Genomic DNA, 48087 nt, shown 5'->3' on the forward strand with positions numbered 1-48087 from the left:
GCGCGCAGCTACTTCGCTCGCCGGGTGGCCACGCTCCGCCACTTGCTTGACCGCCGCGATCTTGAATTCCTCTGTGTGCCGCTTTCCGCTCATACCTTCTCCTTGTGCCCAACATTATGGCTCAGGAGTGTCTACGATAGTCGTGGCGATTCAGCCGAACGACTGGATGCGGGCGTGCGCGTGGGCGACCAAGTGGCCAAGGACATGATTGCGATGCGCATCAGCCCGGATTTCAACATGACCGTGGTCGGCTCACCGTCCTATTTCGCTGCGCGGGAGGTGCCGGTGGTCCCGCAAGACCTAACGGAACATAGTTGCATCAACTTGCGGCTGCCGACACACGGCGGGCTATATGCATGGGAGTTCGAGAAAGAAGGCCAGGAGCTGAGCGTACGTGTACAAGGCCAGGTCATCCTGAATACCTCGCCGGAAATCGTGACAGCTGCGCTGGAAGGCTATGGTTTGGCCTACATCCCCCAAGACGTAGCCGACCAGCACATCGAAGCCGGCCACTTGGTGCAGGTGCTCGAGGATTGGCGCCCAACCTATCCGGGCTACCACTTGTACTATCCAAGCCGGCGCAATGCGTCGCCGGCGTTTTTGCTTGTACTGGACGCGCTGCGTTTGAAGGCCTAATAAACAGGAATGGCCAACGTCTGCTTTGGGGGCGAAAGCGGACTGCACTCAACGAGTGCGACCAAACTGCAGAGTTCGCTAGTCGGCTTTTGATGGATATGCTCCAGCAACCTCATGCGGTGCAAAGTGCGATGCAGAGCTAACTTCTTGATTCGTAAGAGCCAAAACGGCCTGCAAAGCCGTCTAGACGGATTCGGCTTCCGTCCTCGCCTGCCAGCGCCATGCTGTCGCGCGAGATGGCGGCAATCTCGCTGCGCAGCGGCAGCCGCGTGAACGACGGCGATTCGACCAACGAGCGGCGTGTCGGCAGCTGGCCCGTGCGCGACCACACGCCGCCTTCGTCGTACAGGAACTTGAGGAAGGCCAGCGCCGCATGGCGGCTGCGCGCGTCGGACGTGCCGCCTTTCAGCAGCACCATCACGTGATTGTCGGCCCACATGGCCGTAATACGATTCGCCGCTGGTAAAGGGCTTCACGCTACGCCTGAGCGGGTCGTTCGAGCGCGAGCATGAACCGGGCGCTTCGGGCCTGCCGTATTCTGCCGTGCTCGAGTATGCGCACGGGCCGGTGTCGACCATGGCCGCGTTCGAGCGCAACAGCGCAGGCGACAAGGACACGTTCGTGGCGGCCAAATACACCGTAGGCGCCATCGCGGTGATGGCGGCCTACGACTACAGCCGCACGTTCGACCTCGGCGGACAATCACGCGCTGCCACGCTCGACGCGACATGCCGGGCAGGGCGCGTGACGCTGAAGGCCGGTTACGGCCGCCAGCGCCTGAATGCGGACGTCAACCATTTCACGTCGATCGGCGCGGACTATGTCTTGTCCCGGCGCACCACCTTGTATGCGAGCCTGGGCAACAAGCGTGCCGCGACGACGGATGCGCGTACGTCATTTGGCATGGGGCTGGCGCATGCGTTCTAGCATTCGGAACTGCGCAAAAAAAAGCCCGCTCATGGGCGGGCTGAATCTACTTTCTTGAGGAAAATAGAGGAGACAAGGTCATTATGCTGCGCTGCGTCAGCAAACGCCAATGACGATTACTGATGTCAGTTATTCAAAGGCAACATAATTTACTGGCGGATCAATCGATGTATCTGAGACTGGCAGCCGCCAGCGGTTCGCGCATCCTGTACATGTCCAGGCCCAGCACGCCCGACGCCAGCGTCGCGCGCTTCTCTCCCTCGAGCGATTCGCGTTTCTCGGCGACATCGGCGACGCGCGCGGCATCGAGCGCCGGCACGACGACGACGCCGTCGTCATCGGCCACGATCACGTCGCCAGGATTCACGAGCGCGCCGGCGCAGAGCACCGGGATGTTCACGGAGCCGAGCGTCGCCTTGATCGTGCCCTTGGCGCTGATCGCTTTGCTCCAGACCGGAAAACCCATCTCTTTCAACACGCGCACATCGCGCACGCCGGCGTCGATGATGAGCGCTTTCGCGCCGCGTGCCATGAAGCTCGTGGCAAGCAAGTCGCCGAAATAGCCGTCCGTGCATTCGGCCGTGATGGCCGCGACGACGATGTCGCCCGGCTGGATCTGCTCGGCCGCCACGTGCATCATCCAATTGTCGCCCGGGTGCAGCAGCACTGTCACGGCCGTGCCGGACACCTGCTGGTCGGGGAAGATCGGGCGCATGTACGGTTTCAGCAGGCCCACGCGGCCCATGGCTTCGTGCACGGTCGCACTGCCCAGTTTGCCGAGGCGTTCGGCCGCCGCGCGGTCGGCGCGTTCGATGTTGCGTTTGACGATGCCCAGTTGGTTCATCAATGGCGTGGTCATCTTAAAATCCTTTCAGTGTCAGGGCGGCGTCGAGGCGGGCGAAGACACGGCGGGCGTTGCCTTCGAAAATCTGGAAGCGGTCCTCGCCGGAGAGTGCCGCGGCCTCGATGTAGCGCTTCGTGTCGTCGTAGTAATGGCCTGTTTCCGGATCGATGCCGCGCACGGCGCCGATCATCTCGGAGGCGAACAGTACGTTTTTCGTCGGGATGGCCTTCGTGAGCAGGTCGATGCCCGGCTGGTGGTACACGCAGGTGTCGAAGTAAATGTTATTCAGCAGGTGATCCTGCAGCAGCGGCTTTTTCATTTCCTGCGCCAGGCCGCGGAAGCGGCCCCAGTGGTAAGGCACCGCACCGCCCCCGTGCGGGATCAGGAATTTCAGGGTCGGGAAATCCTTGAACAAATCGCTCGTCAGGCATTGCATGAACGCGGTCGTGTCGGCGTTCAGGTAATGCGAACCCGTCGTGTGGAAGCACGGGTTGCAGCTCGTCGACACGTGGATCATCGCCGGGATGTCGTACTCGATCATCTTTTCGTAGATCGGATACCAGTGGCGGTCGGACAGCGGCGGAGACGTCCAGTGGCCGCCCGACGGGTCAGGGTTCAGGTTGATGCCGACCATGCCGTATTCCTTCACGCAACGCTCCAGCTCGGGGATGCAGGTACGTGGGTCGGCGCCGGGCGACTGCGGCAGCATGGCCGCGCCGATGAAGTGATCCGGGAACAGTTGCGACACGCGCCAGCACAACTCGTTGCAGATCGCGGCCCACGTGGCGCTCGTCTCGAAGTCGCCGATGTGGTGTGCCATGAAGCTGGCGCGCGGCGAAAAGATCGTCAGGTCGGAGCCGCGTTCGCGCATCAGGCGCAGCTGGTTCGTTTCGATCGACTCGCGCAGCTCGTCGTCGCTGATCTTCAGGTCGGAAACGCGTGGGCCCAGTTCGGGCGTGTTCAGGTTGGCGATCTGCGCGTTGCGCCAGTTTTCCAGCGCTTTCGGCGCCGTCGTGTAGTGGCCGTGGCAGTCGATGACCAGGGGCTTGCGCATTTTATTCTCCTCTCCAGATGTCTTGCGATACCAGTACTTCGCCGCGCATGATGGGGCGCGCGGTGCGCAGCAGGGCGGCACGAATCACCTGTTGCGGATTGTCCTTGTCGAGTTCCAGCTCGACGCTGAATTCGCCGGTCGGATGCTCGACCGAGACCGTCTTGACGAGGCCCGCCGGCACGCTGGCGATGCCTGCCGTGACGGAATCTCCCAGCACGCACGCGGTGGCGACGGTGACGGCCGCGAGCACCCCGATCGCCTCGTGGCACACGTGCGGGATAAAACAGCGGGTGGCGATGCTGCCGCCCGCGCGCGGGGCCGCGACGAGGCACATCTTCGGGTAGTTTTTATTCGTCACGTCGCCCAGGCCCATGACCGGGCCGACGGCCAGGCGCAGGGCTTCCAGCTTCGCCTTCAGCATCGTGTTCGCGTTGAGATCGGCCACATCTTCGTAACCGGTCACGCCGAGGTCGGCCGCACGCACGAGCACCATCGGCATGCCGTTGTCGATCAGCGTCGCTTCGATGGCGAACGGTGCGGCGCCGGGCACGTCGATGCGGTCCAGCACGCGTCCGCTGGGCAGCAGCGACGGGCAGACCGATCCGGCCGTGTCGAGGAAATCGATCGTGATCGGCGCCGCCGTTCCCGGCACGCCATCGATGCGCGCTTCTCCCGTGTACTGCAGGCGGCCTCCGGGCGTCTGCACCGTGACGTCGCACTGCATGCCCGTGTTCAGCGTCAGGACACGCGCCGTGGTTGCGCCCTGGCGCACCGGCAGCAGGCCGCGTTCGAGCGCGAAGGGCAGCACGGCAGCGAGCATGTTGCCGCAGTTGGGCGACGTGTCGACGGTGTCCTTGTCCGGTTGCAGTTGGGCGAACAGGAAGTCGAGGTCGACGCCGGGGGTTTCGCTGCGGCGCACGATGCCGACCTTGCTCGTGAGCGGATGCGCACCGCCCAGGCCATCGATCTGGCGCTTGTCGGGCGACCCCATGGCCGCGAGCAGGAAACGGTCGCGCAGGGCCGGATCGGAGGGCAGTTCGGACTCGAGAAAGAAGGGGCCGCGGGATGTCCCGCCGCGCATCAGGATGCAGGGCACGGGCACCAGGTCGGAGTGGTCATGCGTGGTCATGGTGAGGATCGATCTATTCATTGTTATGCCGCCAGTATCTGCGCCGGCCGGGCCGGCATGGTTGCTTTGTGGGGGCGAGTTTGTTCTAATCTGCTTATTGCGAACTCCAGAAAGGGCGGGGCACCATGTCTCTCGTCAGCCTGCGCCATCTCCACGCCTTCAGTGCCGTCGCCGCCGCCGGCGGCATCCGCCGCTCCTCGGAAAGCCTGTTCCGCGCCTCGTCCGCAGTGGCCCGTTCCGTGGCCGCGCTGGAAGCAGGATTGAATGTTCGGTTGTTTGAACGGAAAGGTCGCGGCATGCTGCTCACGAGCGCCGGCGAGACGGTCCGGTTGCGTGCCGACCGCATCGAAGCCGAGCTGCACGAGGTGCGTGAAGACGCGCTGCGCATGAGCGGACGCGGCGGCGAGCGGACGGACGGCAAGGTGGGCGGCAAGGTGGGAAGCATCGAGGCCCTGCTGAACGAGCGCAGGCTGCAGGCGGCGGCCTTGCTGGCCGAGGCGCACTACATGCCTGGCGTTGCGCGCGCGCTGGGGGCGTCGCAGTCCGCCATCAGCCAGGCGATCACCCACCTAGAGGACATGCTCGGCCAGCCGCTGTTCCTGCGCACCGCGCACGGCATGTTGCCGACCGACGCCGGACGGCGCTGGATCGAACGGTTCGAACGGGTGCTGGCCGAACTACGCCATATCCCGGAGGATATCGCGGCGCTGGCCGGCGTCGTGCGCGGCGTCGTCACGATCGGTGCGCTGCCGCTGGCGCGCTCGCAATTCCTGCCGCTCGCGATCGCAGCGGTACAGGCCAAACACCCGCACCTCGTCATCCGTTCGCTCGAAAGTCCTTATGACGAACTGACGGCCGGTTTGTTGAGCGGACGCATCGATTTCATTCTTGGCGCGCTGCGCCCGTCGTCGGGCGTCGCATTCGTCGCGGAAAAACTGTTCGAAGACAAGGTCGCACTGGTGGCGCGCGCGGATCACCCGCTCGCGGGCCAGAAACGGGTCACCGTGCACGACCTCGAGCGCTACCCGTGGGTCCTGTCGCGCGCAGGGACGCCGTTGCGCGAACAGTTTTGTCGCTTCTACGAGGACGCCGGTGTCACGCCGCCGGCGCCCGTGGTGGAGACGGGGGATCTTGCCCTCGTGCGGGGTTTGTTATTGGCGAGCGACATGCTGACGGCGCTCTCCGTGCACCAGCTGTACCACGAAATCCGTACCCGCCAGCTGGTCGAACTGCCTTTCGCGCTGCAGGGCATGGAGCGCGACATCGGCATCACCACGCGGCGCGGGGCGCACCTGTCGCCCGGCGCGCGCGCACTGATCGAGGAATTGCAGAGACTTGGCGCTTCCTGGCGCTGACATGGTCAATAAGCAGATTGCAACGCTGGCGTAGCTGAAAGCAATACATTAAGGCAAGTCAAAACGTACACTGGAAAACTGATGGTGCCGCGATTCTACGGCTGTAGACACGGTCGGCACCGGCAGTCCATAACAGCGTATCTGACCAGGAGACTTAATGAATACGGCACACACCCTCGATGTGCGGACACACATCAATGGCCGCAAGATGTCCGGCTACCAGTGGCTCTTGCTTTTCCTCTGCTTCCTCATCATCACCACGGACGGCATCGACGTCGCCATCATGGGCTTCCTCGCGCCGGCCATCACGAAGGAGTGGGGCATCTCGAAAGCGGCGTTCGGCGTGGTGATGAGTGCCGCGCCCATCGGCCTGGCCATCGGCGCGCTGATGATCGGCCCGCTGTCCGACCGCTACGGCCGCAAGCGCCTGCTGATGGTCGCCGTGGCCTGGTTCGGCCTGTTCAGCGTGCTGGCGTCGCAGGCGAACGACGTCGTGTCGCTGTCCGCGCTGCGCTTCCTGACCGGTCTCGGTCTCGGCGCCGCCATGCCCAACACGACGACCCTGCTGTCGGAATACGTGCCGGAGGCGCGCCGCAGCACGCTGCTCGCCATCATGTTCACGGGCTTTAATCTCGGCTCGGCCCTCGTCGGCTTCGGCGCGGCCGCGCTGCTGCCGCAGTACGGCTGGCGCATGGTGCTGGTCGCCGGCGGCGCGATCCCGCTCGCCTGCCTGCCGTTCTACATCTTCCTCGTGCCGGAATCGGTGCGCTTCCTCGTCGTCAACAAATACCCGGCAGGACGCATCGCGGCGACCCTGAAGCGCGTCGTGGGCGGCGAGGTGCCGGCGGGCGCCGCGTTCACGATCAGCGAACAAAAGGTCGAGGGCAAGGCCAAGGTCGGCGCGCTGCTGGCACCCGCCTTCCGCGGCATCACGCTGTCGCTGTGGGCCACGTATTTCATGGGCCTGCTGGTCATCTACCTGCTGTCCGGCTGGCTGCCAACGCTCATCAAGGAAGCGGGCCTGCCGATCGAGCGCGCCGCCAATATCACGGCGATGTTCCAGCTCGGCGGTACCGTGGGCGCACTGTTCGTCGGCTGGCTGATGGACCGCTGGACGCCGAACAAGGTCATCGCCGCAACCTACGTGGGCGGCGCCGCGTTCATCCTGACCGTCGCGTCGAGCGGCGTCGAATCGGCTTCCTTCGGTATCCTCGTGCTGTTGGCGGGCTTCTGCATGAGCGGCGCCCAGACGGGCCTGAACGCCTTCGCCCCGCAATGCTATCCGACGGCCGTCCGTGCCACGGGCGTCAGCTGGATGCAGGGCATCGGCCGCTTCGGCAGCATCTTCGGTTCGGCCGCCGGCGGCATCCTGCTGTCGCTGGGCTGGGGCTTCTCGGCGGTAATCGCGATCCTCGCCATTCCGGCCACGCTCGCGGCGCTGTCCATCGTCTTCACCCGGTTCGCGGCCCGCGCCGTACCGGCAACCGCATAAGGAAATATCATGGCCAGGATCATCGGCGCAATCGCCTCCTCGCACACCCCGACCATCGGCTTCGCCCTGGACGCCAACAAGCAGAACGACGCCGTCTGGGCACCGATCTTCAAGGCGTACGAGCCGGTGCGCCAGTGGCTCGACGACAAGAAGCCGGACGTGCTGCTGGTGGTGTACAACGACCACGTGACCTCGTTCTTCTTCGATCACTACTCGGCGTTCGCGCTCGGCATCGGCGACGAATGGCGTCCAGCCGACGAGGGCGGCGGGGCGCGCGACCTGCCGGCCGTGGGCGGCCATGCCGCGCTGGCGCGGCACATCGGCCAGTCGCTCGTCGCGGACGAATTCGACATGTCCTTCTTCCAGGGCAAGCCGCTCGATCACGGCTGCTTCTCGCCGCTGTCGATCATGTGGCCGCAGAAGGCGGAGGGCGGCTGGCCCGGCGCGATCGTGCCGCTGCAATGCGGCGTGCTGCAGTTCCCCGTGCCGTCCGCGCGCCGCTGCTTCAAGCTGGGCCAGGCCCTGCGCCGCGCCATCGAGAGCTATCCAGACGACGACCTGAAGGTGGCCATCGTCGCGACCGGCGGCCTGTCGCACCAGGTGCACGGCGAGCGCTGCGGCTTCAACAACACGTCCTGGGACAACGAGTTCCTCGACCTGTTCGAGAAGGATCCCGAGGTCATCCTGAACATGACGCAGGCCGAGCTGGCCAAGCTGGGCGGCTGGGAAGGCGCCGAGATCATCATGTGGATGATCATGCGCGGCGCGATGCCGGCCCGTATCAACTGCCTGCACCGGGAATACTACCTGCCGTCGATGACGGGCATCGCGGTCGCCGTGTACGAAAGCGATGTCGCCGTCGACCCGGCGCGCCAGGCCCGCGCCAACGCGGAGCACCTGGCGCACATCGGCCACCAGACGGCCGGCGCCGGGGAACTCGAGGGTACGTATCCGTTCACGCTGGAACGCAGCGTGGCGCACTACCGCATCAACCGCTACCTGCACCAGTTGATCCAGCCGGACTTCCGTGCGCGCTTCCTGGCCGATCCGGACGCGACCTACGAGGAAGCGGGCCTGACGGCGCAGGAACGCGACCTGATCACGCGGCGCGACTGGCGCGGCATGATCCAGCACGGCGTCATTTTCTTCCTGCTGGAGAAGCTGGGTGCCGTCGTCGGTGTGTCGAACCTGCACATTTATGCCGCCATGCGCGGCGAGTCGCTGGAAGACTTCCAGAAGACCCGCAACACCAAGGCCCTGTATTCGGTCGCCGGCAAGGGCGCCGCCAGTACGGTCGACTGGAACAAGGACGGCGCGAAGTCCTGAGCCACAGGCAGGTCCATTCCCTCTGAACACGAGCAAGGCGGACGCCCCGTGCGTCCCGCCCGGGCGGCGCTCGCCCCTGCGCCGTCACGCACAACATTCATTCACTAAAAACCAAGGAGATTTCATGAAGAAGATGATCGCGATCGCCGCCATCGCGGTGTGCGGTGCCGCCCACGCACAGACCAACGTCACGGTGTACGGCCTGCTGGACACCGCCATCGACTACAACACGAACGCCGACGCGGCGGGCCACAGCCGCACGTGGATGCCGAGCCTGGGCGGCGGCATGTTCCCGTCGCGGATCGGCTTCCGCGGCACGGAAGACCTGGGCGGCGGCCTGAAGGCGATCTTCACGCTGGAGACGGGCATCTACACGGACAGCGGCACGACGGGCCAGGGCAACCGCCTGTTCGGCCGCCAGGCGTGGGTGGGCCTGGCCGGCAACTGGGGCCAGGTCACGCTGGGACGCAACTACAACATGCTGTACAACTCGATGCCGGAAGTGGAGATCATCGGCCCGGCGCAATACGGTCTCGGCTCGCTCGACGCGGGCATCCCGAACGGACGCACCGACAACTCGCTTGCCTATAAAGGTACGTTCGGCGCGGTGACGGTCGGCGCGACGTACAGCCTCGGCCGCGACGTGTCGAACGCCGGCGGTCCGGGCGGCACCAATTGCCCAGGCGAGGCGGCGGCCGATGCACAGGCATGCCGCGAGTGGTCGGCCATGCTGCGCTACGACACCCCGACCTGGGGCATCACGAGCGCCTACGACCGCAAGAACGGCGGCACGGGCGCCGCGGCCGGCCTCACGACAAGCAACCTGAAGGACAGCCGTCTGCACCTGGCCGGCTACACGAAGTTCGACGCCTGGCGCCTGGCAGCGGGCGCCGTCGTGCGCGACAACGAAGGTTCCTCGGCCACGCCGCGCAGCAACCTGTATTACTTCGACGGCGCCTACAAACTGTCGCCGGCCGTGACGGTCGACGGCCTGGCCGGCCGCCTGGATTACAAGAACAGCGGCAACGACAGCACCCTTACCATGCTGCGCGCGATCTACGACCTCTCGAAGCGTACGTCGACCTACGTCGCCATCGGCCATGTGAGCAACAGCGGCACGGCGGCGGTCGCGCTGTCCGCCGGCGGCGCCGTCGGCGCGGGCATGGCGCAGAACGGGATCATCGCGGGTATCAAGCATTCGTTTTGAACTCTCACCGTTAATAACAGCAAGGAGACATCATGCATCGTTTTTCTCTGCCAGGATCGCTGCTCGGTACGGCCGCGCTGCTGGCCGCCTGCCATGGCGGCGGCAACGTCGCGCCGGACGGCACCGCGCCGGTCGCCACGACCGCGACCGCGCTCGCGGTCGTGAAACCGGTGGTCGATTGCACGCAACTGGCTGCGGTCGACGTGACCGATATCGGCGGTGCGGGCAGCAAGATCACCTCGGCCACGGTCGTCACCACGACGCTCAACGGCAGCAGCGTCAGCATGTGCGCCGTGAAGGGCACGCTGGCGCCGGCGAACACGTTCGAGGTCGCGCTGCCGGTCAGCACGTGGACCCAGCGCTTCGCTGAACTGGGCTGCGGTGGTCTCTGCGGCAGTGTCAGCGACCCGACCCAGCAAAGTTCGTTCAGCTTCAGCTACAAATGCCCGTTGGTGCAGCAGGGCGGCTTCGTAACCGCGGCAACCGACATGGGCCACCAGGGCAACGACGCCGGCTGGATCACGGATCCACAGAAGCAGGCCGATTTCGCCTATCGCGGTCAACACATCACGACCCTCGCGGCCAAAAAGCTGATCAAGGCCTATTATGGCCAGGAGCAGAAGTTCTCGTACTTCGTCGGTTGCTCGGACGGCGGCCGCGAAGCGCTGATGGCGGCGCAGCGTTACCCGAACGACTACAACGGCATCATCGCCGGCGCACCCGCCGCCCACTTCCAGGTCCAGAACTCGGTCTTTCACGGCTGGAGCGTGGTGGCCAACAGCACGACCGGTGACAGCACCGGCAATTCGGTCCTCTATCCGGACAAGGTCGCCGTGCTGCACAAGGCCGTGCTGGCCGCCTGCGCCGACACGCCGGACGGCCTGATCTCGGATCCGCGCGCCTGCAACTTCGACCCGGCATCCATCGCTTGCCCCGCCGGTGCGCAGGACACGGGACTATGCCTGACCCAGGCCGAAGTGGTCGCCGCCGGCAGGATCTACGGCGGACCGGTCGACGCGAAGACCGGGATGCCGATGCAGATCGGCCGCCCGCTGCCGGGTTCGGAAGGCAACTGGGTCGGTGTCGAAGTGCCGCGAACGGGCACGTCGAGCGCGCCCGTCCCCGTGAAGTCGGGCGTGTTCAGCTACAACATCGTGACCGGCGCCTACAACCTGATTTTCACGGGCACGCCGGCCATGCCGAACATCGACACGTTTGGCTACACCGACGGCAGCTTCTACAGTACTTACCTGCTAGAGAATCATCCGCTCAACGACGCGACGAACCCGGACCTGTCCGCGTTCAAAAAGGCAGGGGGCAAGCTGATCCTGTGGCATGGCTGGGCCGACCAGCACATCTCGCCGATGTACACGATCCTATACTACGAAGCAATGCAGAACCAGATGGGGCAGACGACGGTCGATGAATTTGCGCGGATGTATCTCGTGCCGGGTGTCGGCCACTGCGGCGGCGGCGAAGGTGACGACAGCATCGACCTGGTTTCCAACATCACCGGCTGGGTGGAGCAGGGCACGGCACCCGGATCGGTCATGACCTACAAGCTCGACAGCTCGGGCAGTCAGACCGCCTCGCGCCCGGTATATCCGTACCCGGCTGTGGCCCGGTACACCGGCAGCGGCGACTGGCACGACGGCGCCAATTACGTGAGCGATGCTGCACGCTACAACGTGCGTACACCGTCCTGGCCGGGCTCGGTCCTCTACGCGCCCTATGCGCCGAAAGTGCAGGGCGTTCCCGCACCGTAAGTAGTGTCGTCTGGAAGCGCTGGTCTTGCCGATGACAGAAGCGAACGAGCGCGCCCAGCAAAAAGAGCAAGCGGACGGTCCGGACGTCAGCGCCGGCTACGGCTGGCACCTGTTCGAGATCGCGACCGCCCTGTATTTCATCCGCGAGGATCCGCATTACGCGGTCGCGCGCGACGCCCAGATCGCGGGCTATCGCGAGTACCGGCCGTTGCCCGACCGGGTAGTCGAGAAGCTGCCGGTGCTCATGACGCCAAGGGACGGGGACAGCGGCTGTTTATTGCCTCATGGGCTGAAACAAGGTCGGCAGGGTGGCGTCTGGATAATACCCGGCAGAAGCGCCCGATGTCGAACCGGAACCGCTCAGCAAGGCAGCCAAGCCCGAGGCGACAAGGCCGGCGATGACAATTCCTTTTAGTATGATCATCTCGGTCTCCGATGTGCATGTTATTGAATTTATTATGCACAATCGCTGGACTTGTCCCGCATGGAATTTGTCAATACGAGGTATCCGTCGAATCGATACCTCGTGCCGGTACCGCGCGCTATTCGCCAATGAATATCACGATCTGTTTCAGGCCAGGCCGGGCACTACGACACCGGCGATTCGCACCCACATCCACGCCAGCGCCAGGACCGTCGCGACAATGGATGTTGCCTGGCGGGTTCGCGCCAGATAGCGCGTCCGCGCGAGCAACACCAGCAGCGGCGCGACCAGCAGCACGAGCAGCGCCTGTACCGCCTCGATACCGAGGTTGAAGGACAGTATCCCTGCCGCGAGCCGTATGCCCTCGAGATGCAGCTCGCGCAGCGCCGCCGCGAACGCGAGGCCGTGCACCAGGCCGAACGCGCCGGCGATCCAGCCTTCGCGGCGCGGGAAGATCGGTCCCCACGCATGGGCGGCCGAAACGAGGATCGACAGCGCGATCGCCACCTCGACCATCTGGGAGGGCAACGCGACGAGGCCGGCAGCACCCAGCGCCAGCGTCAGCGAATGGCCGAGCGTGAAGGCGGTGACGACCGTCAGCAGGCTGCGCACGAGGTGCCGCGTGCCGGCGTAGCCGGTCCAGCGGCCGTTGTCGGCGCGCAGCGCGGCCGGCAGCAACAGCGTGAGCAGGAACAGCAGGTGATCGGCACCCTGCGCGATGTGGCGCATGCCGAGCCGGAACAGGTCGCCGCATCCCGTCCACCACTGCGGTGTGGCGACGCGGACGGCCACCACGTGCTGGCCATAGTGGAGGGCCGCGAGCATGCGCGGGTTGGAGTCCGGCGTGCCGTCGCGCAGCGCGACCAGCGTCGCGTGGTTCGGCACCTGGTGGCTGATGGCGTCGAACGCCAGGTCGAGCGTTCCGGCCGGCGCGCCCGGCGGCGGGCGCAGGACGACGTCCGTCACGATGTCGGCGGGCCGGCGTTCCAGTTCCCAGCGCACGCGGGTGACGGTCAGCGTCCAGGCGCGACCATCCGGCGCGACGGGGCGCAGGTGGGCCGCCACGTAGGCCGCGACCCGGGCGTCGCTCGCCATCGGCCAGCGGCCCGACGTGTCGAGCAGCGGCACGGGAAACGCCAGTTTCAGCTCGTCGACGGGCAGGGTGACTTCGGCCAGGATGCGGTCGGCGCCGACCGTCAGGAACACCTGCGACGATGGCGACGGGTGCGCGCCGGCCTGCGCACCGGCCAGGCACAGTGCGCAGGCCAGCAGGAACGCGGCGAACGGCATGCGCATGCGCTCAGAAACTGCCGCCATAGTCGGCCGTCTTGTCGCGCCAGAGCGAGTGATAGTGGATGTTGGTGCCGTACAGGACGCCCTGCTGCACGACGAACTCGATCCACACGCGCGGACCGTCGATGCGGATGTACGAATGTTGCGTGGCGAGCGGCGTGGCGGCCGTGTTCGGATAGGCCGCGAAGTCGGCCCTGCCGCCCTGGCCGACGCCGTAGGCGACCCAGGTGTCCGTCAGCGCGTCGTCGCTCAGGTAGGCCGCGCGCAGTTCGCTGGCGACATCCGCCGCCTGGTTGTCGACCCACGCCGCGATCGCCGCCCGCACGTAGGCCTGCTGCGCCGCTTTCATCGCGCCGTATTGCAGGCCGCGCCCGCTCGTCGGGTAGGACAGGGTCTTGAAATTGGCGTCCGTGTTGCCGGACGCGCCCATGATGACGTCCGTGAACGTGCCGGACAGCTTCGCCGCAGCGGCGCTGGCGCTGTCCGACTGGATCGCCTCGGCCAGGTCGTACACGGCCTTGCGCTGGGCTTCCATCGGGGCGTGCCGGGTGCCGGGAGACGCCGCCGCCGCCGTCACGGTCACGGCGCCGTTCGCGTCGACCGTCCAGTTGGGCGGTTCGACGCCGAGGAAGTTGGGCGTGGCGCTTGCCTTGCCCGTGTTGTACGTGATGTTGTACGCGAGGTGGTGGCCCGCCAGTTGCAGCATCCACGGCGACGTCTTCGACGGCGTGCCGATGAAGGCGATCGAATACTGGTTGCTGCCGTAGCCGCCCGCCATCCCGCCGGCGCCGCCGGTGGGCGGCGTTCCCATGTCCGCGCCGGTCGGCGGCATCCCGCCTGCAGCCGGATCCGTGCCGGTGGGCGGGGCGCCGGGGCCTGTGCCCGTACCGCTGGCCTGGGCATTCGCGAGCACGTCGTCGGCCGCGCGCAGTTCGTTCATCATCGCGATCCCGGTCGCGCTCAGCGCCTGCGCGACGAGCGCGTTCGCGGCGGCCAGCTGCGCCGCCGACAAGGCCGTGCTGTTCAGGCGCAGCCCGTGGCGGTCGCCGGGCAGGTTGGTCCACTGGATCGCGTTCTCCAGCGCGTAGTTGAACAGGACGGTCGTCGGCGCCGTGGTCGACGTCGCGACGGTCTTCTGGTCGGCCGACAGCGTGGCCAGGAAGGCGTTGGCCGCATTCACGACGGCGGCCGTGTTGGTGCCGGCCGCCAGCACGTTGACGGCGAGCGCCGCGCCGGCGCTGGTGACGCTGCCGGCCGTGTTTTTCACCGTCACGGTATAGGTGCCGGCGTCGTTCGCGCCCGCGACCGGGATCGTGTAGCGCGCGCCGGTCGCGCCCGCGATCGCGGTGCCGTTGCGGTACCACTGGTACGCGACGCTGGTCCCGCTGGCGCCGACGGTGAACGTGGCGCGCGTGCCGAGTTGACGGTCTGCGCGGCGGGCTGTGTGGTGATCGCCGGCGCGGCCAGCGTGGCGCTGACGGCGACGGCCACCGAACTGCTCGCCACGCTGCCGGCGGCGTTCGTCACCACGACGTCGTACGTGCCGGTTTCGGTGGCGTCGTACGTCGCGGACGTGGCGCCCGCGATCGCCGTCCCATCCTTGTGCCACTGGTACGACAACCCGGCACCGGTGGCTTCCACCTCCAGCGTCTGGCTGGTGCCGGCAAGGATCGTGGCCGAGCGCGGTTGCGTGACGATGGCCGGGCCGTCGGTGACGGTCACGGTGGCGTTCGCGCTGCTGATCGTGCCGGCCGGGTCGGTCACGACGACGTAGTAGGTGCCGGCCGCGGTTGCCGTACGTCGACGTCGGCATCGACCATGAACTCGGCCACCGCGTCACGCTGAACCTGCACGCCGGCGATGGCCGCGTCGCCGGCAGCGGCAACGCGGCCTGGAACTGGCGCGACGTGCGGGCGGGGTTCACCGCGCAGCTGGACGACCGGTGGAGCGCCGCCGTCGCCTGGAGCCGCGCGTACGGGGCGACGCCCGCTTACGAGCATTATTCGACCGGTGTGCGGGACAGGAATGGCATGCCCGCGGTAGCGGACGTATCGCGGCGCGCGGTCGTCCTCACCGTGACGCGCACTTTCTGAGCCGGCGCTGGATTACGAGCAGATCTTCCTGCAATCTCGCGCATGGCGGAGATGTATCGTGCCCGGCTCATGAAGACATTCTCGGCCGCCACCTCGTCCGAACGCGTACGCAAACTGGCGTGGGCGCGTCCGGCGAGGTGGCGGGCCGAATTATTGCGCGTCGGCTTGCCGCTCCGGCCGCGCCTCCGCGAACGCCGCCAGTGCCTCGCACCGTTCCGCGATGGCGACAAGCGTGGGGTAGGGCGTCAAATCGCATTCGAAGCGGCGCGCGTTGTACAAGTGCGGCACGAGGCAGCAGTCGGCGATGGTCGGCGAGGCCGGTCGCACGATGGGCGACGTCGTGGACAGCATGCGCCGCGTCACGGCCACGATCGCCGAGATCGCGGCGGCCAGTGCCGAACAGAGCGCGGGCCTCGCCCAGATCAACCAGTCGATCGGGCAGATCGACGGCATCACGCAGCAGAATGCGGCGCTCGTCGAGGAAGCGGCGGCGGCCGCGGACAGCCTGCAACGGCAGGCCGACCGGCTCGTTGCACTTGTGGGACAGTTCCGCTCGGATGGCATTCGTGGCGCACGCACTGCTCTCCAGTTCAGTGCCGGGTCGTAGCACCGCGAATTCGCAGACTTGAACAAGTCAATCATCACGCTGAGCACTTCCGTCCAGTCAACGGTTTCATAATGAATTTCGAATCTGGTTTTCATTGCAACCAACGGAGTCTTCATGTTCAGGTCCCGCATTTTTCGCGCAGCCGTGATCGCTGCCGCCTGTATCGGCGCACACGCATTGGCCGATACGCTTCCGTCCACCTGGGTCGACAAGGATACCGGGCACCGCGTCTGGCGCCTGACCCCGGAGCCGGATTCCGCGTCGCTGTACTTCAACTATACGGCGGTGAGCCCGGACGGCAAGTGGATGGTGTATAACGCGCCGGACGGTATTCACGGCCTCGACCTCGTCACGCGCAAGACGCGGTTGCTGGTGGCTAACCACGGTGACCGGATGGCGACCCGGACGATCGCTGTCGGACGCAAGTCGAACGTCGTGTTTTTTCTCAGCGATGATCCGGGAACCCATGCGACGTCGGTGAATCAGGTCGACTTCGATACGGGCGTCGTGCGCAAGCTCGTCGACGTACCGGCCGGCTACAAGATCGACAGCATCAATGCCGACGACACGCTCGCGGCCGGCACGTATGAGATAAAGAGCGAGGCGACGGCACGCCAGGACGCTCCCGGCGGCCCGCTGAACCAGCCGCGCAACAAGGGCGAGATGATGGAGCGGCGCCTCGCCGCGCGCATTCCGCTCGTCCTGTTCACGATCGACCTGAAGAGTGGCAAGGAAACCCGGTTGTTGCGGTCGACCGACTGGATTAATCACCTGCTGTTTTCGCCTACCGATCCGGGCCTGCTGATGTATTGCCACGAAGGCCCATGGCAAAAGGTGGATCGGATATGGACGATCCGGACGGACGGCTCGGCCAACACGCTCATTCACCGCCGTACGATGGCGATGGAAATCGCCGGGCACGAGTTCTGGGGACAGGACGGCAAGACCGTCTGGTACGACTGGCAGTATCCGAAAGGCGCGGCATTCTACGTGGCGGGCTATAACCTGGAGACGGGCCGGCGGACGGCATACCAGCTCGAGCGCAACGATTGGTCGATCCATTTCAACGTATCGAACGACGGCACCCTGTTCGCAGGCGACGGCGGCGACCCTGGCCAGGTGGCGCATGCGCCCGATGGGGAGTGGATCGTGCTGCTCCGGCCGCAGTCGGTGCTCGGGCCGGGCGCGATCAACCAGAAGGACTTCTGGCAGCCCGGCGTGTTCCGGCCGGAGCGGCTCGTCAACATGGCGCATCACAACTACCACCTCGAGCCAAACATCCGGTTCACACCGGACAAGAAAATGGTGGTGTTCCGCACCAACATGTTCGGCCCGACCTATGTGCTCGGCGTCGAGGTCGACAAGACGGCCGCCGGTGCCGCGGACGTCATGTCGACGCCCGATCTGGCACGCCGCTTCAACCCCGTCGCACCGGTCTCCACCGGGGCCGTCGCGGCGAAATGATGACATGACCGCGCCCGCGCATGCCATGCGCGGCGGTCCATGTCGATCAGGCCGGCGCTTTCGCGCGGCCAGTCCGGTCCGCGACGCATGACCGGTATTCGTATTGAACATATCAGCTAGCGCGATATTGTCATTGTTTGTTTTCTGCCCCATGGACAAAATTGGACCTTACACAGCCAATAATATCCAGAGGAGACATGAAATGCTGACAACTACTGCCGGCGCTGTTATGCCGGTCGCCCGACGCTGGTATCGACAATTGTGGATACAGGTCCTGGTCGCGATGGCGCTCGGCATCCTGCTGGGCCACTTCTTCCCGGGCCTCGGCACGAAGATGCAACCACTGGGCGACGGCTTCATCAAGCTGATCCGCATGCTGATCGCCCCGATCATCTTTTGTACCGTCGTTCTGGGCATCGCGAAAATGGACGACATGTCGCGCGTCGGCCGCGTGGCCTTGAAAGGCCTGCTGTATTTCGAGGTCATGACGACGATCGCACTGGCGGTCGGGCTGATTGTCGTCAACCTGTGGCAGCCGGGCGCGGGCATGAACGTGAACGCGTCCAGTCTCGATACGCACTCGATCCAGAACTACGTGGCGCAAGGCCACGAGGCCGGCATCGTGCCCTTCATCATGAACATCATCCCCTCCACGATGGTGGGCTCGTTGTCCGAAGGTCATATCTTGCAAGTCCTGCTGGTGTCCGTGCTGCTGGGTTGCGCGCTGGTCCGTGCCGGCGAGGTCGGCAAACCCGTCATCGGGCTGCTCGAAGGGCTGTCGAAAGTCTTCTTCGGCATGGTCGGCATCGTCATGTGGGCGGCCCCGCTGGGCGCGTTCGGCGCGATCGCGTTCACGGTGGGGAAATATGGGGCGTCGGCCCTGCTGTCGCTGGGCAACCTGCTCGTCTGCTTCTACGTGACCTGCCTGATCTTCATTTTCGGCATTCTCGCCCCGATCGCCCGCCTGTGCGGCTTCAGCCTGTTCAAGCTGATGCGCTACCTGCGCGAGGAGATTCTCGTCTGCCTCGCGACGACGTCGTCGGAAAGCGTATTGCCGCGCATGCTGACGAAGATGGAGCAGCTCGGCTGCAAGCCCAGCGTCGTGGGACTGATCATTCCGACCGGTTATTCGTTCAACCTGGACGGCACCTGCCTGTACCTGGCGAGCGTCACCGTATTCCTCGCCCAGGCGACGAATACGCCGCTGGACCTGACGCAGCAGATCGTCCTGCTGGGCGTACTGCTGCTGACGTCGAAAGGCGCGGCGGGCGTGGCCGGGGCCGCGTTCGTGGTGCTGGCGGCGACCCTGTCGACGGTCGGGTCGATCCCGGTCGCCAGCGTCGCCCTGATCCTCGGTGTGCACCGCCTGCTGTCCGAAGGCCTGACCCCGACGAACCTCATCGGTAATGCCGTCGCGACGATCGTCATCTCGAAATGGGAAAAGGCGCTCGACGTCGAGACCATGCACCGCGTGCTGAACCGCGAATAAAACAAATCCAGAGGAGACAAACCCATGTGCAGCCCGCACCGCACGGCCGCAGGCCGGCTCGTTGCCGTCTTATTCGCAAGCGCCGGCCTCGCCGGCACCCTCGACGCCCATGCCGCCGACGGCGTCCAGCTGTATGGCCTCATCGGCAGCTACGTCGGCAGCATGAAGCGCAGCGACAACGTCGACCGGGCGACCGTCGTCGGTTCCGGCGGTCTCACCACGTCGTGGTGGGGCGTGCGCGGCAGCGAGGATCTCGGCGACGGCATGAAAGCCGTGTTCCAGCTGGAACAGTTCTTCCAGCCCGACACGGGAGGCGCGGGCCGCAGCGCCGCCGACCCGACGGGCTTCTCGCGCAGCGCCTGGGTCGGCCTGGCGGGGCGCTTCGGCCAGGTCACGCTCGGTCGGCACACGTCGCCGTACTACGTGTCGATGCAGATGGTGAACCCGTTCGGCGCGTCCGTCGTCTTTTCGCCGCTCGTCGTGCAGAGCTACGTGGCGGCGTTCGGGAACACCGTGATCGGCGACACGGTGTGGAACAACGCGATCCAGTACGTCACGCCGGCCGTCGACGGACTCGCTGCCACGCTGATCTACGCGCCTGGCGAGGTCGCGGGAAGGAGCAGCGTGAACAATGCCGGCATCCACGTCCGCTATGTGCGCGACAGGCTCGTCGCGGTCTTCTCGGCGCAGCGCGTGCGCACGGCGGCCGTCGCGCCGTCGACCGAACAGACGGCGTATCTGGCCGGCGTCGCCCACGATGCCGGCTGGGCCAAGCTGTACGCATCGGCGCAGGCGACGGACAACGCCGTCACCAACGTCAGGTCACGCACCTGGCAGCTCGGCACCTCGGTTCCCGTCACGAAAGGCGGATCGATCCTCGCGTCGTGGGCCCGGACGACGGTCGACAATCCCGCGGCGCACGTGGGGACGCACGATACCGGCGCCCTCGGGTACGACCACTACCTGTCGCGCCGCACCGACGTGTACGCGACGTACCTGTACGACCACGTCGCCGGCAGGGTGGAGGGCAACAGCGTCGCCGTCGGCATCCGTCACCTGTTCTGAACGAGGCTGGCGCTACCCGAGGTAGGCGTCGATGTGCTTTTGGCGCGCCTCGTAGAGAGGAATGATCTCGCTTTCCAGCATGGCCACGGCGCGCGTGGCCAGACGCGACAGCGGATGCTGGTTGCTGGTGCCGATGGCCATGCGCCCGAGGATGCCGGGCTCGGCGATGCGCGTGCAGCGGAAGCGCCGCTGGCGCGGATCCGCGAGGATGGCATTCAGCGGCAGTACGGCGTGGCCGTAGCCCTCGTCGATCAGGTCGAGGATCGGCGGAACGGCATCGATCTCGAGTGCGATCTGCAACTGGATGCCGCGTTCGGCGGCGCACATCTCCACGAGGGTGCGGATCGTATGCTGGCGGCCCGGAATGATCAGCGGGTAACGCGGCAGCGCCTTCAACGGGATCGCGGACGGGACGTCGGCGCCGGCCCGGCTGATCAGGAACATCTCTTCCGAAAACAGCGGACGCTTGTCGACCAGGGGCGTCTCGCCCGTGTCGTACAGGATGGCGGCGTCGATCCGTCCCATCGCCAGCCATTCGCCCAGATAGCTCGACAAACCTTCGGACACCGTGATCTTCGCCTGCGGGAACTGGGCGTGGAAACTGCGCACGAGCGACACCGTCGCGAAGCGCGCCACGCTTGGCGCGAGGCCGATCTTGAAATCCCCGTCGAGCGTGCCCTGCAAGTTCTTCAGGGCATGTTGGGCCGCGTCCACCTGGCGCAGGATGCCCTTGCTGTGTTCGAGCAGTACCTTGCCCGCTTCGGTCAGCACGACGCCGCGTCCGTTGCGGCGCAGGAGATTCTGGCGCAAGTCCACTTCGAGCTGGCGCACGAGCCGGCTCAGCGCGGGCTGGGGGCGGTCGAGGATGGCGGCGGCGCGCGTAAAACTGCTCAGTTCGGCGACGTGCACGAAGGCTTCGAGCTGGTCGAGGTTCATGGGTTCGGATATGCAAAAAGTGCATAGAAGCTAGTTAGGTATTGCCATTGTATGGGTATCAAGCGAGCGGCACAATCGACGGACAGACTCAATCACCAGGAATCACCGACATGAAATCTTGCCTGCCTCCCGACCCTCATCCTGTCCAGCCCACCCACCGGCTGCCGCCCGGTGCCTGCGATGCCCATTGCCACGTGTTCGGGCCGGCCGACCGCTTCCCCTACGCGCCGGACCGCACTTACACGCCGCCCGATGCGCCGGTCGAGGCGCTGCGCGCGCTCCATGGCCGCCTCGGGATCTCCCGCGCCGTGATCGTGCACGCAAGCTGCCATGGCACGGACAATGCGGTGACGCTGGATGCGATCCGGTCGAGCAACGGCGCGTACCGCGGCGTGGCCAACGTGCGGGCGGACATCACGGACAATGAACTCGCCGACCTGCACGCGGGCGGCATCCGCGGCATCCGCTTCAATTTCGTCAGGCATCTCGGCGGCGTGCCGGACGTGGCGGTCATCGACACGATGGTGCGCCGGATCGCGCCGCTGGGCTGGCACATCGTGCTGCACTTCGACGCCGAGGACATCCCGCAGCAGCAGGCCATGCTGCGCAAGATCACGGTGCCGTTCGTGATCGACCACATGGGGCGCGTACGCGCGGAGCACGGGCTGGAACAGCGCCCGTTCCAGATGCTGCTGCAACTGATGCGCGAAAACCCGCTGGCCTGGGTCAAGATTTGCGGCGCGGAGCGCGTCTCGGCCGGCAAACGGCCGTTCCACGACGCGATCCCGTTCGCGCGGCAGCTCATCGCGACCGCGCCGGAGCGCCTGCTGTGGGGTACCGACTGGCCGCATCCGAACATCTCGAAGGACATGCCGAACGATGGCGAGCTGGTCGACCTGTTCCACGCGTTCACGGACGACCGGCGCGTCCAGAAGCAGATCCTGGTCGACAACCCCGCGGCGCTGTACGGCTTCGCGCCGCTGTAACCGGACGTCGGGGCGGAGCACAGCGATGCAGGACGACCTGTTGCGCCAGCTGCACGCGTTCGGCGCCGTAGCGGAGAGCGGCGGCATCCGCCCGTCCAGCCTCGTGCTGGCGCGCTCGCCGGCGACGTCCACGCGCGCAGTCGCGCGCATGGAGCGCATCCTCGCCGTGATGCTGTTCGAGCGGACGGTGGGCGGCATGCGGCTGACGCCGGCCGGCGCCGGCGTGCTGGCGCGGGCCCGCAGGATCCGGGACGAACTGGCCGCCGTCCATGCCCAGGCGCTGGATTCGCGTCAGCGGACCGGTCCCGTCGCCGCGCTGTCGGCGCTGTTCAACGAACGGCGCCTGCAACTGGCCGTGGCGCTCGCGCTGCTGGGGCGGATGCCGGACGTGGCGCACCTGGCCGACGTGTCGCAGCCGGCGGTCAGCCAGGCCATTGCGCGGCTCGAGGCCGACCTGGGGCAGCCGGTCTTCGTGCGCGGCGGCCCGCGCATGGAACCGACCGACATCGGGAGCCGCTGGATCATCCATTTCACCCGCGTGCTGCACGAGCTGCAGCAGCTGCGGCAGTGCGCCGGTGCGTACCGCCCGTGACGCCGGCTCAGGCGGCCGCCAGCGCCTTGCCGCCGGCCACGGACATCTGCGCGGGCAGCGCCACGCCATTCTTCACCGCGACCAGCTCCGCGAGGATCGAGATCGCGATCTCGTACGGGGTCTTGCTGCCGATGTACAGGCCGATCGGGCCGTGCAGCTTCGCGACCTGGTCCCCGGTGAGATCGAATGCGCGCAGGCGCTCGCGCCGCCGCGCGTCGTTGGCGCGCGAGCCGATGGCGCCGACGTAGAACGCGTCCGTCCTGAGTGCCTCCATCAGCGCGAGGTCGTCCAGTTTCGGGTCGTGGGTGAGGGCGACCACGGCGCTGCGGCTGTCCAGCTTCATCTCCAGCACGAGGTCGTCCGGCATCGCGTGCACGACCTCCACGCCCGGCAGGCTCCAGCTGGCGCGGTATTCTTCGCGCGGATCGCACACGGTCACTTCGTATTCCAGCCCGACGGCGATCTGCGCCAGGAATTGCGACAGCTGGCCGGCGCCGATGATCAGCATGCGCAGCAACGGTCCATGCACGGTGGCGAGCGCCCGGTCGTCCATGCGCAGCCGGTCGTCCGGGCGGGCCGGGGCCAGCGTGACGCCGCCCGTCGCCAGGTCGAGCGTGCGCCGCGTCAGCACCCGGCGCCGTGCCAGCGCGTGCAGTTCCGCGATGCGGCTGTGCGGTCCCAGCGGCTCCACGACCAGCTGGATCGTGCCGCCGCAGGGCAGGCCGAAGCGGTGCGCCTCGTCCGCCGAGATGCCGTAGGTGACGACTTCCGGGCGCCTGCGGGTGATGCCGTGCGTGCGCACCGCGGCGATCAGGTCGTCCTCGATGCAGCCGCCCGAGACCGAGCCGACGACCATGCCGTCGGTCCGGATCGCCATCGTGGCGCCTTCCGGCCGGGGACTCGAGCCCCAGGTCCGGGCCACGGTCACGTATTCACATGGCTGTCCCGCCGCCAGCCACGCGTCGCAGGCCTTCAGCACTTCCAGGTCGATGTTGTCCATGGGGCGAGTGTAGCGGCGGGACCGGTCGTGCAAACGATGAAATATTTTCATGCCCGCCATGAGGATTCGTCGTTTGCGGGCGCCGCGGTGCGTCATCAATATGTCCAGCATCACCGACATCGATGACGTCATGGAGAACCCACCAATGAGCAATACACACCCTGCGGGCCCCGCCTTTGCCGCTGCGGGCGACGGGACGCGGATCGCGTACCGCCGCTTCGGCCGGCGCGGCAGCCGGCAGCGCATCCTGCTGTTGCATTCCCTCGCGATGGACGGCCTGTTCTGGGAGCCGGTCGCGGATCGGCTGGCCGGCGAGGCCGACATCGTCGCCGTCGACTGCCGGGGCCACGGCCTGTCCGGCAAGCCGGCCGGCCCGTACCACGCCGCGCAATTCGCCGACGACGTCCGCGCCGTCTGTACGGCGATCGGCTTTGGGCCGGCCGTCGTGGCCGGCGCGTCGATGGGCGGCTGCGTGGCGCTGCAGTTCGCCGCCAGCCATCCCGGACCGACATGTGCGCTCGGCCTGTTCGATACCACGGCCTGGTACGGCCCCACCGCGCCGGCCGACTGGAGGCAGCGGGCCGACAAGGCACGCGCCGAAGGCCTGCGCGCGCTGGTCGGCTTCCAGAGCACGCGCTGGTTCAGCGACGCCTTCCGTGAAGCCCATCCGGACGTGCTGACGCGCGCGGTCGACACCTTCCTGCGCAACGATGTCGAGGCATTCGCGTCCACGTGCGGGATGCTCGGCGACTTCGACGGCCGCGCGCTGCTGGCGGACATCGCGGTACCGACAGCCATCCTCGTGGGCGAAGACGACTACGCGACGCCGGTCGCGATGGCGCAGGTCCTGCACGGCGGCATCGCCGGCTCGACGCTGGATGTACTGCCCGGCGCCCGTCACCTGACGCCGCTCGAACATACCGACGCCGTCGCCGACGCGCTGCGCGGCCTGCTGGCCCGCAGCCGGACAACGCAAACACAGGAGTAAGCGATGGCACCCTTCGAACTCGCGCGTCCCGCCACGCTGCAGGACGCGATTGCGCTCCTCGATCCCGAGGACCCGGACATCCGCCCGGTCGGCGGCGGCACGGCGGTGATGCTGATGATGAAGGCGGGCGTGCTGCGTCCGACGCGGCTCGTCAGCCTGGCCGGCATCGAACCGGAACATGCGCGGCTGGGCGTCGGGGCCGACGGCGCGCTGCGCATCGGCGGCCTCGCGCGCCTGTCGGCGCTGGAGCACTCGGTCGCCGTCAGGGAAGGCTGGCCGATGCTGGCGCGTACCCTGCGCACCCTGTCCAACGTGCGTGTGCGCCACGTGGCCACCGTGGGCGGCAACCTGGCTCACGCCGATCCGCACATGGACCTGCCGCCCGTGCTGTCGGCGCTGGGCGCGCGGGTGACGGTCACGGGGCCGGACGGGACGAGAACCCTGCCGGTCGAGGACCTGTCGACCGGCTACTACGAGACGGTCCTCGCGCGCGACGAACTGGTCACCGCCGTCGACGTCCCGGCGCAGGCCGGCCGCGCCGGCGCCTACATGAAGGTCACGACGCGCGCGGCGCACGACTGGCCGGCGCTGGGCGTGGCCGTCGTGCTCGACCTCGACGGCGAACAGGTCCGCGACGCCCGCGTCTTCGTCGGGGCCGCCACGGACCGGCCGACCCGCCTCGCGGGCGCCGAAGCGCTGCTGCGCGGCGCGGCGGCGCGCGACGACGCGGTGCTGAAGCGGGCCGGCGAAGCGGCGGCCGCGGAACTCGACATCGTCGGCGATCCGCACGGCTCCGCCAGCTACAAGAAACACCTGCTATCGGTCTACCTGGGACGCGCCGTCAGGTGCGCGCTCGCGGGCGGGGCCGGAAAGGAACACGCATGAATCGTAACGATACCGCCGCGGCGACGGCCCCGGACCGCCAGATCGGGCGCCACCTCGACCGCCTCGAATCGCGCGCCAAGGTGACCGGCCGCGCCGAATACATCCACAACCTGGTCTTGCCGGGGATGCTGCACGCGAAGATCTTCCGCAGCACGGTCGCGCACGGGCGCATCGTGGGCATCGACGTCGAGGCCGCGCGCGCCCTCGCGGGCGTGCATGCCGTCTATACGGCCGAGGACATCCTGCGCGTGATCCCGGTGCCATACTACGGCCCGGCGTTCCACGACCAGCCCATCCTCGCGATCGGCAAGGTGCACTACGTCGGCGAACCGGTCGCCGTGGTCCTCGCCAGCGACCCGCACGTGGCCGAGGAGGCGACCCACCTGATCGTCGCCGACTACGAGGAATTGCCGGCCGTGTTCGACGAGGTCGAGGCCGCGAGTTCCGGCGTCCACGTGCACGACACCCTGAAGCCGGCCGGCACGTTCCCCGACCTGAAGCATCTGGCGGGCCGCAGCGGCACGAACGTGGCGCTCGACTTCAAGCTGCGCCGCGGCGACCCGGATGCGGCGTTCGCGGCCGCCGACCATGTGTTCGAACACACGTTCCGCACGCAGCAGGTGATGCACGTGCCGCTCGAGCCGATGGTCTCGGTGGCGGAAGCGGGCGACGGTACGCTGACCATCCACACGGCGTCGCAGAGCCCGTCCTTCGTGCGCATCGAGATCGCGCGCCTGCTGGGCTGGGCCGAGAACCAGGTGCGCGTGCGCACCGCGCTGCTGGGCGGCGGCTTCGGCGCCAAGCTGTACATCAAGCTGGAAGCGCTGGCGGCCGCGCTGGCGCTGCTGGCGCGCCGCCCCGTGCGCGTCGCGCTGACGATGGAAGAGCAGTTCTTCACCATCACCAAGCACGCGACCACGGTGCGCATCAAGACCGCGGTGACGAACGACGGCAGGATCACGGCGCGCAAGTGCGACGTCTACTGGAACGGCGGCGCCTACGCCGACATCGGTCCGCGCGTGACGCAGAAGTCCGGCTTCACGGCGACCGGCCCGTACGAGATCGACAACGTGTCGATCGACTCCTACGCCGTCTACACCAATCTGCCGCCGGCCGGCGCCTTTCGCGGCTTCGGCATCCCGCAGGTGGTGTGGCCGTACGAAAGCCAGGCCGACATCATCGCACGCGCCCTGAAGATCGACCCGGTCGAATTCCGCCGCAAGAACATCCTGCGCGACGGCCGCGAGCACCCGACCGGTACCGTGATGCGCGACGCCGCACTCGAGCTGGTGCTGGACCGCGTCGCCGACCGCCTGCGCTGGAACGACCCGTTCGACCACGGCGGCGGCACGGTGAAACGCGGGCGCGGCATCGGCATCGGCTTCAAGGCGCTGGTGGCGCCGACGACGTCGGTCGCGATGGTCAGCCTGGGCGGCGACGGCAGCTGCATCGTCTATTCGAGCACGGTCGACATGGGCCAGGCGTCCGACACGGCAATGGCGCTGGTCGCGGGCGAGGTGCTGGGCATCGCCGCCGAACGCATCAAGGTCATCCACCCGGACACGGACGTGACGCCGTACGACATGGCGACGCTCGGTTCGCGCTCCACGTTCCACATGGGTCACGCGGTGCGCCTCGCGGCCGAGGATGCGCTGGCGAAGATGCGCGCGCTGGCGGCCGAGCTGGGCCTGCCGTCCGACGGACGCCTGGACGCCGGCGTCCTGCTGAAGAAGAAGTACGGCATGCCGGCCGGTAACGTGGTGGGCGTCGGGAGCTTCATGCCCGGCTACGTGAAGCCGGATGCGGAGACGGGACAGTCGCCGGACATCACGCCGAACTGGATGGTGGGCGGCTGCGGCGTCGAGGTGGAGGTGGACACCGAGACCGGCCACTTCCGCATCGTCCGCTTCGAGAACGTGGTCGACTGCGGCACGCCGCTCAACCCGAAGGTGGTCGACACCCAGATCTCGGGCGCGGCCATCATGCAGCTGGGTCTCACGATGCTGGAGCGGATGGAGTTCGACGCCACCGGCCAGCTGCGCAATGCCTCGTTTTCCGAATACAAGATCCCGGGCATCCACGACATCCCGCCGGTGATCGGCCGCGAGGTCGTCGACGCGCACCAGGCCAATGGCCCGTTCGGCGCCAAGGGCGTGGGCGAGAGCGCGACGTTCGGTGTCGCCTCCGCCATCGCCGAGGCGATCGAGGACGCGGTGGGCGTGCGCCTGACGGCGCTGCCGCTGACGCCCGAAGCCGTCTACCGCGCCATGTGCGCGGCCCGCAACGAACCCCTGTCCGAGGAATGAAGACATGACCATGAGCGACACCACCATCGAGATCCGCTTCGTGCTGAACGGCGCGCCGGTCCGCACCCGCGTGCAGCCGCACGAGACCCTGCTCGACGTGCTGCGCCGCGACTTCGCGCTGTACGGCGCGCGCGAAAGCTGCGGCCAGGGCCTGTGCGGCTGCTGCACGCTGGACGTCAACGGCGAGACCGTGTCGGGCTGCCTGTACCTCGCGGCCATGGCCGACGGCGCCACGGTCGGCACCATCGAGCAGCTCGATGCGGACGGCACGCTGGATCCGGTGCAGGAAGCCTTCATCGAATGCGGCGCCTTCCAGTGCGGCTTCTGCACCTCCGGCATGATCATGATGAGCCGCGAGCTGCTGCGCCACAATGCCGATCCGTCGGAGTCCGACATCAAGAGCTATTTGTCGGGTAACCTGTGCCGTTGCGCGACTTACCCGGAGGTGGTCTCCGCGGTCAGGCTGGCTGCGTGCAAGCGCCGTAAAGAATCCGCCTGAGCGGGCACCGGCGGATAACGACGACAAGGAGACGAACATGCTCAACCGCGTGCAAGGCGCGGCGCAGGCCGGGGCCGGACAGGTCTGGTACCGCGCGATCGACCGCCAGCAGTGGAAGGCGCTGCTGGCGTCCAACCTCGGCTGGTTCTTCGACGGCTACGAGACCTATGCCATGATCCTGACGATCGGCATGGCCCTGGGCCAGCTGCTCGGGCCGGGCACGCACGCCGGCATCCCGTACTACGCCGGACTCGTGATCGGCCTGACCCTGCTCGGCTGGGGCATCGGCGGCCTGGTCGGCGGCGTGCTGACCGACTACATCGGCCGCAAGAAGATGATGCTGGTGGCGATCCTCGCCTACTCGATCACGACGGGCCTGTCCGCCTTTTCCTGGGACCTGCCGTCGTTCATCGCGCTGCGCTTCGTCGTCGGCCTGGCGATGGGGTCGGAGTGGGCGACCGGCACCGCGATGACGGCCGAGCTGTGGCCGGATCGCCACCGCGGCAAGGGCGCGGGCCTGATGCAGTGCGGCCTGGGCCTGGGTTTCTTCACCGCGTCGTTCGTGTGGCTGTTCATGAGCCATGCGGGCGAGCACGCGTGGCGCTACATGTACCTGGTCGGCGTGCTGCCGGGCCTCGCCACCTTGTGGATGCGCGCCGGGATCCCCGAGTCGGAACAGTGGGAAAAGGTCGACCGCGAACGCCGCGCCGCGCGCGCGCTGGAGCGCAGCGGCGCCCGGCTCGACGACAGCATGCAGGCCCTGACGCGCTTCACCGCGGTCGACCTGCTCAAGCAGCCGGATCTGCGCCGCCGCACGATCATCGCCGTGCTGATGTCGCTGACGACGACCCTCGGCTGGTGGGGCATCTCGACCTGGGTGCCGCCGTACATCGGCGCCGTGGCCGCCGCGCAGGGCGGGTCGGCCCAGACCTGGGCCAGCCTGGCCGGCATGGTCTACAACGTGGGCGCGATCGCGGGCTACATCGGCCTGGGCTTCCTGGCCGACACCTACGGCCGCAAGCCGGTGACGATGCTGTTCTTCGCCATGGCCTTCATCCTGACGCCCGTGCTGTTCCTGTGGACGCATGCGCTGGGGCTGTTGCTGCTGGTGGCGATCGTGACCGGCTTCTTCAGCCTGGGCCAGTACACGTGGATGCCGACCTGGCTGCCGGAACTGTATCCGACCCGCATCCGCGGCACCGCGATCGCGTTCTGCTTCAACGTGCCGCGCTTCCTCGCCTGGGCCGGCCCGCTGACGGCCGGTACGCTGATCACGAAGTTCGGCGGCTACGGCCACGCGGCCGTCACGGTCGGCTGCATCTACCTGCTCGGCCTCGTGCTGACCCCGTTCCTGCCCGAGACGGTGGGCAAACCCCTTCCCAAGGACTGACCGACATGAAAGCGATCTTCACCACCGAGGGCCCGGCGCCGGCCGGCCATTATCCCCAGGCGATCGAGGCCGGCGGCTTCGTGTTCGTGTCCGGCATGCTGCCCGGTCCGGGCGTGGCGACCGACGGTCCGGACAATTTCGAGCGCCAGGTGCGCGCCGCGCTCGAACACTGCCGGCGCGTGCTCGCCGCGGCGGACTGCGGTCTGGACGCCGTGGTCCAGTGCACGGCCTACATCGTCGGCGTCGAGCACTGGCCGGAATTCAACCGGATCTATGCCGACGTGTTCGGCGATCACCGTCCCGCGCGCGCGGTCGTGCCGGTGCCCGAGCTGCACTACGGCTTCCTCGTCGAACTGCAGATGACGGCCTACAAGTCGCCGGCCGCCTGATCCTCGTCCGCGCCCGCCGTGCGGGCGCTCCACCAGCGGCGCCGCAGCGCGTCGCGCACCAGCTTGCCGCGCGCGTTGCGCGGCAGCGCATCCACGACCGACACCGACTTCGGCTGCTTCTCGCGCGGCAGCCGCGCGGCGCACCACGCGAGCAGCGCGTCGACGTCGATGCCGCGGTGCGCATGCGGCACCACGAAGCAGGCGGGCTCCTCGCCATACACGGGATCCGGCACGCCCAGCGCCGCGGCCTCGGCCACGTCCGGATGCGCCAGCAGCACTTCCTCGATTTCCTGCGGCACGATCTTGACGCCGCCGCGGATGATCAGGTCGTCCGTGCGCCCCAGGATGCACACGAAGCCGTCGTCGTCGCGCATGGCCGCGTCGCGCATCGCGAAGGGCGCGCCGCGGATCGGATCGACGCCGCCGTCCGCGCGCAGCAGGCCAAGGGCCAGCTTGGTGCCGGCGACCACCACCTGGCCGGCCTGGTTGGGCGGACAGGGCTGCCCGTCGGCGTTCAGCACGTCGAACGCGATGCGGCGCACCGGCTGGCCCACGGTGCCCACCTTGCGCGCGCCGGCGCGGTTCGCGCACATCCAGCCCGCCTCGGACGAGCCGTACAGGTTCAGGATCCCGACGCCGTACAGCGCCTCGAAGCGCTCCCATTGCGGACGGGCCAGCGGGGCGCTGCTGCACGTCATCGCGCGCACGCCGGCCAGGGTCGCCGGCGGCAGCGGTGCCTCCAGCAGGATGTTGACGACCGCCGGCACGCCGACGCAGACCGTGATCTTTTCGCGGCGCAGCCAGCCGGGCAGGCTGCGCCGCGAGAAGCGCGGCGCCACGCACAGGGTCAGGCCGGCGATCAGGCAGGGCATGAGGCTCAGGATCTGGGCCGAGTACCAGTCGAAGGAACGGTACTCGAGCAGGCGGTCGGCGGCCGTCAGGCCGATCGTGTCGATGGTGTCGAGGCCGTTCTGCCAGTAGCAGCCGTGGTCGTACAGCAGCAGCTTGGGTTCGCCGCTGGTGCCGGAGGTGCAGCAGATGCTGGCCAGGTCGTCCGGGCCGTTTTCCGGCAGGCCGGCCGGCGCCGGGCCCGTGGCCAGCGACAGTTCGTCCGGTGCCGCGTCCGCGCCCCAGCGGCCGTGGCGCAGGACCGGGAAACCCGCGAACGGGGACGCGTCCGCGCCGGCCGGCGCGAGCACCAGCGCGGGCTGCAGGATGGCGGCCACCGAGCGCACGACCGCGGCGCCTGAAAATCCGGGATCGAGCGGGCACACGACGGCGCCCAGGCGCCAGGTCGCGATCCACAGCAGCAGTTTGTCGATGCCGTTGGCGCCCGCCAGTAGCACGCGCGCGCCGGGCGCGAGTCCGTGCGCGCGCAGGCGGCCCGCGATGGCGTCGGCCGCATCGGCCAGTTCGCCGAACGCGATGCCGCGCCGGGTCGCGACGTCGACGAGCGCCCGCCGGTGCGGGTCGCGCCGGGCGTGCGCGCGCAGCAGCGCGCCGATCGACTGGAAGGATGGATCGTTCAGGAGACCTTCTGTTCCGGCCATGGGTGTTCTTGCCGGGGACCGGACCCGAGGCGCGCGAGCGCCCAGTCGCGGAACACTTCGACGCGCTTGAGCTTCGCCTTGCCGGACGGGCTCGTGATGAAGTAGGCGGAGCTCGACGGCACGCGCAGCGCGAACGGTTCGACCAGCCGCCCGCTCGCGAGGTCGGCGTCGACCAGCGGCGTGCGGCCGATGGCCACGCCCATGCCGGCCAGCGCCGCTTCGAGCGACGTCAGCTGCAGGTGGAAGACGGCCTCGCCGTCGAATTCGGCGTGCGCCAGGCCGGCCGCCTCGAGCCAGGCCGGCCAGTCGTCCTGGTACATCGAATAGAAATAGGTGCGCACCTGGCGCATGCGCGCGAGGCCCTCTGCCACCGTCGCGAACGGGCCCGCGCGTTCCAGCAGCGCCGGCGCGCACACGGGGAAGAATGCCTCGCTCTGCAGCCGGTCGGCGCGCATGTCGCCCCAGTGACCGGAACCGTAGCGGATCGCGACGTCGTAGGCGTTGCGCGTAAAAACGTCGAAGCTGCTGCTGGTGTTGAGGTGGACGGTGATGTCCGGATGGGCTTCCTGGAATTCCGGCAGCGCCGGAATCAGGCATTTCACCGCGTACGTGGGCAGGCAGGCGATCGTGAGGACGACCTTCGTTTCGCGCTTGCGCGTGCGGTCGGTCGCGGCCGAGAGCAGGCTGATCGCCTCGTGCACCGAGCGCAGGTACTCGCTCCCCGCCGGCGTCAGCGCGAGGATGTTGCGGCGCCGGACGAACAGCTTGGTGTCCAGGCGTTCCTCGAGCGTGCGGATCTGGTGGCTGATCGCCGTCTGCGTCAGGTGCAGCTCCTGGGCCGCCTTGGTGAAGCTGAGGTGACGGGACGCCGCATCGAATGCAAGCAAACTCTGCAATGAAGGGATATTCGGTCTCATCCTCGCAACTCAAACATGACTGCCAAAGGCGTTTTCATTATACCCCCGCGTTACTTTGAAGCAGTTTGCACTGGCAATAGGCAATCTGGAAACGAAATTTTTTCATGCCGTCCATTCGAAAACGTCGTTTGCCGGCGCCCGCGGGGCGCGGGCAAGCTGTCCGCAGGGCTCGCATGCCGCGCGCCCGTCAACGGACAGGATGCGGGATGGCGAAGGTGAGGGTGGAACGGCCGCTGGTCGAGATGGAAGGCGACGAGATGGCGCAAGTGATGTGGGCTTGGGTACGCGACCGGCTGGTGCTGCCCTTCGTGGACGTCGGGCTCGTGCGCTTCGACTTGTCGATCGGTCACCGTGCGCGTACGGACGACCGCGTCACGCTCGACGCGGCATCCGCGGCGCGGCGGCACGGGGTGTCGCTGAAGTGCTCGACCATCACACCGGACCGTACCCGCCAGCGCGAACTGGGCCTGGCGCGGGCGCTGCCGTCGCCGAACGGCACCTTGCGCGCCGCGCTCGACGGCGTGATCTTCCGCGAGCCCATCATCTGCCGCAACGTGGCGCGCCTCGTGCCGCACTGGGCGCAGCCGGTCGTGATCGCGCGCCATGCGTTCCGCGAGCAGTACCGCGCGCAGGAACTGGCGGTGCCGGGACCGGGCACGGTGCGCCTCGTGTTCGACGGCGCGGACGGCAGCGAGTCGCGCGAGCTGTACCGCTTCGACGGCCCGGGCGTGGCGCTCGCGCTGTTCAATATCGACGCTTCGATCCGCGGGTTCGCGCGCGCCTGCTTCCACTACGGCCTGCAGCGCCGCATGCCCGTGTATTTCTCGCACAAGGCGACGGTGCTGAAACAGTACGACGGCCGCTTCGTCGACCTGTTCGCCGAGGAATTCGAAGCGTTCGCGCCGGCGTTCGCCGAAGCGGGCCTCGTGTACGCGCCGCGCCTGATCGACGACATGGCCGCGTTCAGCGTGAAGAGCACCGGCGGCTACCTGTGGGCCTGCAAGAACTACGACGGCGACGTCCAGGCCGACTACATGGCGCAAGGCTACGGCTCGCCGGGCCTGATGACGTCCGTGCTGATGTCGCCCGATGGCCGGCTGGTGCAGACCGAGACCGCGCACGGCACCGTGCGCCGCTATTACGACCGCTGGCGCGCCGGCGCGCCGGTGCTGGCCAATCCGCTCGCCACCATCCACGCGTGGAGCCGCGCATTGTGGCACCGCGCGCGCCTGGACGGCACGCCGGACGTCGCGCACTTCGCCGAGACGCTGGAACGGGCGGCGGCGGACCTGGTGGACGAGGGCGTGCTGACGCCCGACCTGGCGCCGCTGGCGGCCGCGCGCCGCGCGCCGGTGGACACGGCCAGCTTCATCGACGCGGTGGCGGCGCGGCTGGCGGGGACGCTGCGATGAACGGCGCGGCATACGGGCCGGGCACGCCGATGTTCGAACCCGGGAATCCTTTCCTCGACCTGCTGGGCGCGCGCCGCACCGGGTGGCGCGACGGCTTCGCGCAGTTCGAGGTCGACATCGTCCCCGCGCTGCTGAACCGCCAGGGCGTGCTGCACGGCGGCGTGATCGCCACCCTGCTCGACGCGGCCTGCGGCTACGCGGGCCTGTACACGCCGGACCAGGCGCAGCCGCTGCACGGGCTGACGCTGTCGCTGACGTGCAGCTTCCTCGACCGCGGCAAGGGCGAACGCATCGCGGCGCGCGGCTGGATCGAGCGGCGCGGCGGCGGCATCTATTTTTCGCGCGGCGAGTTGTGGGTGGACGAGCGCATCCTCGTGGCCACCGCGCAGGGCACCTTCAAATACACGCGGCCGGCATGAAGGATTCTCATGCCAGGCATGAACCACCATCGTTTGCGCCGCCGCCGCGGCCGGCGCAATCTACAGGCTCAACAATCAAGGAGATGGATGTGACGAACAAGACACCCGACGCGCTCGACCTGCGTCCCTGGATCGAGGAAGTGCGCGCGCTGGGCGAGCTGGTCGAGGTCGACGGCGCCGACTGGAACCTCGAACTGGGCGCGATCAGCGAATTGAACGTGAAGCGCGCCCGCCCGCCGGCGCTGCTGTTCGACCGGATCCCCGGCTACGCCGACGGCTTCCGGGTCATGACCTGCAGCACCAGCAGCCCCGCGCGCCTGTCGTCGATCCTGCGCCTCGGTCACCACGACACCCACGCGGGCCTCGTGCAGGCGCTGCGCGGCAAGCCGCGCCAGTGGCAGACCCAGGCCCCGGACTACGAGCCCGTGGACGTCGGCACCGGTCCGGTGTTCGAGAACGTGGCGAGCGGCGCCGACGTCGACGTCGAAGCCTTCCCGGCGCCGCTGTGGCACGAGAAGGACGGCGGCCGCTACATCGGCACCGGCTGCATGGTGGTGACGCGCGACCTCGATTCGGACTGGGTCAACGTCGGCACCTACCGCGTCATGATCCACGACCGCAACCACGTGGGCCTCGACATGATCCCGGGCAAGCACGGCGCGATCCAGTACGACAAGCACATGAAGGCCGGCAAGCCGTTCCCCGTCGCGATCGTGATCGGCTGCGATCCGCTCGGCTACCTGATTTCCGGCATCGAGGTGCCGTTCGGGATGTGCGAACTGAATTACATCGGCGCGATCCTGCAGCGCCCCGTGTCGGTGGTGAAGGGCCAGCTGACCGGCCTGCCGATCCCGAGCGGCGCGGAGATCGTGCTGGAAGGCTGGGCCCATCCGGGCGACGAGCGCATCGAAGGCCCGTTCGGCGAATTCCACGGCTACTACCCGGGCAAGCCCGCGACCGCGCCGGTGGTCACGATCGAGCGCGTCTACTACCGCGACAATCCGATCATCATGGGCAGCCCGCCGGCCAAGCCGCCCAACGATTATTCGTACTCGAAGGCGGTGATGCGCTCGGCGCTGCTGATCGACGCGCTGCAGGCGGCCGGCGTGCCCGACGTCGCCGGCGTGTGGGCCCACGAGATCGGCGGCGCGCGCATGTTCAACGTCGTATCGATCCGCCAGCGCTACGCCGGCCACGCGCGCCAGGCCGGCCACATCCTCAACCAGTGCGGCGTGGGCGCCTACATGTCGCGCTACACGATCGTGGTCGACGACGACATCGATCCGTCGAACATGCAGGAAGTGATGTGGGCGGTGGCCACGCGTTCCGATCCGGAGCTGGACATCGACATCATCAAGCGCGGCATGGGCTCGAAGAACGACCCGATGTCGATCGCGTACCCGTACAAGGCGCCGTTCAACTCGAAGGCGATCATCGACGCCTGCCGCCCCTACGATTTCATCGACGAATTCCCGGAAGTGGCGGAAGCGAGCAAGGAACTGCAGCAGGCCACGCTGGCCAAGTGGCACCACATCCTCGACAAGTGAGAACGACATGGAACTGACCGACGAAATCATCCTGCCGCTGCCGCGCGACACCGTATGGGCGGCCCTCAACGATCCGCGCATCCTGCAGGCCGCCGTGCCCGGCTGCGAAACGTTCGACCCCGACGGCGACGACAGCTACAAGGTGGTCCTGGCCGCCAGCGTGGGCCCCATCAAGGCGCGCTTCGCCGGCCGCATGACCTTGCGCCACCGGCGCCCGCCCGACGGGTATGCGCTGAGCTTCGAGGGCAGCGGCGGCGCCGCCGGCAATGCCAAGGGCAGCGCCGACGTGCAGCTGTATGCGGAAGGCGACGGCACGCGCCTCGTCTACCGCTCGGAAGCCCAGGTGGCGGGACGCCTGGCCCAGGTGGGCGCGCGCCTGATCGACGGCGTGGCGCGCAAGATGGCCGCCGCCTTCTTCAAGCGCTTCACCGACGCGCTGCTGAACGAGCAGGCCGCATGATGGGGGCGGCGGGCGGGGCGCGCCGCCGCATCGTGGTCGGCATCAGCGGGGCATCCGGCGCCGTGTACGGCGTGCGCCTGCTGCACCTGCTGCGCCGGGCCGGGGTCGAATCGCACCTGGTCGTGAGCCGCTCGGCGCAGGTGACGCTGGCGCAGGAACTCGACATGGGACTGGACGACCTGCGGCCGCTGGCGGACGCGTTCTACCCGAACGCCGACATCGGCGCCGCCATCTCGAGCGGCTCGTTCCGCGTCGACGGCATGGTGATCGCGCCGTGCTCGATCAAGACGCTGTCCGAGGTGGCGACAGGCTGCACCGGTTCGCTGCTGTCGCGCGCGGCGGACGTGATGCTGAAGGAGCGCCGGCGCCTCGTGATGATGGTGCGCGAGACGCCTCTGCACGCCGGTCATATCCGCAGCCTGGCCGCGGTGACCGACGCGGGCGCGATCGTGTATCCGCCCGTGCCTGCGTTCTACGCCAGGCCGGCCACCATCGAGGAGATGGTCGACCATACATTGGGCCGCGTGCTCGACCTGTTCGGCATCGAGACCGGCGCCGTGAAGCGCTGGGAAGGCATCGCCGAGGCCATGCGCACGCCCGACTGAAAGCGGTACCGGCTCGCCGTGCCGGACCCGCGCGGCGCAACGACAAGACAGACATTAACCGGAGGAGAGCAGCATGCAGGACAGTTTGCAGGGCAACACACGCCTGGTCGAAGACAGGACCGAGGCGGACGATCTGTTGCGCCGGATCGAGAGCGTACCGTTCTCGGGCTGGCACGCGCGGGCCCGGGTCATCGTCGGCAGCGCGACGTTCTTCGATGCGTTCGACGCGCTGGCGCTGGCGTTCGTGCTGCCGGTGCTGATTTCGATCTGGCACATCGCGCCGGTGCAGATCGGCATCCTGATCGGCGCGAGCTACGTGGGCCAGCTGATCGGCGCGCTGTACTTCGGCTGGCTGGCCGAGCGCATCGGCAGGATCAGGAGCGCCACGTGGGCCATCGCCATCATGTCGGTGATGAGCCTCGGGTGCGCGCTCAGCGGCAACTTCAACGTGCTGCTCGTGTGCCGCTTCATCCAGGGCATCGGCGTCGGCGGCGAGATGCCGGTGGCCGCCACCTACATCAACGAGCTGTCGAACGCCCACGGGCGCGGCAAGTACTTCATGTTGTACGAGATGATCTTCCCGGTGGGCCTGATGGCGGCGGGGCAGCTGGGCGCCGTGCTGGTGCCGTCGGTGGGCTGGGAGACGATGTTCTACGCCGGCGCGGTGCCGGGCCTGGTGGTCGCATGGCTGGTGGCGCGCCTGCCGGAATCGCCGCGCTGGCTGATTTCCCGGGGCCGCCTGGCCGAGGCCGAGGTGGTGGTGCGCGCCATGGAAGCGAGCACGCCGCGCCGCAACCCGCCGCGCACCGCCGCGACCAGGCCGGCGCCGGCCGGCCAGCGCCGCCTGGGCGAGCTGCTGTCCCCGTTCTACCGCAAGCGCACGCTGATCGTGTGGGTGCTGTGGGCGGCGGCCTTCTTCGTGTCGAACAGCCTGAACAACTGGCTGCCGACGCTGTACAAGACCGTGTACCACCTGCCGCTGAAAGATGCGCTGCGCGCCGCGTCGTACACGAACATCGCCCAGGTCGTGCTGCTGCTGGGCTGCGCCTTCGTGATCGATCGCATCGGGCGGCGCAACTGGACCGTCACCGCGTTCTGCGCCGGCGCCGTCATGCTGGCCGGGCTGGGCTTCTATGGCGCGCACAGCGTCGACAGCGTGATGGTGTTCGCCACGCTGAGCTACGGCGTCATCGGCTCGACGGCCGCCGTGCTCTACCTGTACACGCCCGAGGTGTATCCGACCCGGATGCGCGCGGCCGGCACCGGCATCGCGACGTCCTGGCTGCGCCTCGCGTCGGCGGTCGGCCCGTCGCTGGTCGGCATGCTGGTGCATTCCGGTGGCGTCAACGCCGTGTTCCTGCTGTTCGCCGGCGTCAGCGTGGTCGGCGCCGTTGCCGCCCTCGGCATGATCGAGACGCGCGGCCGCAGCCTCGAAGAGATCGCGCCCTAGGCGCCGCAGTATCCCCAACAGCGCCCCGCAGTGGGCGCGATGACCACAGCAAAAGGAGACACGAGCATGAGAACTCGACGCATCGTCACGTCCATGGCCGCCGCCATGGCGCTGGCGCCCTGGTGCACGCAGGTGCAGGCGCAATCCACGTCGGTCCAGTTTTATGGATTGATCGGCAGTTATGTCGGCACCACCAAGGTGAGCGGGGCGCCATCGTCGACCACCGTGGTCAACGGCGGCGGCCTGACGACCTCCTTCTTCGGCTTCCGGGGCGAGGAAAACCTGGGAGGCGGCACCAGCGCCTTCTTCACGCTGGAAAGCTTCTTCCAGCCCGACAGCGGCATGTACGGCCGCACCCCGGCCGATCCGCTGTTCTCGCGCAATGCCTTCGTCGGGCTGAAGGGCCGGTACGGCAAGATCAGCATCGGGCGCCACATGACGCCCACCTACATCAGCATGCAGGCGGTGAATCCGTTCGGCGGCTCGGTGCAGTTCTCGCCGCTCGTCGTGCAGAGCTTCATCCCGGCGTTCAACAACGCCGTGCTGGGCGACAGCGTGTGGAACAACACCGTCCAGTACAGCACCCCGTCGTTCGGCGGCCTGGTGGGCACGCTCGACTACGCGCCGGGCGAAACGGCCGGCCGCTCCGGCGTCGCCAACACCGGTGTGCACCTGCGCTACGACGCCGGGCCGCTGACGGCGGTGGCGTCGGGGCAGCGGGTCCGCCTGCTGTCGACCGCGACGGTGCCCGTGCTGACCGAGCAAAAGGCATGGCTGGCCGGTTTCGCCTACGATTTCCGGGTCGTGAAGGTGTACGCCGCGGCCGTGGGGACCGAGACGTACGGCACACCGACCTCGACCCGCACCTGGTCGCTCGGCGCGACCATGCCGCTGGGGCGGGGATACCGGCTCATCGCCGCGTATGCCCACACCGACCGCGACACGCCGAAGGTGGCCAGCACCGACCGCCGGACCGGCACCTTGTGCCTGGACTATTCGCTGTCCAAGCGCACCGACCTGTTCCTGGCGGCGATGAACGACAAGCGCAGCGGGGCCGGATCCGGCACCTCGACCGCGCTCGGGATACGTCACACGTTCTAGGCGGCCTGGTAGCCGAGGCGCGCGCGGGCGGAGGTGGGCGCCGGCGCGGCCCTGGCATCGAGGTGGAACAGGCTGACCACTTCGGCCAGCCTGTCGGCCTGGTCGCGCAGCGCGGTGGCGGCTGCGGCCGATTCCTCGACGAGGGCGGCATTGTGCTGCGTGGACGAATCCATGTCGGCGATGGCTTTGTTGACCTGCTCGATGCCGGTGCTCTGCTCGCCGCTGGCGCTGGCGATCTCGGCCACGATGTCGCTGACCTTGCGGATGCTGTCGACCACTTCGCTCATCGTCATGCCGGCCTGGTCGACCAGCTTCGTGCCGTCCTCGACCTTGCTGACCGAGTCCACGATCAGTGCCTTGATCTCTTTCGCCGCGGCGGCCGAGCGCTGGGCCAGCGTGCGCACCTCGCCCGCCACGACGGCGAAGCCGCGGCCCTGTTCGCCGGCGCGCGCCGCTTCGACGGCGGCGTTCAGCGCGAGGATGTTGGTCTGGAACGCGATGCCGTCGATGACCGAAATGATGTCGACGATCTTCTTGGACGAATCGTTGATCGCGCCCATCGTCTGCACGACCTGGTCGACGACGGCGCCGCCCTGCGTCGCGATTTCCGACGCGGCGATCGACAACTGGCTCGCCTGGCGCGCATTGTCCGCGTTCTGGCGCACGGTGCCCGTCAGTTCCTCGACCGTGCTGGCCGTCGTGCCGAGCGAGCCGGCCTGCTGTTCGGTGCGCGAGGACAGGTCCATGTTGCCCGCCGAGATCTCCGCCGATGCCGTCGCGATGGTATCGGTGCCGCTGCGCACCTGGCTGACGATGCCCACGAGGCTGTCGTTCATGTGGCGCAGGGCGCGCAGCAGGGCGCCCGTCTCGCAGGTGCCGCTCGCGTCGATGTGCTGGGTGAGGTCGCCGCCGGCCACTTTCTCGGCCACGTCGACGGCCTGGCGGATCGGGTGGACGATCGTATTGGCCAGCAGCCACGCGCAGACGGCGCCGAACAGCAGGGCGGCACCGGCCACCGCGCCGATCAGGCGCTCGCTGTTACGGTTGGCGTCGTCGATGCCCTTGGCGATGGCGTCGATGCGGTCCTGCTGCATCTTGAGCAGTTCCGCCTGCCGGGCTTCATACGTCACCGACAGCGGCATGAATTCCTCGTTGAGGACGCGGAGGGCGCCGTCGACATCGCCGTCGGCGCGCGCCTTGACGGCCTTTTCCTTGGCGACCGTATAGGCCTTGCGTATGTCGACGATGCTCTTGAACAGCGTGCGTTCCGTGTCGCCTTCCAGCAGCGGTTCGATCTGCTTGATCAACGCGTTGCCGCGCGCGGCCGTCTGGACGGTGTCGGCCTTGAAGAACTCGACCAGGCTGGGGTCCGAGCTTTTCACGACTGCGGCCGTGCGGCGGATCGCGCCGAACGTCTGCGTATGCCAGTCCGCGATCATGCGCTCCTTGGCCAGCGGAACGGTCATCAGCGCGTGCGTCGCGTCGGCGATCGCATGCATGCGCCAGATGGCGGTGGCGGCGATGACGAGGGTCAGGCCCAGCACGAGGGCGAACCCCGCGGCCAGGCGCTTCGCAATGTTGAGGTTGGCGAAAAAGCGCATCGGTTTGTCTCTCTTGAAATGTTGTCGTTTTCTCTGCGGCGGCGCCGCACACGATGGTCCGTCTGCTGCGGATTTTCCGTATGGACGACTATTTATAGTTGCTTTACGGCAGCGACATCAACCAGATTCGCGGTTATTTTCACGAACCGTTGTCGGCGGGTGACAGCGTTCGCGTTTGGCGAATGGGCGTTGCGAACATACGGTTGGACGGGGCGCGGCGAACGTGGTTATCCTGGTCCGACCGGCCGGCGTTCCTGGCCACGCCTTCCCGCGCAGTGCGCATGACAACTTGAACAATATTCTGAGACGGCCGGACCTGACGACGTTCCAGCTTTTCCTGGCGATCCAGGAAGAAGGGTCGCTGACCCGCGCGGCGGAGCGCGAGGCGATCGCGGTGTCCGCGGCCAGCAAGCGGCTGGCCGAGATGGAGCAGGCGCTCGGCGTCGCGCTGGTCCTCCGCAACGCGCGCGGCATGAAGCTCACGCCGGCCGGCGAGTCGCTGCCGACCCACGCGCGGCGCATCCTGCTCAGCGTCGACAAGATCGGGGAGGAACTCGCCGAGCATGCCCAGGGGCTGCGCGGCTACGTGCGCATGGTCGCCAACCTGTCGGCCATCGTGGCGTTTTTGCCGGAAGACCTGCGCGCCTTCTCGCGCAGCACGAACAGATCAGGCTCGACCTGGACGCACGACGTGTTCCTCGCCATCGGCCGGCCGCTCGGCCTGACCGCCGTGGAGATCGACAAGCCGTGGGCGGTGCGCGAACTGCGCATGCGTCGGGCGCCAGTCGTGGCGCCGTCTATTGCCGTGTCCAGGACAAGCATGCATCGTATGAGGTGCTCGCCGAGCGGATCATGGCGAAGACATGGCACGTCGAGGACCCGCCTGGCCATGCGCACCGGCGGGGAAGACGACGCGGACCCGCAGTCCCCGCGCGCCATCCGGCCGGTCGAGCAGGGAGATGGTCGCGCCGATCCGGTCGACGATCGACGCCGTGATCGCGAGCCCGAGGCCCGAACCGATCTCGCCGCTGCCGAGCACGCGGTAGAACGGATCGAACACGCGCTCGCGCTCGGCGGGGGCGATGCCCGGTCCCGTGTCGTCGACGTCGAGCACGATGCGGTCGCTCGCGGCGGTCACGCCGATGTCGACGCGTCCGCCTTCCGGCGTGTAGCGTATCGCATTGTCGACGAGATTCTTGACGAGGATCCGGATGTCCATGGCGCGCCCCGTAACCGACGCATCGGCGTCGCCCACCATCCCGAGATCGATCGCCTTGGCCTCCGCCAGCGGCACGAGGTCCTCGAAGGCTTCCTGGATCGCCTTCTGCAAGGGTACCCGCGTCAACGGCTCGCCGCCGCCCTCCTGGGCGCGTGCCAGCGTCAGCAACTGGTCGAGCAGGATGCGCGTGCGTGCCAGGCCTGCCGACAGGGTGTCGAGCCGGGCGCGCGCCTCGCGCGGCATCTCGGTCGCCGCCAGGCGCTCCGCCTGCAGCGACATGGCCGTCATCGGCGAACGCAGTTCATGCGCCGCGTCCGCGATGAAGCGCCGCTGCAGCGCCAGTGCGCGCGCGGTGCGGGCGATCAGCTTGTTGATCTCGCTGACGAAGGGCCATACCTCGGACGGGAGCGGCGTCCTGTCCAGTTCCCGCAAGTCGTGGCCGCGGCGCTTGCCGAGCTGTACGGCCAGCCTTTGCAGGGGCAGGAACATCGTACGCACCAGCAGCGCCGTCAGCAGGATGAGGACCGGACCGAGGAACAGGATGGGCATCACGGTGCGCAGGGCGCTCGAGCGGGCCGCGGCGTCGCGGACCGCCGTCTGCTGCGCGACGGCGACGCGTACGCCTTTCAGGTTGGTGCGGACGAAGACGCGCCATGTTTCGTCGCCGATGGCAACCGTCTGCAATCCGTCGGGCAGGGCCGGGCCGAAACGCGGGGGCCTTTCCGGTTCGGGAATGCGGGTGCCGGGCGCGTCGATGAAACGCACGATCAGGCGCGCGTCGAAATCGACGTCGCCGACCTTTTCGCGCGCCATCGGCGATGTCGGCACGGCGTCCAGTCTGCTGATGAGGTAGCCGACCTGGCGCAGCTGCGTGTCCTGGCCGCGGTGCGCCTCGGCGGTGGCGGCCATGTAGGAATAGAGGCCGGCGCCGACGGCGCCGACCAGGATGGCCGCCGAGATCCACAGCGACAGCCTGAAGCGCAACGACGCCGTCAACGGCCCTTCGCGACCATCCATCCCACGCCCCGGACGTTCTTGATGATGTCGCTGCCCAGCTTCTTGCGGATCGAATGGATCAGGAACTCGATCGCGTTGCTCTCGATCTCTTCGTTCCAGCCGTAGACCCTGTGTTCGAGTTCCAGGCGGGAGAGGATGGCCCCAGGCCGCACGAGCAGCGCCTGCAGCAGCGGGAATTCGCGTGCCGTCAGGCGCACGGTCGTCGTGCCGGCGCGCGCCTCGTGGGTCGCGGGATCGAGTTCGACGATGCCGTTGCCCAGCACGGTGCTGCCCGTACCCTCGGCGCGGCGGCTCAGCGCGCGCATGCGCGCCAGCAGTTCGTTCATCGCGAATGGCTTGACGAGATAGTCGTCCGCGCCGCCGTCGAGGCCCGCCACGCGGTCTTCCGTCGCTTCCCGCGCCGTCAGCAGCAGTACCGGCACGCCGTTGTGCGCCGCGCGGATGCGGCGCAGCACGTCCATGCCGTCCATGCGGGGCAGGTTCAGGTCCAGCAGGACCAGCGCGTACTCATGCACCAGCAGCGCCGTCAGCGCGGCTTCGCCGTCGCATACCCAGTCGGCCGCGTAACTCGCGTCGCGCAGCGCATGCTGGACGACGGTGCCGATCATGGGATCGTCTTCCACCAGCAATACTCTCATTGTTCCACTTTCCATCCGGGCAGCACCGGGCTGTCGAACATCGCGCTCGCCAGCCGCGCCAGGTCATTCGGCCGGGCGCCGGCGGCCATGTGCGCGGTCAGCCAGCCTGCCTGTCCACCATTATGCAGCAGCTCATCGATCAATACGCACGCGGCCGGGAAGTCCGGATCGTCCGAGCGTGCCGCCAGGCGGGCGAGGTCGTTTCGCACCACGTGGGCGATGCTGTGTTTCTTCCGCGTGCACGGGTCGATCCACTCGCCCAGCACGCCGCGCCGCGTGGCGTTGAAGCGGTTCCATGGATACACGTCGGCGGCACGCCGGCAGGGCCAGCTGCCGGGACGTTCCGCGACTTCGACGCACAACTCGCGCGCGTAGCAGGCGAGGGCCGCGGCATAGGCCGGATGCAAGGGCGCGTCGAGCGCGCAAAGCTCGACCGCCCCGTGTCCGGGATCCGGACGGACGTCCCAGTCGACGTCCTCGACGCGCGTGGCGAGGCCGTATTCCACGAGGCGCGCGACATGCTGCACGACATCCTGCCAGCTGCGCAGCGCGGGCGGCATGATGCCGCTGCCCTGGAACGTCGCGGCCACGTTGTTGCGTGCGCTGCAAAAGCCCGAGTCCTGCCCATGCCAGTACGGCGAGCTTGCGGACAGCGCGATGAACAGTGGCGCGCGCTGGTTCAGCCAGGCGCCGATGCGCACCGCCTCGTCGGCGCCCGGCGCACCGATCTGGACGTGCATGCCGAAGCCCGCGGCATGGTTGCGTTGCCGGCCGCCCGTCCGGACCGGATGGGAACCGCCGCCCGCGACCGTGGCCCCGATCGAGCGGGCGGCCCGCCGCACGCGGCGCCGCATGTCTTCGAGCGCGTCCGCCGCCGCGCAGTAGCCGCCCAGCGCCGCGGTGGCCACGTCGAGTGTCGTCGCGTCGATGTCCGGCGTGGCCACCCAGGCCGCGTCCTGCCCTTCAAGCCGGAACGCGATGTCGGGCGCCGCGGGATGCAGGTCGTACGTCTCGCGGTCGAGCACCATCCACTCGAGCCCGATCCTCATGCTGCCCGGCCGCGCGGCGGCGAAGCGCTGCGGCGGGATCGATCCAACCATGTTCGACTTCCTTCCCCGATCGCGTGACGAGCGCAAGGATAGTGGGCCTCACTTAGCGAATACTTAGCCCCGACCCGATGTCCGGACCGTCTTCAATCTCACGGTCTGGTCCGCCGTCGACGCCTGCACGGTCATTTCGACATCTGCCCTTGTTGATTTCCTGACGCTAAGGGTTTGCTAAGTCGGCCCGCCCACCATTGCCGGGTTTCCCCAGCTGTCGATCCGGCGATATGAAATTCTTTGCATCTCTCATGCTGGCGCTGGCGTTCCTGTCAGGGCCAGTGCCCAGCGTCCAGGCGCACGACGCGCGTACCGTCAAGGTCGGCAATAAAAAACTGGCACATACGCACCGGCATGCCAGGCCGCACAGGCACCATCCGGCACCGCGGGCGCGGGCGGCCAGGATGGTGGCGCTCAAGTCCAGCGCCGTCCTTATCCTCGATCCGAAGACGAAGGCAGTGCTGTACGGGAAGAATGCGAAAGCCGTGATGCCCATCGCTTCCCTGACGAAGCTGATGACGGCCCTGGTCGTCCTGGAAGCCCGGCAGGACATGGCGGAGGTGCTGGCCGTCACGGATGCCGACGTCGACCGTCTCAAATATTCGTCGTCGCGGCTGCGCGTCGGTACGCGCCTGTCGCGCTCGGCCATGCTGCACATTGCACTGATGAGTTCGGAGAACCGCGCGGCGTCGGCGCTCGGGCGGAACTATCCGGGTGGAACGAAGGCATTTGTCGCGGCCATGAATACCAAGGCCCGGGCGCTGGGCATGCGGCGTACGCGCTATGTGGAGCCGACCGGCCTGTCGAGCGCCAACGTCTCCACGCCGGAAGACCTGGCCCGCCTCGTCGTTGCCGCCGAACGCCATGCGCTCATACGGCGGTATTCGACGGACCGGCACTTCACGATCCGCCAGGGCCGGCAGCGTACCGTCTACCACAACACGAACCGGCTGACGGCCAGCCGGCGCTGGAAGATCCGGCTGCAGAAGACGGGTTACATCGCCGAGGCCGGCCGTTGCATGGTCCTGCACGCCACTGTCGCGGGGCGCCCGACGGTCATGGTGTTCCTCGACGCGCAGGGAAAATTTTCCCGTGCGGCCGACGCCAACCGGGTGCGTGCATGGCTGGCCAGGAACCGGCTCGCAGCGCGCGGCTGAGTCCGCACTTGCCGCGATTGTAACCATGGCGGCAATCGTGCAACGATTTGATGCATCGCCGCAAGAAATGTTTGGACAAATGCGACGCGTGGGCGAAAATTCTCCGGTTATCCTCCGTCGTCCACCGATTTCATGAACGCACCCGACACCCAACCCCCGCCGCCATCGCTGCGCGCCGCCATCGCCCACCGTTTCAGCCTCCACGACGACAAGGCGGACGACGCCGAGATCGACCGCGCCATCCGCGCCGGCGTGGAGCTGCAGGGCGCGACCCTGTGGATCCTGATGCTGGCGATCCTGATCGCGTCCGTCGGCCTGAACACCAACTCGACCGCCGTGATCATCGGCGCCATGCTGGTGTCGCCGCTGATGGGGCCGATCGTCGGGTTCGGCTACGGGATCGGCATCCTCGACTTTGCGCTGATCCGCCGCGCGCTTGCCAACCTCGGCATCGCCGCCACGATCAGCCTGGGGACGTCGACACTGTATTTCCTCGTCACGCCGCTGGCCGAGGCGCAGTCGGAACTGCTGGCGCGGACGACACCCTCGCTGTGGGACGTCCTGATCGCGCTGGCGGGCGGCCTGGCCGGCATCATCGGGCAGACGCGACGCGAAAAATCGAACGTGATCCCCGGCGTGGCCATCGCGACGGCGCTGATGCCGCCGTTGTGCACGGCCGGCTACGGCCTTGCCAACGCGAACTGGTCGGTGTTCGGCGGCGCCTTCTACCTGTTCTCGATCAACTGCGTGTTCATCGCATTCGCGGCCGTGATCGTCATCGACTTCCTCCGTCTGCCGCACCGGAAATTCATCGACCCGGTCAAGGAGCGCCGCGTCAAGCGGGCGTTGCTGGCGGTCGTCCTGCTCACCGCGCTGCCAAGCATCTGGCTGGCGGCGCGTCTCGTCGACAACGAGGTCTTCGGCAGCCGCGCGCGCGAGTTCGTGCGCAAGGAGTTCAACGCGGCGACGGTGCACGTGCTCGAGACCCGCGTCGCGCCCGGCACGCACGACATCGAAGTCACCCTGATCGGCACGCCGCTGGCCGGCACCGCGATCAAGGCGATCGGGCAGAAGCTGGCATCCGCCGGCCTGGCGAACGCGCGCCTGTTCGTGCACCAGGGCGAGGTGCCGCACGTCGAAAGCCAGAAGATCGACGTCGGCAGCCTGAAGGCCGACATCCTGGCCGATATCGTGCGCAACAACCAGGACACGCTGCAGGACAAGGATGCAACGATCGAATCCTTGCGCCGCCAGGTGACGGCCCAGCGGGAATGGGTGGCGCAGGCCGGCGCGGTGACGCGTGAATTCGAGGCGCAGTACCCGCAGTGCGGCGACGTCCTCGTGGGCAAGGCCGCCCAGGACGGCGCCGACGGCGCGGCGCCCGTGCCTTTCCTCAGCGCGACTTGCCGGCGCATGCCGCGTGCGGACGAGGTCAAGCGGATCAACGCGTGGCTGAAGGTCCGCAGCGGCATGTCCGACGCCAGAGTGGTTCTTGTCGCCGGACGACCGCAGACGGTACGACGCCCCGCGCCGGGTCCATGATGGAACCTGGGCGGCGTGGGCTCATGCGTCAGGTGCCCGCGCGTCGGACGCCAGCACCTTGTCCTGCAGGTCCGGCGCATCCGCCCGGCGCGGGCTCCGCTTCCACGCCCTATGGTTTGGCAGGGCCCGTCAAGAGCAGCATCAGCACGCTGTGCGGCGCCAGCCGCGCTTCCAGTTTGGCGCTGGTGTCGCCCGTCTTCTTGCTCCACA

The 48087-nt window shown here is 67.9% G+C and carries 47 protein-coding genes and 1 pseudogene; 32 read left to right on the forward strand and 16 right to left on the reverse strand.

The genetic code is table 11. The annotated features are described in order from the left end of the window. On the reverse strand, nucleotides 1–93 hold a 93-nt coding region (locus QPK29_RS30250), incomplete at its 3' end, for a transposase (protein ID WP_400189898.1). Between QPK29_RS30250 and QPK29_RS30255 the strand changes: the two genes are divergently transcribed. Beyond that, nucleotides 76–636, forward strand: coding sequence for a LysR substrate-binding domain-containing protein (locus QPK29_RS30255; RefSeq protein WP_400189896.1), 561 nt, complete (start codon nucleotides 76–78; stop codon nucleotides 634–636). The two genes, QPK29_RS30250 and QPK29_RS30255, sit on opposite strands and share 18 nt — an antisense overlap. A gap of 139 nt (nucleotides 637–775) precedes the next feature. Here the strand turns inward: QPK29_RS30255 and QPK29_RS30260 are convergent, their stop codons facing one another. Next, entirely contained in the window at nucleotides 776–1075 is a 300-nt protein-coding gene (locus tag QPK29_RS30260; RefSeq protein ID WP_371771135.1) for a hypothetical protein, read from the reverse strand. 20 nt (nucleotides 1076–1095) lie between these two features. Between QPK29_RS30260 and QPK29_RS30265 the strand changes: the two genes are divergently transcribed. Continuing rightward, the gene (locus tag QPK29_RS30265; RefSeq protein ID WP_371771268.1) at nucleotides 1096–1563 is read left to right on the forward strand and encodes a porin; all 468 of its coding nucleotides are present in this window, start codon (nucleotides 1096–1098) and stop codon (nucleotides 1561–1563) included. A 160-nt stretch (nucleotides 1564–1723) separates the two neighbouring features. Here the strand turns inward: QPK29_RS30265 and ligK are convergent, their stop codons facing one another. From ligK to QPK29_RS30280, 3 genes are read right to left on the reverse strand one after another with little or no spacing between them, the layout of a single operon-like run. Continuing rightward, complete coding sequence (gene ligK / locus QPK29_RS30270) at nucleotides 1724–2407, reverse strand: 4-carboxy-4-hydroxy-2-oxoadipate aldolase/oxaloacetate decarboxylase (RefSeq protein WP_371771269.1); 684 nt, start codon at nucleotides 2405–2407, stop codon at nucleotides 1724–1726. Between the two features lie 16 nt (nucleotides 2408–2423). Further along, nucleotides 2424–3449 carry an amidohydrolase family protein gene (locus tag QPK29_RS30275; RefSeq protein WP_371771270.1) on the reverse strand — a complete coding sequence of 342 codons (1026 nt, stop codon included), beginning with the start codon at nucleotides 3447–3449 and terminating at the stop codon, nucleotides 2424–2426. A 13-nt stretch (nucleotides 3450–3462) separates the two neighbouring features. Next, nucleotides 3463–4590, reverse strand: a complete 1128-nt coding sequence (locus tag QPK29_RS30280; RefSeq protein ID WP_371771136.1) for a 4-oxalomesaconate tautomerase — start codon at nucleotides 4588–4590, stop codon at nucleotides 3463–3465. Nucleotides 4591–4715: 125 nt separating this feature from the next. Here QPK29_RS30280 and QPK29_RS30285 point away from each other — a divergent pair, with 125 nt between their 5' ends. The 6 genes from QPK29_RS30285 to QPK29_RS30310 all read left to right on the forward strand — a co-directional run bounded on the left by QPK29_RS30285 (nucleotide 4716) and on the right by QPK29_RS30310 (nucleotide 12151). After that, nucleotides 4716–5945, forward strand: a complete 1230-nt coding sequence (locus QPK29_RS30285; RefSeq protein ID WP_371771137.1) for a LysR family transcriptional regulator — start codon at nucleotides 4716–4718, stop codon at nucleotides 5943–5945. 157 nt (nucleotides 5946–6102) lie between these two features. Then, nucleotides 6103–7437 (forward strand): MFS transporter, encoded by a 1335-nt coding sequence (locus QPK29_RS30290; RefSeq protein ID WP_371771138.1) that lies wholly within the window; start codon nucleotides 6103–6105, stop codon nucleotides 7435–7437. A 9-nt stretch (nucleotides 7438–7446) separates the two neighbouring features. Then, nucleotides 7447–8763 (forward strand): gallate dioxygenase, encoded by a 1317-nt coding sequence (locus QPK29_RS30295; RefSeq protein ID WP_371771139.1) that lies wholly within the window; start codon nucleotides 7447–7449, stop codon nucleotides 8761–8763. A 124-nt stretch (nucleotides 8764–8887) separates the two neighbouring features. Next, nucleotides 8888–9970: a porin gene (locus QPK29_RS30300; RefSeq protein ID WP_371771140.1), complete on the forward strand. Its 1083-nt coding sequence runs from the start codon at nucleotides 8888–8890 to the stop codon at nucleotides 9968–9970. Nucleotides 9971–10002: 32 nt separating this feature from the next. Then, a complete protein-coding gene (locus QPK29_RS30305; RefSeq protein ID WP_371771141.1) occupies nucleotides 10003–11736 on the forward strand; it encodes a tannase/feruloyl esterase family alpha/beta hydrolase in 1734 nt (577 codons plus the stop codon). 31 nt (nucleotides 11737–11767) lie between these two features. Further along, the gene (locus QPK29_RS30310) at nucleotides 11768–12151 is read left to right on the forward strand and encodes a hypothetical protein (RefSeq protein WP_371771142.1); all 384 of its coding nucleotides are present in this window, start codon (nucleotides 11768–11770) and stop codon (nucleotides 12149–12151) included. A gap of 156 nt (nucleotides 12152–12307) precedes the next feature. Here the strand turns inward: QPK29_RS30310 and QPK29_RS30315 are convergent, their stop codons facing one another. Both QPK29_RS30315 and QPK29_RS30320 read right to left on the reverse strand, forming a co-directional pair. Then, a complete protein-coding gene (locus tag QPK29_RS30315; RefSeq protein ID WP_371771143.1) occupies nucleotides 12308–13477 on the reverse strand; it encodes a HupE/UreJ family protein in 1170 nt (389 codons plus the stop codon). After that, nucleotides 13461–14726, reverse strand: coding sequence for a DUF3500 domain-containing protein (locus QPK29_RS30320; RefSeq protein ID WP_371771144.1), 1266 nt, complete (start codon nucleotides 14724–14726; stop codon nucleotides 13461–13463). Before QPK29_RS30320 ends, QPK29_RS30315 begins: the two co-directional genes overlap by 17 nt. A 171-nt stretch (nucleotides 14727–14897) precedes the next feature. Here QPK29_RS30320 and QPK29_RS30325 point away from each other — a divergent pair, with 171 nt between their 5' ends. Then, nucleotides 14898–15227: a hypothetical protein gene (locus tag QPK29_RS30325; RefSeq protein WP_371771145.1), complete on the forward strand. Its 330-nt coding sequence runs from the start codon at nucleotides 14898–14900 to the stop codon at nucleotides 15225–15227. A 16-nt stretch (nucleotides 15228–15243) separates the two neighbouring features. Further along, complete coding sequence (locus QPK29_RS30330; protein WP_371771146.1) at nucleotides 15244–15546, forward strand: hypothetical protein; 303 nt, start codon at nucleotides 15244–15246, stop codon at nucleotides 15544–15546. 150 nt (nucleotides 15547–15696) lie between these two features. Here QPK29_RS30330 and QPK29_RS30335 read toward each other — a convergent pair whose 3' ends face one another. Continuing rightward, nucleotides 15697–15897 (reverse strand): glutathione S-transferase family protein, encoded by a 201-nt coding sequence (locus QPK29_RS30335; protein WP_371771147.1) that lies wholly within the window; start codon nucleotides 15895–15897, stop codon nucleotides 15697–15699. Here QPK29_RS30335 and QPK29_RS30340 point away from each other — a divergent pair. The 4 genes from QPK29_RS30340 (at nucleotide 15896) to QPK29_RS30355 (ending at nucleotide 20171) form a co-directional block, all read left to right on the forward strand. Continuing rightward, nucleotides 15896–16153: a hypothetical protein gene (locus tag QPK29_RS30340; RefSeq protein WP_371771148.1), complete on the forward strand. Its 258-nt coding sequence runs from the start codon at nucleotides 15896–15898 to the stop codon at nucleotides 16151–16153. The two genes, QPK29_RS30335 and QPK29_RS30340, sit on opposite strands and share 2 nt — an antisense overlap. A gap of 114 nt (nucleotides 16154–16267) precedes the next feature. Continuing rightward, entirely contained in the window at nucleotides 16268–17617 is a 1350-nt protein-coding gene (locus tag QPK29_RS30345) for an oligogalacturonate lyase family protein (protein ID WP_371771149.1), read from the forward strand. Between the two features lie 202 nt (nucleotides 17618–17819). After that, nucleotides 17820–19106, forward strand: a complete 1287-nt coding sequence (dctA, locus tag QPK29_RS30350) for a C4-dicarboxylate transporter DctA (protein ID WP_371771150.1) — start codon at nucleotides 17820–17822, stop codon at nucleotides 19104–19106. A 24-nt stretch (nucleotides 19107–19130) separates the two neighbouring features. Further along, nucleotides 19131–20171 (forward strand): porin, encoded by a 1041-nt coding sequence (locus tag QPK29_RS30355; protein WP_371771151.1) that lies wholly within the window; start codon nucleotides 19131–19133, stop codon nucleotides 20169–20171. A gap of 12 nt (nucleotides 20172–20183) precedes the next feature. On the opposite strand, the gene QPK29_RS30360 is transcribed toward QPK29_RS30355, so the two are convergent. Next, nucleotides 20184–21107, reverse strand: a complete 924-nt coding sequence (locus QPK29_RS30360) for a LysR substrate-binding domain-containing protein (RefSeq protein WP_160408860.1) — start codon at nucleotides 21105–21107, stop codon at nucleotides 20184–20186. Nucleotides 21108–21217: 110 nt separating this feature from the next. On the opposite strand from QPK29_RS30360, the gene QPK29_RS30365 reads away from it, so the two are divergent. After that, a complete protein-coding gene (locus tag QPK29_RS30365) occupies nucleotides 21218–22093 on the forward strand; it encodes an amidohydrolase family protein (RefSeq protein WP_371771152.1) in 876 nt (291 codons plus the stop codon). Between the two features lie 25 nt (nucleotides 22094–22118). After that, on the forward strand, nucleotides 22119–22685 hold the full coding sequence (locus QPK29_RS30370) for a LysR family transcriptional regulator (RefSeq protein ID WP_371771153.1): 567 nt from the start codon (nucleotides 22119–22121) through the stop codon (nucleotides 22683–22685). A 7-nt stretch (nucleotides 22686–22692) separates the two neighbouring features. Here the strand turns inward: QPK29_RS30370 and QPK29_RS30375 are convergent, their stop codons facing one another. Next, complete coding sequence (locus QPK29_RS30375) at nucleotides 22693–23685, reverse strand: XdhC family protein (protein WP_371771154.1); 993 nt, start codon at nucleotides 23683–23685, stop codon at nucleotides 22693–22695. Between the two features lie 145 nt (nucleotides 23686–23830). On the opposite strand from QPK29_RS30375, the gene QPK29_RS30380 reads away from it, so the two are divergent. From QPK29_RS30380 to QPK29_RS30405, 6 genes are read left to right on the forward strand one after another with little or no spacing between them, the layout of a single operon-like run. After that, nucleotides 23831–24673, forward strand: a complete 843-nt coding sequence (locus tag QPK29_RS30380) for an alpha/beta fold hydrolase (protein ID WP_371771155.1) — start codon at nucleotides 23831–23833, stop codon at nucleotides 24671–24673. A gap of 3 nt (nucleotides 24674–24676) precedes the next feature. Then, the gene (locus tag QPK29_RS30385; protein ID WP_160408869.1) at nucleotides 24677–25558 is read left to right on the forward strand and encodes an FAD binding domain-containing protein; all 882 of its coding nucleotides are present in this window, start codon (nucleotides 24677–24679) and stop codon (nucleotides 25556–25558) included. Further along, on the forward strand, nucleotides 25555–27864 hold the full coding sequence (locus tag QPK29_RS30390; protein WP_371771156.1) for a xanthine dehydrogenase family protein molybdopterin-binding subunit: 2310 nt from the start codon (nucleotides 25555–25557) through the stop codon (nucleotides 27862–27864). Before QPK29_RS30385 ends, QPK29_RS30390 begins: the two co-directional genes overlap by 4 nt. Nucleotides 27865–27868: 4 nt before the next feature. Continuing rightward, nucleotides 27869–28363 carry a (2Fe-2S)-binding protein gene (locus tag QPK29_RS30395; protein WP_400189897.1) on the forward strand — a complete coding sequence of 165 codons (495 nt, stop codon included), beginning with the start codon at nucleotides 27869–27871 and terminating at the stop codon, nucleotides 28361–28363. A 37-nt stretch (nucleotides 28364–28400) separates the two neighbouring features. Then, nucleotides 28401–29753, forward strand: a complete 1353-nt coding sequence (locus QPK29_RS30400; RefSeq protein WP_160408875.1) for an MFS transporter — start codon at nucleotides 28401–28403, stop codon at nucleotides 29751–29753. Nucleotides 29754–29758: 5 nt separating this feature from the next. Next, complete coding sequence (locus tag QPK29_RS30405; RefSeq protein WP_371771157.1) at nucleotides 29759–30142, forward strand: RidA family protein; 384 nt, start codon at nucleotides 29759–29761, stop codon at nucleotides 30140–30142. Here the strand turns inward: QPK29_RS30405 and QPK29_RS30410 are convergent. Both QPK29_RS30410 and gcvA read right to left on the reverse strand, forming a co-directional pair. After that, nucleotides 30121–31692 carry a class I adenylate-forming enzyme family protein gene (locus QPK29_RS30410; RefSeq protein WP_371771158.1) on the reverse strand — a complete coding sequence of 524 codons (1572 nt, stop codon included), beginning with the start codon at nucleotides 31690–31692 and terminating at the stop codon, nucleotides 30121–30123. The genes QPK29_RS30405 and QPK29_RS30410 overlap by 22 nt on opposite strands. Beyond that, the gene (gcvA, locus tag QPK29_RS30415) at nucleotides 31668–32609 is read right to left on the reverse strand and encodes a transcriptional regulator GcvA (RefSeq protein WP_160408881.1); all 942 of its coding nucleotides are present in this window, start codon (nucleotides 32607–32609) and stop codon (nucleotides 31668–31670) included. The genes QPK29_RS30410 and gcvA overlap by 25 nt, the downstream gene beginning before the upstream one ends. A 206-nt stretch (nucleotides 32610–32815) precedes the next feature. On the opposite strand from gcvA, the gene QPK29_RS30420 reads away from it, so the two are divergent. The 7 genes from QPK29_RS30420 to QPK29_RS30450 all read left to right on the forward strand — a co-directional run bounded on the left by QPK29_RS30420 (nucleotide 32816) and on the right by QPK29_RS30450 (nucleotide 39603). Then, entirely contained in the window at nucleotides 32816–34021 is a 1206-nt protein-coding gene (locus QPK29_RS30420) for an NADP-dependent isocitrate dehydrogenase (protein WP_371771159.1), read from the forward strand. Next, nucleotides 34018–34440, forward strand: coding sequence for a PaaI family thioesterase (locus QPK29_RS30425; RefSeq protein WP_371771160.1), 423 nt, complete (start codon nucleotides 34018–34020; stop codon nucleotides 34438–34440). Before QPK29_RS30420 ends, QPK29_RS30425 begins: the two co-directional genes overlap by 4 nt. 89 nt (nucleotides 34441–34529) lie before the next feature. After that, a complete protein-coding gene (locus QPK29_RS30430) occupies nucleotides 34530–35987 on the forward strand; it encodes a UbiD family decarboxylase (protein ID WP_371762698.1) in 1458 nt (485 codons plus the stop codon). A 7-nt stretch (nucleotides 35988–35994) separates the two neighbouring features. Beyond that, nucleotides 35995–36447, forward strand: a complete 453-nt coding sequence (locus tag QPK29_RS30435; RefSeq protein WP_371771161.1) for a CoxG family protein — start codon at nucleotides 35995–35997, stop codon at nucleotides 36445–36447. After that, complete coding sequence (locus QPK29_RS30440; RefSeq protein WP_160409083.1) at nucleotides 36447–37052, forward strand: UbiX family flavin prenyltransferase; 606 nt, start codon at nucleotides 36447–36449, stop codon at nucleotides 37050–37052. Before QPK29_RS30435 ends, QPK29_RS30440 begins: the two co-directional genes overlap by 1 nt. Before the next feature lie 73 nt (nucleotides 37053–37125). Further along, entirely contained in the window at nucleotides 37126–38502 is a 1377-nt protein-coding gene (locus QPK29_RS30445; protein WP_371771162.1) for an MFS transporter, read from the forward strand. Between the two features lie 66 nt (nucleotides 38503–38568). Continuing rightward, nucleotides 38569–39603 carry a porin gene (locus tag QPK29_RS30450; RefSeq protein WP_371771163.1) on the forward strand — a complete coding sequence of 345 codons (1035 nt, stop codon included), beginning with the start codon at nucleotides 38569–38571 and terminating at the stop codon, nucleotides 39601–39603. Here the strand turns inward: QPK29_RS30450 and QPK29_RS30455 are convergent. After that, nucleotides 39600–41204 carry a methyl-accepting chemotaxis protein gene (locus QPK29_RS30455; RefSeq protein ID WP_371771164.1) on the reverse strand — a complete coding sequence of 535 codons (1605 nt, stop codon included), beginning with the start codon at nucleotides 41202–41204 and terminating at the stop codon, nucleotides 39600–39602. The genes QPK29_RS30450 and QPK29_RS30455 overlap by 4 nt on opposite strands. Before the next feature lie 289 nt (nucleotides 41205–41493). Here QPK29_RS30455 and QPK29_RS30460 point away from each other — a divergent pair. Next, a pseudogene (locus QPK29_RS30460) lies at nucleotides 41494–41894 on the forward strand (LysR family transcriptional regulator); the annotation flags it as partial. Nucleotides 41895–42054: 160 nt separating this feature from the next. Here the strand turns inward: QPK29_RS30460 and QPK29_RS30465 are convergent. From QPK29_RS30465 to QPK29_RS30475, 3 genes are read right to left on the reverse strand one after another with little or no spacing between them, the layout of a single operon-like run. Continuing rightward, nucleotides 42055–43440: an ATP-binding protein gene (locus QPK29_RS30465; protein WP_371771165.1), complete on the reverse strand. Its 1386-nt coding sequence runs from the start codon at nucleotides 43438–43440 to the stop codon at nucleotides 42055–42057. Next, a complete protein-coding gene (locus tag QPK29_RS30470; RefSeq protein WP_160408899.1) occupies nucleotides 43416–44078 on the reverse strand; it encodes a response regulator transcription factor in 663 nt (220 codons plus the stop codon). The genes QPK29_RS30465 and QPK29_RS30470 overlap by 25 nt, the downstream gene beginning before the upstream one ends. After that, the gene (locus QPK29_RS30475; protein WP_371771166.1) at nucleotides 44075–45178 is read right to left on the reverse strand and encodes a glutamate-cysteine ligase family protein; all 1104 of its coding nucleotides are present in this window, start codon (nucleotides 45176–45178) and stop codon (nucleotides 44075–44077) included. Before QPK29_RS30475 ends, QPK29_RS30470 begins: the two co-directional genes overlap by 4 nt. Nucleotides 45179–45408: 230 nt before the next feature. On the opposite strand from QPK29_RS30475, the gene QPK29_RS30480 reads away from it, so the two are divergent. Both QPK29_RS30480 and QPK29_RS30485 read left to right on the forward strand, forming a co-directional pair. Then, nucleotides 45409–46335, forward strand: coding sequence for a serine hydrolase (locus tag QPK29_RS30480; protein ID WP_371771167.1), 927 nt, complete (start codon nucleotides 45409–45411; stop codon nucleotides 46333–46335). 132 nt (nucleotides 46336–46467) lie between these two features. Further along, nucleotides 46468–47877 (forward strand): DUF389 domain-containing protein, encoded by a 1410-nt coding sequence (locus QPK29_RS30485; RefSeq protein ID WP_371771168.1) that lies wholly within the window; start codon nucleotides 46468–46470, stop codon nucleotides 47875–47877. Nucleotides 47878–48087: the final 210 nt, after the last annotated feature.

Origin of the sequence: Massilia orientalis, assembly GCF_030411975.2 — a bacterium.
Taxonomy (GTDB): Bacteria; Pseudomonadota; Gammaproteobacteria; order Burkholderiales; family Burkholderiaceae_D; genus Telluria; species Telluria orientalis.

Bases quoted from the DNA above. Each gene is read 5' to 3' on its own strand.
- QPK29_RS30260 (WP_371771135.1), bottom strand. From the start codon at position 1,075: ATGTGGGCCGACAATCACGTGATGGTGCTGCTGAAAGGCGGCACGTCC.
- ligK (WP_371771269.1), bottom strand. From the start codon at position 2,407: ATGAACCAACTGGGCATCGTCAAACGCAACATCGAACGCGCCGACCGC.
- QPK29_RS30280 (WP_371771136.1), bottom strand. From the start codon at position 4,590: ATGACCACGCATGACCACTCCGACCTGGTGCCCGTGCCCTGCATCCTG.
- QPK29_RS30285 (WP_371771137.1), top strand. From the start codon at position 4,716: ATGTCTCTCGTCAGCCTGCGCCATCTCCACGCCTTCAGTGCCGTCGCC.
- QPK29_RS30290 (WP_371771138.1), top strand. From the start codon at position 6,103: ATGAATACGGCACACACCCTCGATGTGCGGACACACATCAATGGCCGC.
- QPK29_RS30295 (WP_371771139.1), top strand. From the start codon at position 7,447: ATGGCCAGGATCATCGGCGCAATCGCCTCCTCGCACACCCCGACCATC.
- QPK29_RS30300 (WP_371771140.1), top strand. From the start codon at position 8,888: ATGAAGAAGATGATCGCGATCGCCGCCATCGCGGTGTGCGGTGCCGCC.
- QPK29_RS30305 (WP_371771141.1), top strand. From the start codon at position 10,003: ATGCATCGTTTTTCTCTGCCAGGATCGCTGCTCGGTACGGCCGCGCTG.
- QPK29_RS30310 (WP_371771142.1), top strand. From the start codon at position 11,768: ATGACAGAAGCGAACGAGCGCGCCCAGCAAAAAGAGCAAGCGGACGGT.
- QPK29_RS30315 (WP_371771143.1), bottom strand. From the start codon at position 13,477: ATGGCGGCAGTTTCTGAGCGCATGCGCATGCCGTTCGCCGCGTTCCTG.
- QPK29_RS30340 (WP_371771148.1), top strand. From the start codon at position 15,896: ATGCGCCGCGTCACGGCCACGATCGCCGAGATCGCGGCGGCCAGTGCC.
- QPK29_RS30335 (WP_371771147.1), bottom strand. From the start codon at position 15,897: ATGCTGTCCACGACGTCGCCCATCGTGCGACCGGCCTCGCCGACCATC.
- QPK29_RS30345 (WP_371771149.1), top strand. From the start codon at position 16,268: ATGTTCAGGTCCCGCATTTTTCGCGCAGCCGTGATCGCTGCCGCCTGT.
- dctA (WP_371771150.1), top strand. From the start codon at position 17,820: ATGCTGACAACTACTGCCGGCGCTGTTATGCCGGTCGCCCGACGCTGG.
- QPK29_RS30355 (WP_371771151.1), top strand. From the start codon at position 19,131: ATGTGCAGCCCGCACCGCACGGCCGCAGGCCGGCTCGTTGCCGTCTTA.
- QPK29_RS30360 (WP_160408860.1), bottom strand. From the start codon at position 21,107: ATGAACCTCGACCAGCTCGAAGCCTTCGTGCACGTCGCCGAACTGAGC.
- QPK29_RS30365 (WP_371771152.1), top strand. From the start codon at position 21,218: ATGAAATCTTGCCTGCCTCCCGACCCTCATCCTGTCCAGCCCACCCAC.
- QPK29_RS30370 (WP_371771153.1), top strand. From the start codon at position 22,119: ATGCAGGACGACCTGTTGCGCCAGCTGCACGCGTTCGGCGCCGTAGCG.
- QPK29_RS30375 (WP_371771154.1), bottom strand. From the start codon at position 23,685: ATGGACAACATCGACCTGGAAGTGCTGAAGGCCTGCGACGCGTGGCTG.
- QPK29_RS30380 (WP_371771155.1), top strand. From the start codon at position 23,831: ATGAGCAATACACACCCTGCGGGCCCCGCCTTTGCCGCTGCGGGCGAC.
- QPK29_RS30385 (WP_160408869.1), top strand. From the start codon at position 24,677: ATGGCACCCTTCGAACTCGCGCGTCCCGCCACGCTGCAGGACGCGATT.
- QPK29_RS30390 (WP_371771156.1), top strand. From the start codon at position 25,555: ATGAATCGTAACGATACCGCCGCGGCGACGGCCCCGGACCGCCAGATC.
- QPK29_RS30395 (WP_400189897.1), top strand. From the start codon at position 27,869: ATGACCATGAGCGACACCACCATCGAGATCCGCTTCGTGCTGAACGGC.
- QPK29_RS30400 (WP_160408875.1), top strand. From the start codon at position 28,401: ATGCTCAACCGCGTGCAAGGCGCGGCGCAGGCCGGGGCCGGACAGGTC.
- QPK29_RS30405 (WP_371771157.1), top strand. From the start codon at position 29,759: ATGAAAGCGATCTTCACCACCGAGGGCCCGGCGCCGGCCGGCCATTAT.
- QPK29_RS30410 (WP_371771158.1), bottom strand. From the start codon at position 31,692: ATGGCCGGAACAGAAGGTCTCCTGAACGATCCATCCTTCCAGTCGATC.
- gcvA (WP_160408881.1), bottom strand. From the start codon at position 32,609: ATGAGACCGAATATCCCTTCATTGCAGAGTTTGCTTGCATTCGATGCG.
- QPK29_RS30420 (WP_371771159.1), top strand. From the start codon at position 32,816: ATGGCGAAGGTGAGGGTGGAACGGCCGCTGGTCGAGATGGAAGGCGAC.
- QPK29_RS30425 (WP_371771160.1), top strand. From the start codon at position 34,018: ATGAACGGCGCGGCATACGGGCCGGGCACGCCGATGTTCGAACCCGGG.
- QPK29_RS30435 (WP_371771161.1), top strand. From the start codon at position 35,995: ATGGAACTGACCGACGAAATCATCCTGCCGCTGCCGCGCGACACCGTA.
- QPK29_RS30440 (WP_160409083.1), top strand. From the start codon at position 36,447: ATGGGGGCGGCGGGCGGGGCGCGCCGCCGCATCGTGGTCGGCATCAGC.
- QPK29_RS30445 (WP_371771162.1), top strand. From the start codon at position 37,126: ATGCAGGACAGTTTGCAGGGCAACACACGCCTGGTCGAAGACAGGACC.
- QPK29_RS30450 (WP_371771163.1), top strand. From the start codon at position 38,569: ATGAGAACTCGACGCATCGTCACGTCCATGGCCGCCGCCATGGCGCTG.
- QPK29_RS30455 (WP_371771164.1), bottom strand. From the start codon at position 41,204: ATGCGCTTTTTCGCCAACCTCAACATTGCGAAGCGCCTGGCCGCGGGG.
- QPK29_RS30465 (WP_371771165.1), bottom strand. From the start codon at position 43,440: ATGGATGGTCGCGAAGGGCCGTTGACGGCGTCGTTGCGCTTCAGGCTG.
- QPK29_RS30470 (WP_160408899.1), bottom strand. From the start codon at position 44,078: ATGAGAGTATTGCTGGTGGAAGACGATCCCATGATCGGCACCGTCGTC.
- QPK29_RS30475 (WP_371771166.1), bottom strand. From the start codon at position 45,178: ATGGTTGGATCGATCCCGCCGCAGCGCTTCGCCGCCGCGCGGCCGGGC.
- QPK29_RS30480 (WP_371771167.1), top strand. From the start codon at position 45,409: ATGAAATTCTTTGCATCTCTCATGCTGGCGCTGGCGTTCCTGTCAGGG.
- QPK29_RS30485 (WP_371771168.1), top strand. From the start codon at position 46,468: ATGAACGCACCCGACACCCAACCCCCGCCGCCATCGCTGCGCGCCGCC.